The 57,671-nt window shown below is 72.9% G+C and carries 43 protein-coding genes, 1 pseudogene and 1 riboswitch (1 of these 45 running past the window's edge); of the genes and pseudogenes, 33 read left to right on the forward strand and 11 right to left on the reverse strand.

The features are described 5' to 3' along the window. Positions 1 to 308 precede the first annotated feature (308 nt). Positions 309 to 509: a DUF397 domain-containing protein gene (locus tag ACZ34W_RS31380; RefSeq protein WP_465608932.1), complete on the reverse strand. Its 201-nt coding sequence runs from the start codon at positions 507 to 509 to the stop codon at positions 309 to 311. Then, a complete protein-coding gene (locus tag ACZ34W_RS31385; protein WP_465608934.1) occupies positions 506 to 1,318 on the reverse strand; it encodes a helix-turn-helix domain-containing protein in 813 nt (270 codons plus the stop codon). The genes ACZ34W_RS31380 and ACZ34W_RS31385 overlap by 4 nt, the downstream gene beginning before the upstream one ends. 160 nt (positions 1,319 to 1,478) lie before the next feature. Between ACZ34W_RS31385 and ACZ34W_RS31390 the strand changes: the two genes are divergently transcribed. Together ACZ34W_RS31390 and ACZ34W_RS31395 are read left to right on the forward strand one after the other, a co-directional pair. Further along, complete coding sequence (locus tag ACZ34W_RS31390; protein ID WP_465608936.1) at positions 1,479 to 1,889, forward strand: ATP-binding protein; 411 nt, start codon at positions 1,479 to 1,481, stop codon at positions 1,887 to 1,889. 195 nt (positions 1,890 to 2,084) lie between these two features. Further along, entirely contained in the window at positions 2,085 to 3,374 is a 1,290-nt protein-coding gene (locus ACZ34W_RS31395; RefSeq protein ID WP_465608938.1) for a glycosyltransferase 87 family protein, read from the forward strand. A gap of 68 nt (positions 3,375 to 3,442) precedes the next feature. Here the strand turns inward: ACZ34W_RS31395 and ACZ34W_RS31400 are convergent, their stop codons facing one another. Next, positions 3,443 to 4,168: a TetR/AcrR family transcriptional regulator C-terminal domain-containing protein gene (locus ACZ34W_RS31400; protein ID WP_465608940.1), complete on the reverse strand. Its 726-nt coding sequence runs from the start codon at positions 4,166 to 4,168 to the stop codon at positions 3,443 to 3,445. Between the two features lie 137 nt (positions 4,169 to 4,305). Here ACZ34W_RS31400 and ACZ34W_RS31405 point away from each other — a divergent pair, with 137 nt between their 5' ends. Then, on the forward strand, positions 4,306 to 5,805 hold the full coding sequence (locus ACZ34W_RS31405) for an MFS transporter (protein WP_465608942.1): 1,500 nt from the start codon (positions 4,306 to 4,308) through the stop codon (positions 5,803 to 5,805). Positions 5,806 to 5,883: 78 nt separating this feature from the next. Here the strand turns inward: ACZ34W_RS31405 and ACZ34W_RS31410 are convergent, their stop codons facing one another. Further along, positions 5,884 to 7,194, reverse strand: coding sequence for a helix-turn-helix domain-containing protein (locus ACZ34W_RS31410; protein WP_465608944.1), 1,311 nt, complete (start codon positions 7,192 to 7,194; stop codon positions 5,884 to 5,886). A 796-nt stretch (positions 7,195 to 7,990) separates the two neighbouring features. Here ACZ34W_RS31410 and ACZ34W_RS31415 point away from each other — a divergent pair. Beyond that, the gene (locus ACZ34W_RS31415; protein WP_465608946.1) at positions 7,991 to 8,722 is read left to right on the forward strand and encodes a S1 family peptidase; all 732 of its coding nucleotides are present in this window, start codon (positions 7,991 to 7,993) and stop codon (positions 8,720 to 8,722) included. A 64-nt stretch (positions 8,723 to 8,786) separates the two neighbouring features. Here the strand turns inward: ACZ34W_RS31415 and ACZ34W_RS31420 are convergent, their stop codons facing one another. Beyond that, the gene (locus ACZ34W_RS31420) at positions 8,787 to 9,194 is read right to left on the reverse strand and encodes a DUF3291 domain-containing protein (protein ID WP_465608948.1); all 408 of its coding nucleotides are present in this window, start codon (positions 9,192 to 9,194) and stop codon (positions 8,787 to 8,789) included. An 85-nt stretch (positions 9,195 to 9,279) separates the two neighbouring features. Between ACZ34W_RS31420 and ACZ34W_RS31425 the strand changes: the two genes are divergently transcribed. Continuing rightward, the gene (locus ACZ34W_RS31425; RefSeq protein WP_329489683.1) at positions 9,280 to 9,900 is read left to right on the forward strand and encodes a MerR family transcriptional regulator; all 621 of its coding nucleotides are present in this window, start codon (positions 9,280 to 9,282) and stop codon (positions 9,898 to 9,900) included. A 411-nt stretch (positions 9,901 to 10,311) separates the two neighbouring features. Here ACZ34W_RS31425 and ACZ34W_RS31430 read toward each other — a convergent pair whose 3' ends face one another. From ACZ34W_RS31430 to gcvT, 4 genes are all read right to left on the reverse strand, one after another. Next, positions 10,312 to 11,679 carry an L-serine ammonia-lyase gene (locus ACZ34W_RS31430; RefSeq protein WP_329489688.1) on the reverse strand — a complete coding sequence of 456 codons (1,368 nt, stop codon included), beginning with the start codon at positions 11,677 to 11,679 and terminating at the stop codon, positions 10,312 to 10,314. Between the two features lie 145 nt (positions 11,680 to 11,824). After that, entirely contained in the window at positions 11,825 to 13,093 is a 1,269-nt protein-coding gene (gene glyA / locus ACZ34W_RS31435; RefSeq protein WP_465608951.1) for a serine hydroxymethyltransferase, read from the reverse strand. Between the two features lie 140 nt (positions 13,094 to 13,233). Continuing rightward, a complete protein-coding gene (gcvH, locus tag ACZ34W_RS31440) occupies positions 13,234 to 13,611 on the reverse strand; it encodes a glycine cleavage system protein GcvH (protein WP_329489690.1) in 378 nt (125 codons plus the stop codon). 134 nt (positions 13,612 to 13,745) lie between these two features. After that, complete coding sequence (gene gcvT, locus ACZ34W_RS31445; protein ID WP_329489691.1) at positions 13,746 to 14,867, reverse strand: glycine cleavage system aminomethyltransferase GcvT; 1,122 nt, start codon at positions 14,865 to 14,867, stop codon at positions 13,746 to 13,748. 229 nt (positions 14,868 to 15,096) lie between these two features. Further along, a riboswitch (glycine riboswitch) is annotated at positions 15,097 to 15,203 on the reverse strand. 252 nt (positions 15,204 to 15,455) lie between these two features. Here gcvT and ACZ34W_RS31450 point away from each other — a divergent pair. The 8 genes from ACZ34W_RS31450 (at position 15,456) to ACZ34W_RS31485 (ending at position 24,944) form a co-directional block, all read left to right on the forward strand. Beyond that, a complete protein-coding gene (locus ACZ34W_RS31450; protein ID WP_465608953.1) occupies positions 15,456 to 16,250 on the forward strand; it encodes an enhanced serine sensitivity protein SseB C-terminal domain-containing protein in 795 nt (264 codons plus the stop codon). Positions 16,251 to 16,396: 146 nt separating this feature from the next. Then, positions 16,397 to 17,338 carry an enhanced serine sensitivity protein SseB C-terminal domain-containing protein gene (locus ACZ34W_RS31455; RefSeq protein WP_465608955.1) on the forward strand — a complete coding sequence of 314 codons (942 nt, stop codon included), beginning with the start codon at positions 16,397 to 16,399 and terminating at the stop codon, positions 17,336 to 17,338. A 678-nt stretch (positions 17,339 to 18,016) separates the two neighbouring features. Next, complete coding sequence (locus ACZ34W_RS31460) at positions 18,017 to 19,006, forward strand: ABC transporter permease (RefSeq protein WP_329489694.1); 990 nt, start codon at positions 18,017 to 18,019, stop codon at positions 19,004 to 19,006. Positions 19,007 to 19,061: 55 nt separating this feature from the next. Next, a complete protein-coding gene (locus ACZ34W_RS31465) occupies positions 19,062 to 20,831 on the forward strand; it encodes an ABC transporter substrate-binding protein (RefSeq protein ID WP_329489695.1) in 1,770 nt (589 codons plus the stop codon). A gap of 98 nt (positions 20,832 to 20,929) precedes the next feature. Beyond that, a complete protein-coding gene (locus tag ACZ34W_RS31470; RefSeq protein ID WP_329489696.1) occupies positions 20,930 to 21,940 on the forward strand; it encodes an ABC transporter permease in 1,011 nt (336 codons plus the stop codon). Further along, the gene (locus ACZ34W_RS31475; protein WP_352295271.1) at positions 21,937 to 23,004 is read left to right on the forward strand and encodes an ABC transporter ATP-binding protein; all 1,068 of its coding nucleotides are present in this window, start codon (positions 21,937 to 21,939) and stop codon (positions 23,002 to 23,004) included. Before ACZ34W_RS31470 ends, ACZ34W_RS31475 begins: the two co-directional genes overlap by 4 nt. Positions 23,005 to 23,038: 34 nt before the next feature. After that, a complete protein-coding gene (locus tag ACZ34W_RS31480; protein WP_442906857.1) occupies positions 23,039 to 24,097 on the forward strand; it encodes an ABC transporter ATP-binding protein in 1,059 nt (352 codons plus the stop codon). A 187-nt stretch (positions 24,098 to 24,284) separates the two neighbouring features. Then, entirely contained in the window at positions 24,285 to 24,944 is a 660-nt protein-coding gene (locus ACZ34W_RS31485) for a trimeric intracellular cation channel family protein (protein ID WP_329489698.1), read from the forward strand. Here the strand turns inward: ACZ34W_RS31485 and ACZ34W_RS31490 are convergent. Further along, positions 24,880 to 25,638: an IclR family transcriptional regulator gene (locus tag ACZ34W_RS31490; RefSeq protein WP_465608960.1), complete on the reverse strand. Its 759-nt coding sequence runs from the start codon at positions 25,636 to 25,638 to the stop codon at positions 24,880 to 24,882. The genes ACZ34W_RS31485 and ACZ34W_RS31490 overlap by 65 nt on opposite strands. 275 nt (positions 25,639 to 25,913) lie before the next feature. Between ACZ34W_RS31490 and ACZ34W_RS31495 the strand changes: the two genes are divergently transcribed. The 20 genes and pseudogenes from ACZ34W_RS31495 to ACZ34W_RS31590 all read left to right on the forward strand — a co-directional run bounded on the left by ACZ34W_RS31495 (position 25,914) and on the right by ACZ34W_RS31590 (position 55,925). Continuing rightward, positions 25,914 to 27,101: a cysteine desulfurase family protein gene (locus tag ACZ34W_RS31495; RefSeq protein ID WP_329489700.1), complete on the forward strand. Its 1,188-nt coding sequence runs from the start codon at positions 25,914 to 25,916 to the stop codon at positions 27,099 to 27,101. A 44-nt stretch (positions 27,102 to 27,145) separates the two neighbouring features. Further along, a complete protein-coding gene (mnmA, locus tag ACZ34W_RS31500; protein WP_465608962.1) occupies positions 27,146 to 28,282 on the forward strand; it encodes a tRNA 2-thiouridine(34) synthase MnmA in 1,137 nt (378 codons plus the stop codon). 228 nt (positions 28,283 to 28,510) lie between these two features. After that, positions 28,511 to 29,035 (forward strand): LOG family protein, encoded by a 525-nt coding sequence (locus ACZ34W_RS31505; RefSeq protein ID WP_352295281.1) that lies wholly within the window; start codon positions 28,511 to 28,513, stop codon positions 29,033 to 29,035. A gap of 13 nt (positions 29,036 to 29,048) precedes the next feature. Next, positions 29,049 to 29,738 carry an SDR family oxidoreductase gene (locus tag ACZ34W_RS31510; RefSeq protein WP_329489704.1) on the forward strand — a complete coding sequence of 230 codons (690 nt, stop codon included), beginning with the start codon at positions 29,049 to 29,051 and terminating at the stop codon, positions 29,736 to 29,738. 117 nt (positions 29,739 to 29,855) lie between these two features. Further along, positions 29,856 to 30,884, forward strand: coding sequence for a methionine synthase (locus ACZ34W_RS31515; protein WP_465608965.1), 1,029 nt, complete (start codon positions 29,856 to 29,858; stop codon positions 30,882 to 30,884). A gap of 22 nt (positions 30,885 to 30,906) precedes the next feature. Further along, entirely contained in the window at positions 30,907 to 33,192 is a 2,286-nt protein-coding gene (ligA, locus tag ACZ34W_RS31520) for an NAD-dependent DNA ligase LigA (protein WP_465608983.1), read from the forward strand. Between the two features lie 372 nt (positions 33,193 to 33,564). Next, a pseudogene (locus ACZ34W_RS31525) lies at positions 33,565 to 35,118 on the forward strand (putative bifunctional diguanylate cyclase/phosphodiesterase); the annotation flags it as partial. A 364-nt stretch (positions 35,119 to 35,482) separates the two neighbouring features. Next, entirely contained in the window at positions 35,483 to 35,779 is a 297-nt protein-coding gene (gene gatC, locus ACZ34W_RS31530; RefSeq protein ID WP_280719380.1) for an Asp-tRNA(Asn)/Glu-tRNA(Gln) amidotransferase subunit GatC, read from the forward strand. 3 nt (positions 35,780 to 35,782) lie between these two features. Further along, positions 35,783 to 37,276 carry an Asp-tRNA(Asn)/Glu-tRNA(Gln) amidotransferase subunit GatA gene (gene gatA / locus ACZ34W_RS31535; protein ID WP_329489708.1) on the forward strand — a complete coding sequence of 498 codons (1,494 nt, stop codon included), beginning with the start codon at positions 35,783 to 35,785 and terminating at the stop codon, positions 37,274 to 37,276. Continuing rightward, positions 37,273 to 37,512, forward strand: coding sequence for a hypothetical protein (locus ACZ34W_RS31540; protein ID WP_329489709.1), 240 nt, complete (start codon positions 37,273 to 37,275; stop codon positions 37,510 to 37,512). The genes gatA and ACZ34W_RS31540 overlap by 4 nt, the downstream gene beginning before the upstream one ends. Positions 37,513 to 37,592: 80 nt before the next feature. After that, positions 37,593 to 39,104 carry an Asp-tRNA(Asn)/Glu-tRNA(Gln) amidotransferase subunit GatB gene (gene gatB / locus ACZ34W_RS31545; RefSeq protein WP_329489710.1) on the forward strand — a complete coding sequence of 504 codons (1,512 nt, stop codon included), beginning with the start codon at positions 37,593 to 37,595 and terminating at the stop codon, positions 39,102 to 39,104. 258 nt (positions 39,105 to 39,362) lie between these two features. Next, complete coding sequence (locus tag ACZ34W_RS31550; RefSeq protein WP_329489711.1) at positions 39,363 to 39,521, forward strand: hypothetical protein; 159 nt, start codon at positions 39,363 to 39,365, stop codon at positions 39,519 to 39,521. Positions 39,522 to 39,640: 119 nt separating this feature from the next. After that, positions 39,641 to 42,691: a helix-turn-helix transcriptional regulator gene (locus ACZ34W_RS31555; protein ID WP_465608969.1), complete on the forward strand. Its 3,051-nt coding sequence runs from the start codon at positions 39,641 to 39,643 to the stop codon at positions 42,689 to 42,691. A gap of 471 nt (positions 42,692 to 43,162) precedes the next feature. Further along, positions 43,163 to 46,090: a putative bifunctional diguanylate cyclase/phosphodiesterase gene (locus ACZ34W_RS31560; RefSeq protein ID WP_465608985.1), complete on the forward strand. Its 2,928-nt coding sequence runs from the start codon at positions 43,163 to 43,165 to the stop codon at positions 46,088 to 46,090. 331 nt (positions 46,091 to 46,421) lie between these two features. After that, positions 46,422 to 48,275 carry an acetolactate synthase large subunit gene (locus ACZ34W_RS31565; protein WP_329489713.1) on the forward strand — a complete coding sequence of 618 codons (1,854 nt, stop codon included), beginning with the start codon at positions 46,422 to 46,424 and terminating at the stop codon, positions 48,273 to 48,275. Between the two features lie 35 nt (positions 48,276 to 48,310). After that, positions 48,311 to 48,835: an acetolactate synthase small subunit gene (gene ilvN, locus ACZ34W_RS31570; protein ID WP_329489714.1), complete on the forward strand. Its 525-nt coding sequence runs from the start codon at positions 48,311 to 48,313 to the stop codon at positions 48,833 to 48,835. 101 nt (positions 48,836 to 48,936) lie between these two features. After that, positions 48,937 to 49,935, forward strand: coding sequence for a ketol-acid reductoisomerase (ilvC, locus tag ACZ34W_RS31575; RefSeq protein WP_329489715.1), 999 nt, complete (start codon positions 48,937 to 48,939; stop codon positions 49,933 to 49,935). A gap of 249 nt (positions 49,936 to 50,184) precedes the next feature. Beyond that, positions 50,185 to 51,771 (forward strand): phosphoglycerate dehydrogenase, encoded by a 1,587-nt coding sequence (serA, locus tag ACZ34W_RS31580; protein ID WP_329492255.1) that lies wholly within the window; start codon positions 50,185 to 50,187, stop codon positions 51,769 to 51,771. A 352-nt stretch (positions 51,772 to 52,123) separates the two neighbouring features. Next, positions 52,124 to 52,282, forward strand: a complete 159-nt coding sequence (locus tag ACZ34W_RS31585) for a hypothetical protein (protein WP_329489716.1) — start codon at positions 52,124 to 52,126, stop codon at positions 52,280 to 52,282. 277 nt (positions 52,283 to 52,559) lie between these two features. Next, on the forward strand, positions 52,560 to 55,925 hold the full coding sequence (locus ACZ34W_RS31590) for a S8 family peptidase (protein WP_465608972.1): 3,366 nt from the start codon (positions 52,560 to 52,562) through the stop codon (positions 55,923 to 55,925). 64 nt (positions 55,926 to 55,989) lie between these two features. Here the strand turns inward: ACZ34W_RS31590 and ACZ34W_RS31595 are convergent, their stop codons facing one another. Beyond that, on the reverse strand, positions 55,990 to 57,671 hold the 3' portion of the coding sequence (locus ACZ34W_RS31595) for a YfhO family protein (RefSeq protein WP_465608974.1). Its footprint extends 811 nt past the window's final position; 1,682 of the gene's 2,493 nt are visible here — the last part of the coding sequence; its start codon lies off the right edge, out of view — the gene reads right to left on this strand; it ends in the stop codon at positions 55,990 to 55,992.

Genomic DNA, 57,671 nt, shown 5'->3' on the forward strand with positions numbered 1-57,671 from the left:
CCAGTACCGCCCCGATATCCTCGACGGCTTCCTCACCGGGGCCGGCCTCTCCCTCGACCTCCCACCGCCATCACCCTGAAGCGCCGAAGTCAGTAAAGTCGTGGGTAGCCACAGGATCGACTGCTTTCGATCGTGTCGGTCAGACCCCCGTTCGGTGTTGGTGCACCGGCGGGGGTTGATTCGTTGGTGCGCACGCTACACGGCGTGCGCAGCCCGTGGCGACCGGTGACGATTAGTCATACGGGCTGGCTACGGCGGTGGTTGGGAGGGTGGGTGGGGGGTGTTCACCCACCCGTTCCACTAGGAAGTCACTCGACGCCCGACACCTGAGCTTCGGCCGCGAAGACGAGGAAGTCCCCCCAGGCGGCGGGCGAGAAGGAGAGCTGGGGCCCGGCCTTGTCCTTGGAGTCCCGGACGTGGACGGTGAGGGCGGAGGTGGCGACCTCGACGCACTCGCCGCCGTCGGTGGTGCTGTAACTGGACTTGAACCATTCGAGCCTGGCGCTCATAGCTCCTCCGCCATCTTTCTGATGAACGCTTCCGACTCCTCAATGCTGAGGGCCTGCATGCGGATCATGCCATGGCGTTGCGCGAGCATGTTCACTCGCTCTGGGTCGGCGTAGAGGACTCCGGAGTTCTGTCCTTCGACATAGGCGAGTTGCTCATGCTCGGGAGTCTCAAGGAGGACCATCGGGCCGTTCAGGGCGGCGTATGCCGCGCGATCGACGGGTAGCACCTGGATGGAGACGTTGCGGAGTCTGCCCACGTCGAGAATGTGGTTGAGCTGGCGTTTCATGAGGCCGGCGTCGCCGACCGATGCGCGGAGTGCGGCTTCATAGATCACGAAGCCATGGAGAACTGTCGGTGAGAGCCTCAGCCGCTCCTGCCTCTGCAGGCGACCCGCGACTCGGGCGTCGACTGTCTCGTCGTCCAGTGGCGGATAGGAGTTGCTGATCGTCTCGCGAGCGTACTCCTCGGTCTGCAGCAGACCAGGTACGAGTAGTGCTGAGTATGCATGGAAGGCGATCGCCTCACTTTCGGCCTGCGTGTAGCCCCGCGAGTACGATGAGAACTTCTCGGGCTTCAGGAAGTCTTGGGCGCCGAGCAGCATCCCTCGCGCGTTGCACAACTCATCTGCCGTTGAAAGCAGCTTGAACGACGGCTTCCTTCGGCCCGCCTCCATCGACCGGACGCTCTCGACGTCGTAGCTCGCCGCTTGGCTCAACTGCTCCCGCGTGACGCCCGATTGCTCTCGCCAGCGCTTGATCTGATCGCCACAGTACTTCCAAGCCATCGGCGGCTGTGCGGGCGCGCTCATCCCCGTACCCCTCCTCATGCGGTCGACCAGCGGGTCACTCCCTCGCTGAATCGCCAGTGTCACTACCGAGGCTAAGCCCGGAAGCCGATTCTCGGACCGTGAAATGGCCGATCTCCGCTCCTGCGGGTGACGCCAAAGGCTCTCCGCGCCAAGGACACTGATGATCACTCAGCCCGTTTGCATCGAGTGGATGTTCCCCCGCCACCCCCGCAGCGTCGGCCACGCCCGCGTGCAACTCCTCCGGCAGGCCTACGCCTGGCGGGTGCCCGACGAGACGACCGAGACGGCCCTGCTCCTCCTCAGCGAACTGGTCACCAACGCGTGCCGCCACGCCCGTGGCCCGCGCGACCGCCTCATCGGCGTCCGGTTCGCCGTCACGGAATGCGGTGCGCTCCGGGTCGAGGTCGCCGATGCCAACCCGGACCTGCCCGAGCCCCGTCAGGCCGGCCCCGAGGACGAGGGCGGTCGCGGGCTCGAACTCGTCGAGGCCCTCGCCGCCTCCTGGGGCGCCCGGCCCCGGGGTCCGGGTCACGTGGGCAAGATCGTCTGGTTCGAGCTCAAGTCGGAGTAGTGGGAAGTCGACCGGTCCGACTTCCTGCTCCCGCCCCTTCCGCGACTTCCGCCACTCCCGTCACTTTGTCCACTTCCGCAGGGCGACCTGCCCTTGTTCGTGCCCTGATGGCCCTTCGCTCAGCGCACTTGTGTCTGTATATATGATCTTCGGTCCACGGCCTCGGGGGCGTCGTGGACAACCGAACGGAGTGCGATGTCCGACATCACCACCGAGGAGTCGCGCCGTGACGGCGCCGATCCGATCGTCCTGGCGCTGGCCGCGGCAGCGGCGGTGCTGGCCGCGCTGACCGTCAGGATCCTCCTGCTGGACAGTGAGTCGTCGGACTACTACTACTTCCTCGGTCCGTGGTACCGGTACATCGCCGAGAACGGCGGCTTCAACGCTCTCAGCCACGCCGACTTCTCGGACTACAACGTCCCGTACCTCTACCTCATGGCCGCGCTCACCTACCTCCCGGTGACGGCGCTCGCCGGGATCAAGTGGGTCTCGATCCTCTTCGACCTCGCCCTGGCGTCCTACGTGTTCCGCATCGTGGAGCTGCGGTGGCCGCAGCGGCCGTGGCGCGCCCTCGGCGCCGCGGTGGTCGTGCTCTTCCTGCCCACGGTCGTCACCAACAGCGGCTGGTGGGGCCAGGCCGACGCGATCTTCACGACCTTCCTGGTGGGCGGCGTCTACCACCTGCTCCGGGACCGGCCCACCTGGGCGTGCGCGTTCTTCGGGATCGCGCTCGCGTTCAAGCTCCAGGCCGTCTTCCTTTTCCCCGCCCTGCTGGTGCTCGTCCTGGCGAACCGGATCCCCTGGCGGAGCCTGTTCGCCGCCGTGGCCGCGTACGTGGCCCTCGACATCCCCGCCTTCCTGCTCGGCGCGGACCCGTGGCAGCTGCTGACCGTCTACACCCGGCAGCCGGACACGTACAAGGACCTCACGCTCTACGCGCCGTCGGTGTACCAGTTCGTCTCCGTCCCGCAGGACGCCCAGGACACCGCGCGGGGCATCGGCGTCGTGGTCGCCGGCGTGGTGGTCCTGGCGCTGGTGGGGCTCGCGGTGTGGGCCCTGCGGCAGGCCGGCGCCGCCGCGGCCGGCCAGGCGGGGCGGCGGGTGCTCACGGACACCCGGATCCTGCTGCTGGCCACCGCCTCCGCGATCGCGGTGCCCTTCCTGCTGCCGTCGATGCACGAGCGCTACTTCTACATAGCCGACGTGCTCAGCGTGATCGTGGCCTTCCAGCTGCCCCGGCGGCTCTGGTACCTGCCGGTGCTGGTGCAGCTGTCCTCGTTCGGCAGCTACCTCAAGTTCATCAACCGCGACGTGGACCCGTACCTGTCGATGCCGGCCCACGGCGTCCTGATGCTGTTCGCCCTGATCGCCGTCCTCCGGGTCACGGTCGCCGACCTCCGCCACCGGCCCACCGTCACGCTGCCGCAACAGGCCGACGGGGACGAGGCCCCGGCGCAGATTCCCCGGGCCACCCCGGCCACCTGACCCCCGGGCCCGTAGTCGGTCGAGCCGCAACCCCCTCAGTCGCGGAGGTGACCCAGCCGCACCGGCGGTTACCTCGGGTCGGGGAGGCGTAGGGCCAGGCCGTCGAGGATGACGTTCAGGCCGTAGGTGAACTTCTCGTTGCGCAGGGCCACCGGGTCGACGCCGATCGCCGCCGCGTACGCGGCGGAGAGGTACTCGGTGTCGGCCGCCGCCTCCTGGGCGGTGGGGATCAGGCCCGCGATGAACTCGGCCTCGGTCTGGCCGGAGCGGGCCACCGTGGTCAGCCAGGCCGTCTCCGTCGTGCTCATCCCGATCACGTAGGTGATCACGGTCTCGATCGCGCGCTCCGGCTCGGGGAACCCGGCGGTGACGAACAGGGCGGCCACGCGCTCGGAGTAGGCCTTCAGGTTGGGGCCGAGGTAGGCGAGCCCCGCCTGGCCGAGGACCGAGGCGAGCCACGGGTGCCGCAGCGCGGTCGCGCGGAAGGACTCGGCGGCCTCGGCGACGGCCTCCCGCCAGTCGGGGCTGTCGGCGGGCGGGACGGTGCTCTCGCCGAAGACCTCGTCCACCGCGAGCTCCATCAGCTCGTCCTTGGTGGCCACGTGCCGGTAGAGGGACGTCGCGCCCGCGTTCAGGCGGGCGCCGAGCTTGCGCATGCTGAGCGCGTCGATGCCGTCGGCGTCCAGCACGGCGATCGCCTCACGGACGATGGCGGCCCGGTTGAGCGCCGGCTGCTCCGCCTCCCGCCGCTGCCGTGCCCAGACGGACGGGGCCGGGTTCGCCTTGGTGGCCATGCGGTTCTCCTCTTCACATCTTCCTGCGTACGCCGTGCGCATCCAGCGTACAGGTGCAGTGGGTTGCGCACACTGTTCCGCCCTGCGTACAGTGTGCGCAGCGAAGGAACAGCGTGCGCAACTCGGAGGGACAACCCATGGAAACCCGCAACCCACGTCGTTGGTGGATCCTCGTCGTGCTCTGCCTCAGCACGCTGGTCCTGGTGATCGACGGCATGGCGCTCACGGTGGCGGTGCCGTCGATGACGGAGTCCATCGGGGCGAGCGCCCAGGACACCCAGTGGATCCTCGACTCCTACATCCTGGTCTTCGCCGGGCTGCTGCTCACCTCGGGCAGCCTCGGGGACCGGTTCGGCCGCCGCAAGGTGATGATCATCGGCCTGCTGCTGTTCGGCGCCGCCTCACTGGCCGCGACCTACTGCACCAGCCCCGGTGAGGTCATCGCGGCCCGCGTCGCGATGGGTGTCGGCGGTGCGCTGATCATGCCCTCCACCCTCTCCATCCTGATCACCGTCTTCGACGAGGACGAGCGCAGCAAGGCGATGGCGGCCTGGGGCTCGGTGTCGATGCTCGGCCTGGTCGGCAGCCCGGTGCTCGGCGGCGTCCTGATCGACCACTTCTCCTGGCACTCGATCTTCTTCACCAACGTCCCGGTCGTCGTCCTCGCCGTCGTCGCCGCCCTGACCCTCATGCCGGAGTCGAAGGGCCCCTGGCAGAAGGCCGACCCGCTGGGCGCGGTGCTCTCCGCCGTCGGCATGACCGCCATGATCTGGTGGATCATCGAGATCCCGCAGCACGGCGCCTTCGACGGCCGCTCCGCCGTCACCCTGATCGTCGCCGTCGTCGCGCTCGGCGGGTTCGTGATCTGGGAGAACGTCACCTCCGAGCCGATGGTCCCGCTCGCCCTGTTCAAGCACCGCAACTTCAGCGGCGGCTCGCTCTCGCTGACCCTCGTCCAGATCGGCAACGGCGGTCTGCTGCTCGTCCTCACCCAGTACCTGCAGTTCGTGCTCGGGTACTCCCCGGTCAAGGCGGGCCTCGCCTTCGTGCCGCTGGCCGTGGCCGCGCTGATCGGCAACGGCGCCGGTGCCGGGCTCGCCGCGAAGATCGGCAACCGCCTGCTCGTCCTGGTCGGCATGCTGCTCATGGCCGCCGCCTTCGGCCTCCTGAGCACGGTCTCCGCCGACGCCGGGTTCACCCTCCCGGCCGTCGCCCTCGGCCTGCTCGGCCTCGGCGCCGGGCTGGCGATGCCGGCCGCCATCGGCGCCCTGATGGGCACCATCCCCGCCGAGAAGGCGGGCGTCGGCTCCGCCCTGAACGACACCATCCAGCAGGCCGGCAGCGCGCTCGGCATCGCCATCCTCGGCTCCCTGCTCTCCAGCCGGTTCGCCCGGGAGATGCCCGCCGACAGCTCCGCGCAGGCCAAGCGCTCGATCGGCGACGCCCTGGCCGCCGCCGGCGGGGACGCCGGACTGGTCCACTCCGCCCGGGAGGCCTTCACCTCCTCGATGTCGACCACCTTCACGATCAGCGCGGTCGGCGTCCTCGCCGCGGCCCTGCTCGCCACCCTGGTCATGCGGGACAGGAAGGCCGCGCCGGCCGACGCCCAGGCGGAGGAGGCCACGCTGGCCGCCTGACGCCCCGCCCGTCCGCCGGGAAGGCCGGCCACCCGCTCCGGGTGGCCGGCCTTCCCGGCGTGGGGGCGCGGCCCGGGGTCAGTCCTCGGTCGAGGTGGGGGTCCAGCCCACGCGGTCGTCCTGGTAGAAGTAGCCCGGTGCGCCCTTCAGGCCCATGGTGCGGAAGGGCTTGTCGTTGGCGTCCTTGACGGTCTGGGTGCCGTGGCTGCTGCCGCTGCTCCACTCCAGCTCCAGGTACCAGCTGACGTCCTGCCCGGCGGTCCCGGCCTCGACGTTCAGCACCTGGGGGTCGGTGGCCGAGACCCGGTAGGGGAAGTCCGAGACGGTCTTGGCCTTCACCTCGCCCTCCTGGGCGGGGACGGCCACCGGCCGGGGGGCCGCCGCGTCGAGGTCGACCGAGAAGGCCGCCGGGGTGATGCTGCCGCCGCAGCCGGAGCCCATCGTGTACGCGTTCCACTTCGGGGCCGGGCGGGTGCTGACCACGTGCACGTAGAGGGCGTGCAGGACGACCGGGACGGCGGAGTCGCCCTGCGCCGTCACCTGCAGCCGCAGGTGCCCGGCGGGGACGGCCTCCTGGGCGGCCGCCCAGCTGTCCGTCCGCTTGGGGCTCGGGGGCGCGGGCACCGAGCGCGGCGCCTTGGCGGTCAGGAACCACTGGCCGCAGGGGCTGCCCCAGTTGTCGGTCAGGACGGTGACCTGGAACGGGGCCGGGGTGGCCGCGCTCGTCGCGGTGGCGGTCGCGGCAGGGGTCGTGTCGGACGCCGGAGCGGACGGCGGCCCGGCGACCGGGGCCGGGGCCGCCGGGGTGGAGGGGGCGCCGGCGGCGGTCGGGGACGGGGGAGCCGCCGACGGGGTGCCGCCGTGCCCGCTCGGGACGAGGAGCGGGATCGCGGCGGCGACGAGGGCCACGGCCGCCGCGCTCAGCAGGATCCGCGGGTACGGGAGCCTGCGGCGCCGGGTCTCGCCGTCGGCGGGGTCGCCCTGGGGGCTGCGCGCGGAGTGCAGGGCGTCGACGGGCGGCAGCGTCGCCTCCTGGGCGGTCGCCGGAAGCGGGGCGTCGGGGGCTTCAGGGGCCACGGTGACCACAGGGGTCGGCTGCGGCTCGGCGGGCTCCGGCCGGACCGGTTCGCGGGCGGGCTCACGGCGCCGGGCCGCGTCCGCCAGGATCCAGCGGCGGTGCAGTTCGACGAGCTCGTCCGCGCCCGCCCCGCAGACCCGGGCGAACCGCTCCACCGGCGCGTACTCGTTGGGGACGGCGGCGCCGTTGCAGTAGCGGTGCAGCGTGGACGTGCTGACGTGCAGCCGGGTGGCGAGCGTGCCGTAGCTGCGGCCCGAACGGTCCTTCAGCTCCCTCAGCATCGACGCGAACTCGTCGGTCTCCACGCTCATCCGGCGCCCCCCTCGTTCCGGTCCGGCGTTCCAGGCGGCACCGAATCCGCAGATCACGCTACCTGTCGCCGTTCCAGCGTCCCGAACTCCCCGGGGGGTCTGGCGGCCGGGACGCCTTCCGGGCCACTGTGCGGTGCAGCGGCGGTCCGCCCTTCGGCCGAGGGGGCCCGCCCGTACCGACCGAGTCCTCAGCGGAGAAGAGCAGCCACGTGTCCGTCCACCTCCACCGAATCCTGATCACCTGCGCGCTGCTCCTGCTCGGGGCGGGCGCCCTCCGGGTGCTGCTCCGGCGGCCGGGCCCGTGCCGGGCCGGTGCGGACGGGGGCCGCCCGGTGGCCGATCGGCCGGAGCCGGGCGGTGGCGCCCGGCGCTGCTCCGGTCGGGTGGCGCGGACCGGGGGCAACTGCCGCGGCCCGGTCCGTCCGGTGCCCCGCCGCTGCCGGCTCACCGGGCCGGGGGCCGTGCGGCACTGAGGGGCCGCCCGTCGGCCGGGGCGTCAACGCGGTGGCTCCCTGCGCCACTTTCGGGTCCGGGTGCCGTGCCGCCCGCCCCCGTCAGGGCTTCTGCCCGCCCACCCGCCGCCGGTGCCCGGTCCGCCGGCCCGGGATCCGCGGTGGGACCCGATCGTGGGTACCGGAACCGCGAGCGCCGGTGCCCCTTTCGGCCCGCTGCCCCTTTGCCCCTTTGCCCCTTCGCCCCTTCGGCCTGACCACCTTCGCCCCGACGACCTCCGCCCTGAGCGATCCGCCCGAGAGAGATGCGAGCCCACCCGATGCGCAAGCCGTACCGACGCCCGTTGACCGTCCTGCTGGCCTCCGCCGCCCTGGTGGCCGTCGCCGCCACCCCGGCCGCCGCCGTCCACGGGGGCACCGACACCACCACCGCCGCCAACCCGTTCGTCGTGGCCCTGGAGACGGCCGGCGGCGAGCAGTGGTGCACGGGTGCCCTGATCGCCCCCACCAAGGTGCTCACCGCCGGCCACTGCGTGGCCGAGGCCGACGACCCGACCACGCTGCGGGTGATCGCCGGCCGGACCGACCTGACCGGCCACGGCGGGCAGGTGCGGCGGGTGCGGAGCGCCGCGGTCGACCCCCGGTACACCTCCGCCCTGGACCACGACTCGGCCGTCCTCACCCTGGACCGGCCGCTGAACGCGCGGACCGTCCGGGTCGCGACGAACCGGGACGAGGCGCTGTACCGGTACGGCCGCACGGCGACCGTCTACGGCTTCGGCCGGACGGGCGACGGCGACCCGGGGACCCACCTGAAGAAGGCCGCGCTCACGCTCTCGCCGCTGTCCGGCTGCGAGCCCTACACCGGCCCCGGCGACTCCCCGCGGCTGAAGGTCTGCGGCAGCCCCCGGCCCGGGACGGCCGACAGCATCTGCAAGGGCGACTCCGGCGGGCCGCTCGTGGTCGACGGCGTGGTGATCGGCATCGTCTCGACGGGCAACAAGTACTGCGACACCCAGTACCCCGTCTCGGTCTTCACCCGCGCCACCGACGTACCGGCGCAGATCCTCCGCTAGCTCCGGCCGCGGCCGCTCCGGTCGCGCCCCCTTCGGCTGCACCCCCCTTAGGCTGCTCCGCGGGTCAGCCGGCCGGTCGGGTGGCCTGCTGCTCGGCCAGCCGGCGGTGGGCCTCGGGCCAGCCGACGGGGAGCTGCTCGACCGGGGCCTGCCAGTAGGTGAACACGGACTCCCGCATGGTCGAGCGCAGGCCGGTCATGATCGAGCGGTGCGGCTCGGCGCGGGCGAAGTCCTGGAGCGCCTCCTGGCTCTCCCAGGCCGACAGCGTGTAGAAGGTCCGTTTGGTCGGCCGGGCGATCAGCGAGGCGCCGAGGGCGCCGGGCGCGGACTGGATCTGGCGCCAGACGGCGTAGGACTTCAGGAGGAAGCGCGGGACGTCGGCGAGCGAGCGGACCTCGAACCGGGAGGCCATCACGACGGCCTGCGTGCCGGGAGTGGCCGGGTGCGGGGTGATCCAGGGAATCGTGGGCATGGCTGACGCGCCTCCGTTGTTGGGTAGTGGCACTATCTATGTTAGACAGTAGAGGTATCCAATAGCTAGGGGAAAGCGGAGCACCGTGCGCATCTCGGAGTTGAGCCGTCGTAGCGAGGTCCCGATCGCGACGATCAAGTACTACCTGCGCGAGGGACTGCTGCCGCCCGGCCGCTCCACCTCCGCGACCCAGGCCGAGTACGACGAGACCCATCTGCGCAGGCTGCGGCTGGTCCGGGCGCTGATCGGGGTGCGGGGGCTCAGTGTGAGCGCCACCAAGGAGGTGCTGGGCGCGATCGCCGCGCACGGCGGCGAGCAGCACCAGGTGCTCGGCCTGGCGGTCGGCGCCCGGCCGGCCGACGAGGACGCGGCCCGGCCGGCCGCCGCCCCGGGCGCGGCGGAGGTCGACGCGCTGATCGCGGAGCTGGGCTGGGAGGTCTCGCCGTACGCGCCGGCCCGGGCAGTGCTGGGGGAGACCCTGGAGACCCTCCGCTCGCTCGGCGAACCCGTCGACCGGCACACCCTGCTCCCCTACGCGGAACTCGCCGCGCGCACCGCCGTCCTCGACCTCGACCAGCTCCGGACCAGCGACGACCCCCTCGAACAGGCCGAACGCGCCCTGCTCCTGACCGTCCTGCTGGAGCCCGCCCTGCTCGCCCTGCGCCGGCTGGCCCAGGAGAACGAGTCCGCCCGCCGAAACGCCTGAGCCGCGCCCCCGGAGGGGGATGCGGCTCGGGCACTCCGGTGCGGGACGTGACGGCCGCCTCCTCGGAGCGCGGGCGATCGCACTGTTCGGCGGCTCTCCTCGGCAGGCCACGTCAATCCGACCCTGGGCACCCTTGCCGAGGTTGCGGCAGCTCTGGGCATGAGGATCGCTCTTGAGCCTCTTCCGGCGCCCGTTCGTAATGCTTCATCCTGCCGGGGCCGGCGGGAGGTCGCGGTAGGCCAGGCGCGAGACCGGAAATCCCCGGTCGGCATGGTGCGGACCAGGGATCTGCCAGGGAGCCCTCGGGGAGGTTCAGAGCTGTCCGAGGGGCCTTTCAGGCACTTCGGGCCGTGTGCGCAGAGAGGGACCTGGCAGCTCTGACGGAGAAATCATGCAGGTCGGCACACTTGCCTAGCACTCGATGACGTTGACGGCGAGGCCGCCGCGCGAGGTCTCCTTGTACTTGATCTTCATGTCGGCGCCGGTCTCCTTCATGGTCTTGATCGCCTTGTCGAGGGAGACGTGGTGGCGGCCGTCGCCGCGCAGGGCCATCCGGGCGGCGGTGACGGCCTTGACCGAGGCCATGCCGTTGCGCTCGATGCAGGGGATCTGGACCAGGCCGCCGACCGGGTCGCAGGTGAGGCCCAGGTTGTGCTCGATGCCGATCTCGGCGGCGTTCTCGACCTGCTCGGGGGAGCCGCCGAGGACCTCGGCGAGGCCGCCGGCCGCCATCGAGCAGGCGGAGCCGACCTCGCCCTGGCAGCCGACCTCGGCGCCGGAGATCGAGGCGTTCTCCTTGAAGAGCATGCCGATCGCACCGGCGGCGAGCAGGAAGCGGACGATGCCGTCCTCGTCCGCGCCCGGGATGAAGTTCAGGTAGTAGTGCAGCACGGCGGGGATGATCCCGGCCGCGCCGTTGGTGGGCGCGGTGACGACCCGGCGGCCGGAGGCGTTCTCCTCGTTGACGGCCATCGCGTAGAGGGTCACCCACTCCATGGCGTTGGCCGGGCCGATGCCCTCGGCGCGCAGGGCGCGGGCGCCCGAGGCGGCGCGGCGGCGCACCTTGAGGCCGCCGGGGAGGATGCCCTCGCGGGACATCCCGGCCCGCACGCACTCCTGCATGACGCGCCAGATCTCCAGCAGCCCGGCCCGGATCTCCTCCTCGCTGCGCCAGGCCTTCTCGTTCTCCAGCATCAGGCCGGAGATGGACAGGCCGGTCTCGCGGCTGAGGCGGAGCAGCTCGTCGCCGGTGCGGAAGGGGTACTTCAGCACGGTGTCGTCCGGCTTCACGCGGTCCGCGCCCAGCGCGTCCTCGTCGACGACGAAGCCGCCGCCGACCGAGTAGTAGGTCTTCTCCAGCAGCAGGCCGCCGTCGGCGTCGAAGGCCCAGAGGGTCATCCCGTTGGCGTGGTACGGCAGCGAGCGGCGCCGGTGCAGGATCAGCTGGGTGCCCGGGTCGAAGTCGATCGGGTGGGCACCGAGCAGGTCGAGCCGCTTCTCGGCGGTGATCCGCTCGACGTCCCGGTCGGCCTGGTCGACGTCGACCGTGCGGGGGGAGTTGCCCTCCAGGCCCAGCAGGACGGCCTTCGGGGTGCCGTGGCCGTGGCCGGTGGCGCCCAGCGAGCCGAAGAGCTCGGCGCGGACGCTCGCCACCCCGGTCAGCAGGTCCTCGGACTTCAGGCGGCGGGCGAACATCCGGGCGGCGCGCATCGGGCCGACGGTGTGGGAACTCGACGGGCCGATGCCGATGGAGAAGAGGTCGAAGACGCTGATGGCCACGGAGGACGTCCTTGTCTGGTCTCGTGGAAGGACTTGCAGGCGGGGTGCTGACACGGAACGGGGCACCGCGCGCACTGTCCAGTGTGCGCGGTGCCCCGGAATCCCAGGTGACCAGGCGGGGTGAGCCCGGTCACCCGTGTCCGAACTACAGGTTCGGGTAGAGCGGGTACTTCTCGGCGAGGGCGGCGACCCGGGCCTTCAGCGCGGTGGCGACGGTCTCGTCGAAGGCGGGCTTCAGCGCCTCGGCGATGATGTCGGCGACCTCGCGGAAGTCCTCGGCCTGGAAGCCGCGGGTGGCCAGGGCCGGGGTGCCGATCCGCAGGCCGGAGGTGACCATCGGCGGGCGCGGGTCGTTCGGGATGGCGTTGCGGTTGACCGTGATGCCGACCTCGTGCAGCCGGTCCTCGGCCTGCTGGCCGTCGAGCTGGCTGTTGCGCAGGTCGACCAGGACCAGGTGGACGTCGGTGCCGCCGGACAGCACCGAGGCGCCGGCCTCGGCGACGTCGGCCTGCAGCAGGCGCTCGGCCAGGATCCGGGCGCCGTCCAGGGTGCGCTGCTGGCGCTCCTTGAACTCCTCGGAGGCGGCGACCTTGAAGGCGACGGCCTTGCCGGCGATCACGTGCTCCAGCGGGCCGCCCTGCTGGCCGGGGAAGACCGCGGAGTTGATCTTCTTGGCCCACTCGGCCTTGGAGAGGATGACGCCGCCGCGCGGGCCGCCCAGGGTCTTGTGCGTGGTGGTGGTGACCACGTCCGCATACGGCACCGGGTTGGGGTGCAGGCCCGCGGCGACCAGACCGGCGAAGTGCGCCATGTCGACCATCAGCAGGGCGCCGACCTCGTCGGCGATCCGGCGGAACGCGGCGAAGTCCAGCTGACGGGGGTAGGCGGACCAGCCGGCGATGATCAGCTTCGGCTGGTGCTCCTTGGCGAGGCGCTCGACCTCGGCCATGTCGACCTGGCCGGTCTTGTCGTCCACGTGGTACGCGGCGACGTTGTAGAGCTTGCCGGAGAAGTTGATCTTCATGCCGTGGGTCAGGTGACCGCCGTGGGCCAGGCTCAGGCCCAGGATGGTGTCGCCCGGCTGGATCAGCGCGAACATCGCGGCGGCGTTGGCCTGCGCGCCGGAGTGCGGCTGGACGTTGGCGTGCTCGGCGCCGAACAGGGCCTTGATCCGGTCGATCGCGATCTGCTCGACCACGTCGACGTGCTCGCAGCCACCGTAGTAGCGGCGGCCCGGGTAGCCCTCGGCGTACTTGTTGGTCAGCACCGAGCCCTGGGCCTCCATGACCGCCACCGGGGCGAAGTTCTCGGAGGCGATCATTTCCAGGGTGGTCTGCTGGCGGTGCAGCTCGGCGTCGACCGCGGCGGCGATCTCCGGGTCGAGCGAGTGCAGGGACTGGTTGAGAACCGTCATGGTGTGGTCTTCCCAGGGAGGAGAGAAGGAGGTGCCGCGCCTGGCACGCCCCACGGAAGGGTGGCGGCGGGCGACCGGAGGGCGGAGGAGGCCCGGTGGCCGGGGCGGCCGCCGCACTGCGGCCACCCCGAACGGCCGGCTCAGGCCGGGTTGGTCAGGGCGTTGTACTCGTCGGCGCTGAGCAGCTCGTCGGTCGACTCGACGCGCACCTTGAACAGCCAGCCACCCTCGAACGGGGCGCTGTTGACCAGGGAGTTGTCGTCCAGGACGTCCTGGTTGACCTCGGTGATCTCGCCGGTGACCGGCGAGTACAGGTCGCTGACCGACTTGGTGGACTCCAGCTCGCCACAGGTCTCACCGGCGGTCACGGTCTCGCCGACCTCGGGCAGCTGCACGTAGACGATGTCACCGAGCGCGTCGGCGGCGTGGGCGGTGATGCCGACCGTGGAGACACCGTCCTCGACGGCGGTCAGCCACTCGTGCTCCTTGGTGTACTGCAGGTGCTGGGGGTTGCTCATGGCGTCATTCTCCAGGATGGGAAGCGGGTACGACGAAGCGGGCCGCCGGACGGACGGCTTCGACGTGGATCTTCGGGGTGGTCAGGCCCGGGCGGGCGCGCTCGTGAGGCCTCGGCGGGCGCGCCCGAGGGGCGTCAGCGGGCGCGCTTGTAGAACGGCAGCGCCACGACCTGCACCGGCTCGTGCTTGCCGCGCACGTCCACCGCGACGGTGGTGCCCGGGGCGGCGTGCGCCGCGTCCACGTAGGCGATCGCGATCGGCTTGCCCAGCGTGGGGGAGGGCGCGCCCGAGGTGATCCGGCCGATCGGCTCGCCGTCGGCGGTCACCACGGTGTACTCGGCGCGCGGCACGCGCTTGCCCTCGGAGACCAGGCCGACCAGCACCCGCGGCGGGTTGGCCTCGGCCGCGGCGGCGGCCTGCTCCAGGGCCTTGCGGCCGACGAACGCGCCCTCGTTGGTGGTCTTGTCGAAGCGGACCACCCGGCCGAGACCGGCGTCGAAGGGGGTCAGGTCGGTGGAGAGCTCGTGCCCGTAGAGCGGCATGCCGGCCTCCAGGCGCAGCGTGTCGCGGCAGGAGAGGCCGCAGGGGACGAGGCCGCGGCCGGTGCCGGCCTCGGTCAGCGCCGTCCAGATGTGCGCGGCGTCGCCCGGGTTGCAGAAGATCTCGAAGCCGTCCTCGCCGGTGTAACCGGTGCGGGCGAGCAGCACGTCGCGGCCGGCCACCTGGGCCGGGAGGATCGCGTAGTACTTCAGGCCGGGCAGGTCGGCCTCGGTGGTGTCGGCCAGGATCGCGGTGGACTCCGGGCCCTGGACGGCGATCAGCGAGTAGGTGTCGCGGTCGTCGGTGACGACGGCGTCGTAGCCCTTGGCGCGGGCGATCAGCTCGTCCAGCACCAGCTGGGCGTTGGAGGCGTTGGCGACGACCAGGAAGGCGTCCTCGCGCAGGCGGTAGACGATCAGGTCGTCCAGGATGCCGCCGTCCTCGGCGCAGATCATGGTGTAGCGGGCCCGCAGCTCGCCGAGCGCGGAGACGAAGCCGACCAGCGCGTGGTCCAGCATCGCGCCGGCCTGCGGGCCGGTCACGGTGATCTCGCCCATGTGGGAGAGGTCGAACAGACCGGCCTTGGTGCGGACGGCGAGGTGCTCCTCGCGCTCGCTGCCGTAACGCAGCGGCATGTCCCAGCCGGCGAAGTCGGTCATGGTCGCGCCGAGGGCGCGGTGCAGCGCGTCGAGCGCGGTGAGGCGGAGGGACGACATGGCCTGGAACTCCTCGGTCTGGGCACTCAGGTGTGCGCACGCCGGACCGGACCCGCTCGGGGACCGAGCCTGCGCGCGGGCATGCGGCGGCTGGGTCTCCCCATCTGTCGTCGAACCTGAGAGCTTCACCGCACGCGGGCCCGCAGCGCTTCACAGCTAACAGGACAGCATGGCGGCTTGCACCGTGGGTGGGCGCGCGACAGGGCCGTGCGCCGCTTTCCAGATGTGCCTAACCCGTGCGGTAGGGGGGCCTGAGAGATTCCGGGGAGGACTTGCTCCTTCGGCGCCGGCTGTACCGCCTCTCGGGGGTACTCCGGACTCTCCCGCGCGGGTTCGAGCGGCCGGTATGGAGTTGAGGTTCTCGGCGGGGAACACCCGCAGACGCGGACATCATGGCACGTCCCGGCGGAAGACGGGAGAGGGGCCCCGGGCCCGGCCCCGTCCGGCGGGCCCGGCCCGCACCCGCCACCGGTAGCCCACCGGTACCGCCCCGGCCCCGTACCGACCGGTACCGGCGCGCACCGCGGCCCCGGCCGCGGGCCCGCTAGGCTGCTCGGCGTCGGCGGACAGAGGACGGTACAGCGGCGGATGGGGTACCCGGTGGAGCAGCAGCAGGGGTGGGGCGGCCCGGAGGCGGCGCCGACCGGCGGTGGATGGCCCGCGAACGAGCTGGAGCAGGTGCTCACGGCCGCGCTCGGCGATCCCGGCGCGACCCCCCGGGTGTTCGAGGTGCTCGCCCGCAGCCAGGTGTGGATCCCGCTGCCGGCCGGCGGCGACCCGCAGGGCCAGGCCCTGGACCTGCCGACGATCGAGCTGGCCGGCGACCCCTACGTCCCGGTCTTCTCCTCGCAGGAGGTGCTCCTCCAGCAGGCGCCCGGGATGGCCTTCGCGATCGCGCCGGTCTGGGAGTTCGCCCGCGGGCTGCCGCTGGGCGTGGGCATCGCGGTGAACCCGGAGGCGCCGGTGGGCATCCCGGTGCCGCCGCAGGGCGTCGCCGAGCTGCGGCGCGGGCCGCGCGAGGACCGCTGGGACGCCCCGGAGGCGCCGACCGGCGGCCGGGTGGCGCTGCGCGAACCGGTGCCGGGCGAGGACCCGGAGGCCTTCCTGGCCGCCTGCCGGTACGAGCTCTCGGGCCTGCCCGGCGTCCTGACCGCCAGGCGGGCGCTGGCCAGCGTGGAGGGCGAGCCGACGGTGATGTTCGTCGGCGTCCAGCTCGATCCGGCGGCCCCGGCCGAACCGGCCGCCGTGAACGAGGCCCTGGGCCGTGCGCTGGGAACCGCGCCGCTGCCCGGCGGCGTCCACCTCGTACTGCTCGACCTCGCGGAGGACCCCGTGGTCGAGTGGCTGCTCAACCGGGTCCAGCCGTTCTACGCACGGATGTGACGCGTTCCTCCTCGCCCGGCACCGGGCCGGAGGCCACCGCCGGGCACGTCGGCGTGGCGGTGGCGGGTGGCGCCCCATAGGGTGCCTGCAGATGACCGCCGGGCCGGCGGCAGGTGAGAGAAGAAGAGGCGCAGCGAGGTGGGCGCATGAGTGCGGGAGCGGTAGCGGGCGGTGCACCGGGGCCCTGGGGCCAGGCACCCGCCGGGCGCCCCGGCGCGGATCCGAGAGCGCTGGAGCACGCCCTGCGCGAGGTCGCGCCGGAACGCTGGGAGGCGTACGAGGCACTGCTGCACGCGCTGGCCGCGGGGCAGGTCTGGATGCTGCTCTGGCACGGTACGCCGGGCAGTCCGGACGCCCAGTACGGGAACATGGAGATCAGCGGTCACGGCTACGCGCCGGCCGTCACCTCGCCCGAGCAGCTGGCGGCGTCCGGCTGGGCGCGGGCGCACGAGGTGATCTCGGGGCGCGAGATCGCCGCCTCGCTCTATCGCACCCGCTGGGGCCTCTGGCTGAACCCGCACGCCCCCGGCGGCGGCGTCGGGGTGCCCTGGGCGGACCTGCGCCGGATCGCGGCCGGCCTGGACCGGCTGCCGGCCGGGCCGCTGAAGCTGAGCGAACCGCAGGTGCAGGCCCAGCAGTTCTTCGCGCTGCTGGAGCGGCAGGCGGTCGAGGTGCGGGCGGTCAAGGCGTTGCGCCGGGCCTGGGTGCAGCCCTCCGTGGGCGAACCGTACCTGGCCATCGGACTTGAGCTGTACGAGAGTTCGCCGCCCACGGTGGAGGCCGTCCGGGCGCTGATGCAGCGCGCGATCGCGGTCGCGCCGGAGGGGCTCGCGGTCTCCACCGTCGCCATGGGGGACGAGTACGACCCGGTGGCGCTCTGGATGCGGGCCAACGCGCGGCCGTTCTACGACCGCGAGGCGGGCGGCCACGGCCGCTCGCAGGCCGCGCCGTACCCGCCGGTGCCGCCGCCGCCCTACGCCTCGCAGGCGGGCCCGGCGTACGGCTACGGCACCCAGGCGCCCGGCCCGGTGTGGCCGGGGCAGCAGCCGCCGCCGCCGCAGCCCTGGCCCGGCTACCCCGGGCGCTGACGCCCGCACGGTCGACGCGGCGGGCCGCGGTGCCCGCGCCGCACGCCGGGCGTTCCGCCGCCCGTGCCGGGGCTCCGGGCATTCGGGCGCCGGTACCGCACGCCGGGCATTCCGGCGACCGTGCCGCAACTCCGGGCAGACCAGGTGTTCGTGTCCCAACTACGGGCACTTCGGACACCTGTCGCAAGCACGGATGTTCGGGTGTTCTCGGCGCGGTAACGGGTAGTCCGGGTGTATGCACCCAAAGCCCTCCACCAGGACCGACATGACGATCCGTCATGTCGGTCCTGGCATTTCCGGTCGGATTTCCGGCTGGTTCGGTGCAGCCTCTTGACATGCATGTAACAGCTGTGTGAAGAGGGATATGCCGAAGATCCAGAGGTGCATGCCGACAGATCACAGTTGGGCATCTCTCGGTTGTCAGGGCTGGCGCAAGCCAGTTCGGATGGCAGAGAGTTCTGCGCAACGCACCGCGCGTACTGGGTGCCCCACGAGGGTGAACGCGCTGGCGGACCGCTTGAGCCTCGCGACGCCCATCCCGCGCGGCCGCAGTACCCGAGCACGTCGCACCGCTGAACACCCGCACCTGAACCTCCGCACGTCCGCACCAGCCGTACCGCCGAACCGGCGACCGGCACCCGTGGGCCGGCCACCGTCGGCGAGGGGACCGAACTGACCATGACCGCACCCATCAAGACCGCCGGGAACACGCCGGAGGCAGCCGCCGCCGCGAGCCCGGCCACGAAGATCGAGGGCCGCTCGCTCGGCCGGATCGCCTGGACCCGTTTCAAACGGGACAAGGCCGCCGTCGCCGGCGCCGTCGTGGTGATCCTGCTCGTCCTGCTGGCCGTGCTGGCCAAGCCGATCGAGTCGATGTTCGGCCTGGACCCCGACGCCCTCAACCAGGACCTCCTGGACGCCAACCTCGGTGGTCTGCCGTTCGGCGACTGGGGCGGCATGAGCGTCGACCACCCGCTCGGCGTGGACCCGCTGCAGGGCCGTGACCTGCTCTCCCGGGTCATCGAGGGCTCCTGGGTCTCGCTGCTCGTCGCCTTCGGGGCGACGCTGCTCTCCAACACCCTCGGCACCGTGCTCGGCGTGATGGCCGGCTACTACGGCGGCTGGGTGGACGCCCTGATCAGCCGGGTGATGGACGTCTTCCTGGCGTTCCCGCTGCTGCTCTTCGCCATCGCGATCTCCGCCTCGCTCCAGGGCGGCGCGTTCGGCCTGCACGGCCTCCCGCTGCACATCGGCGTGCTGATCTTCGTGATCGGCTTCTTCAACTGGCCCTACATGGGCCGGATCGTGCGCGGCCAGACCCTCTCACTGCGTGAGCGCGAGTTCGTCTACGCGGCCCGCAGCCTGGGCGCCCGGGGGCCGTTCATCCTGTTCAAGGAGCTGCTGCCCAACCTGGTCGGTCCGATCCTGGTCTACTCGACCCTGCTGATCCCGACCAACATCCTCTTCGAGGCGGGCCTCAGCTTCCTCGGCGTCGGCATCCAGGCCCCGCAGGCCTCCTGGGGCGGGATGCTCAACGACGCGATCAAGTACTACCAGGTGGACCCCCAGTACATGGTGGTCCCCGGTATGGCGATCTTCCTCACGGTGCTCGCCTTCAACCTGCTCGGCGACGGGCTGCGTGACGCCCTCGATCCCAAGAGCAACTGACATTCCGTCAGGACCCTCCGATCCGCCACCACTTCCTCAAGGGGTTGATCTCACCATGCGTAGGTCCCGTACCGTCGGACTGACCGCAGTGGCCGCCGCCGCTGTCCTGGTCGTCACCGGGTGTACCTCCGGTTCATCCAAGAGCGGGGGCGACTCGTCGTCCTCCGCCGCGTCCGGCGGCGGCGCCGACGCGGCCACCAAGGGCATCGTCAACGCCTCGGACAAGAAGGGCGGGACGGTCACCTACGAGATGAAGGGCACGCCGGACTCGCTCGACCCCGGCAACACGTACTACGCCTACATCTACAACTTCTCGCGCCTGTACGGGCGTCCGCTGACCACCTTCGCGCCGGGCCCCGGCGACGAGGGCAACAAGCTCGTCCCGGACCTCGCCGAGTCCATGGGCCAGCCCAGCGCGGACGGCCTGACCTGGACGTACAAGCTGCGCGCCGGCCTGAAGTACGAGGACGGCAGCGCGATCACGTCCAAGGACGTGAAGTACGCGGTGGAGCGCTCCAACTTCGCGCCGGACGTGTTCTCCAACGGTCCGACGTACTTCAAGGACCTCCTGGTCGACAACCCGACCCCGTACGCGGGCCCGTACAAGGACGCGGCAGGCGACCTCAAGTCCATCGAGACGCCGGACGACCTGACCGTCGTCTTCCACCTGAAGCACGCCTTCGCGGACTTCGACTACCTGGTCTCGGCCCCGCAGACCGTCCCGGTCCCCAAGGACAAGGACAAGGGCGCCGACTACGTCAAGCACCCGATGGCCTCGGGCTCCTACAAGTTCGAGTCCTACGAGGACGGCAAGCAGCTCACCCTGGTGCCGAACACCAGCTGGGACGCGAGCACCGACACGATCCGCAAGCAGCTCGCGGACAAGATCGTGCTCAAGATGAACATCGAGCAGTCCACCATCGACAAGGACCTGCTGGCCGGCAACGCCCAGGTGGACCTCGTCGGCGGCGGCGTCGACCCGCAGACCCAGGCGCAGATCCTGCAGAACCCGAAGCTGAAGGCCAAGACGGACAACGCCTACGGCGGCCGCCTGGTCTACACCGCGATCGACAGCCAGGTCGCGCCGTTCGACAACGTCGAGTGCCGCAAGGCCGTGCAGTACGCGATCGACAAGGTCTCGGTGCAGACCGCGGTCGGCGGCCCGATCCGCGGCCAGATCGCCAACTCCGTCCTGCCGGCGGACATCCCCGGTCACCAGGACATCAACCTGTACGAGACCAAGGACAACAAGGGCGACGAGGCCAAGGCCAAGGAAGCCCTCAAGGCCTGCGGCAAGGAGGGCGGCTTCAACACCGTCCTGAGCGCCCGGACCGAGCGCGCCACCGAGATCGCCGCCGCGACCTCGATCCAGGCGGCGCTGAAGAAGGTCGGCATCAACGCCGAGATCCAGCAGTACCCGCAGGGCAAGTACCTCTCCGACAACGTCGGCGTGCCGGCGAAGAACAAGGAGAAGAACATCGGCCTGATGATGATGCAGTGGGGCGCCGACTGGCCGACCGGCTACGGCTTCCTGCAGCAGATCGTCGACGGCCGCGCCATCAAGGAGGCCGGTAACAGCAACCTGGCCTCGCTGAACGACCCGGCGATCAACAAGCTGCTCGACGACGCCGCCGTCAACACCGACAAGGCGGCCCGCGAGAAGATCTACGCGGAGATCGACAAGAAGGTCATGGAGCAGGCGGTCTACGTCCCGCTGACCTACTTCAAGGTGTTCCTGTACCGCTCGGACACCGCCACCAACGTCGTCTCCACTTCGGCCTTCTCGGGTGAGTACGACTACCTGAACATCGGTACGACCAAGTAAGAGCCTGGCTCCGTATCCCTGAAGGCAGGTGAAGGCAGCGGCGCCCGCCGCCGTCCGGAAGATCCCGGACGGCGGCGGGCCGCCGGAGCCGACCAACTGTGTTTGCCTACATCCTCCGCAGGACGCTCGCGGCCGTGGTGCTGCTGCTGGTGGTCAGCGCGGTCACCTTCGCGATCTTCTTCCTGCTGCCGCGCCTGGCCGGTGAGACGACCGACCAGCTGGCCACGCAGTACATCGGGAAGAACCCGTCCCCCGAGGCGGTCGCGGCGGTCAAGAAGAACCTCGGCTTCGACCAGCCGATCTACGTCCAGTACGGGCGCTTCCTGAAGGCGCTCGTCACCGGGGCCGAGTACAAGTTCGGCCCGGACGCCGCCACCTGCCACGTGCCCTGCTTCGGCTACTCCTTCAAGAACCACCTGGAGGTCTGGCCCGAGCTGACCAAGCGCATCCCGATCACGCTGTCGCTGGCCATCGGCGCCGCCGTGCTCTGGCTGGTCTCCGGCGTCACCACCGGTGTCATCTCCGCGCTCAAGCCGAAGTCGATCTTCGACCGGCTCTCCATGGGCGTCGCGCTGGCCGGTGTCTCGCTGCCGGTCTTCTTCACCGGTGCGCTGCTGCTCACGCTCTTCAGCTACGAGTGGCCGATCCTCGACAACCTCCAGTACGTCAACTTCACCGACGACCCGCTGATGTGGGCCCGCAACCTGATCCTCCCGTGGATCTCGCTGGCCTTCCTCTACTCCGCGCTCTACGCCCGGCTCACCCGCGCCGGCATGCTGGAGACGATGAGCGAGGACTACATCCGCACCGCCCGGGCCAAGGGCCTGGCCGAGCGCAAGGTGGTCGTGAAGCACGGGCTGCGCTCCGCGCTCACCCCGGTCGTCACCATCTTCGGCATGGACCTCGGTCTGCTGCTCGGCGGTGCGCTGATCACCGAACAGGTCTTCTCGCTCCAGGGCGTCGGCGCCTTCGCCGTCTCGGCGATCTCCGACAACGACCTGCCGAAGATCCTCGGCGTCACGCTGCTCGCCGCCTTCTTCATCGTCCTCTGCAACCTCGTGGTTGACCTCCTGTACGCCGCTGTCGACCCCCGGGTGAGGCTGTCGTGACCGAGCTCCAGAAGACCCCGGCGCCGGTGGCCGCCGCGACCGGGGACCCGTTCCTCTCGGTCCGGGACCTGCGGATCCACTTCGACACCGACGACGGCCTGGTCCGCTCGGTGGACGGGGTCAGCTTCGACCTGCACAAGGGGAAGACCCTCGGGATCGTCGGCGAGTCCGGCTCCGGCAAGTCGGTCACCTCGCTCGGCATCATGGGCCTGCACCGCTCCAAGCGGGCCCGGATCAGCGGCGAGATCCACCTGGACGGCGAGGAGCTGGTCGCGGCCGGCCCCGAGCGGGTCCGCCAGCTGCGCGGCCGCGAGATGGCGATGATCTTCCAGGACCCGCTGACCGCGATGCACCCCTACTACACCGTCGGGGCGCAGATCATCGAGGCCTACCGGGTGCACCACCCGCAGGCGACCAAGAAGCAGGCCCGGGCCCGCGCGGTCGAGATGCTCGACCGGGTCGGCATCCCGCAGCCCGACCGCCGGGTGGACGACTACCCGCACCAGTTCTCCGGCGGCATGCGCCAGCGCGCCATGATCGCGATGGCCCTGGTCAACGACCCGTCGCTGCTGATCGCCGACGAGCCCACCACCGCGCTGGACGTCACCGTCCAGGCGCAGATCCTGGACCTCATCCGGGACCTCCAGGAGGAGTTCGGCTCGGCCGTCATCGTCATCACCCACGACCTCGGGGTGGTCGCCGAACTCGCCGACGACATCCTGGTCATGTACGGCGGCAAGTGCGTCGAGCGCGGCCCCGCCGAGACCCTCTTCGACGCGCCCCAGCACCCCTACACCTGGGGCCTGCTGGGCTCGATGCCGCGTCTCGACCGTGAGCTCCAGGAGCGGCTCGTCCCGGTGAAGGGCACCCCGCCCAGCCTGATCAACGTGCCGTCCGGCTGCGCCTTCCACCCGCGCTGCCCGTACGCCGGGCTGACCGGCGGGCGCTCGGCCGACGAGGTCCCCGTCCTGACCGAGGCAGCGCCCGGGCACCACGCGGCCTGCCACCTCGCCGCCGCCGACCGGCGCCGCATCTTCACCGAAGAGATCGCGCCCCGGCTGTGAGCCCGGTTTCGTACCACCATTCTGGAGAGAACCGATGACGGACACTCAGGCGGCGGCCCCCGAGCCCATGAAGAAGGTGCCCGCGCCCGCGCCCGCCCCCGACCGCGAGCCGCTGCTCCGGGTGACCGGCCTGACCCGGCACTTCCCGATCAAGGGCGGCCTGCTGCGCCGCAACGCCGGGGCGGTCCGGGCCGTCGACGGCATCGACTTCACCGTCAACGCGGGGGAGACCCTGGGCGTCGTCGGCGAGTCCGGCTGCGGCAAGTCGACGATGGGCCGGCTGGTCACCCGTCTCGACGAGCCCACCGGCGGGAAGATCGAGTTCGAGGGCACCGACATCACCCACCTGGGCACCGGTGCGATGCGGCCGCTCCGGCGCGACATCCAGATGATCTTCCAGGACCCGTACTCCTCGCTGAACCCCCGGCACACCGTCGGCACCATCGTCGGCGCGCCGTTCCGGCTGCAGAAGGTGCAGACCGAGGGCGGCGTCAAGAAGGCCGTCCAGGAGCTGCTGGAGCTGTGCGGGCTCAGCCCCGAGCACTACAACCGCTACCCGCACGAGTTCTCCGGCGGCCAGCGCCAGCGCATCGGCATCGCCCGGGCGCTCGCCCTGCGGCCCAAGATGGTCATCGCGGACGAGCCCGTCTCCGCCCTCGACGTCTCCATCCAGGCGCAGGTGGTCAACCTGCTGGACGACCTCCAGCGCGAGCTGGGCCTGACCTACCTGATCATCGCGCACGACCTCTCGGTGGTCCGGCACGTCTCCGACCGGGTCGCGGTGATGTACCTCGGCAAGATCGTCGAGATCGCCGACCGGGACTCGCTCTACGCGTCCCCGATGCACCCGTACACCACCGCGCTGATGTCCGCGGTGCCGGTGCCGGACCCGCGCCGCCGGCAGCGCCGCGAGCGGATCCTGCTCAAGGGCGACGTGCCCTCGCCGATCAACCCGCCGTCCGGCTGCCGCTTCCGCACCCGCTGCTGGAAGGCGCAGGAGGTCTGCGCGGTCCAGGAGCCGCCGCTGGCGGCGCTGAAGACCGGGCACCAGGTGGCGTGTCACTTCCCCGAGCGGAGCGAGGGGAACGACTAGCGGGGTCCGGAGAACAGTCCGGCCGGCGGCGAGAAGGTGCTCGCCACCGCGTGACGGTCCGGGGTGCGGTCGCCGGCTCGCGGCCGCACCCCCTCTGCGCGCCATCGGCCGTCACGTGCTGTGACGGCCGATGGCGTGGCCGTGACGGTCGGCCGGGCGCGGTGCCCGGGGGGTCCATAGTTGTCCGGTGACATCGCAGATCTTCCCCTCCGACGTGCAGCAGAGCCTGGACCTGGTCGGCATCTTCGTATTCGCCCTCTCCGGAGGGCTGCTGGCCGTGCGCAAGAACATGGACATCTTCGGGATCTGTGTGCTGGCGGAGGTGACCGCGCTGGGGGGCGGGGTCATGCGCGACCTCGTCATCGGGGCCACCCCGGTGGCGGCCTTCTCCAACCTCGGCTACTTCAGCACGCCGCTGGCGGCCGGCCTGGTGGTCTTCTTCCTGCACCCGGAGGTCGAGCGGATCAACCGCGCGGTGCAGACCCTGGACGCGCTCGGCCTCGGGCTGTTCTGCGTCACCGGTACGGCCAAGGCGCACGACTACGGCCTCGGCGCGGTGGCCGCGATGGCGCTCGGCATGGTGACGGCGGCCGGCGGCGGCGTGATGCGCGACATGCTCGCGGGGGAGATCCCCTCGCTGCTGCGCTGGGACCGCGAGATCTACGCCGTCCCGGCCCTGGTCGGCTCGGCCCTCGTGGTGATCCTGATCGGCCTCGACCGGCTCACCGCGCTCACCGGGACGGCGGCCGCGCTGACCGCCTTCGGTCTGCGGATGCTCGCCCTCAAGTACGGCTGGCGCGCACCGCGGGCCTGGCACCGCAACGGTTCTCGCACCAGCGAGGAGTAGGCGAGCCCCCGTACGCCAGCGAGATCGCCTCGGCGGTGCAGAGCAGCTCGGGGAGCAGCCGGACCAGTTCGGCCGGCGGGACCCGGTCGGTCGGGGCGCTGACCGCGCAGGCGGCGACCGGCCGCCCGGCGCTGCCGGCCACCGGGGCCGCCACGCAGGCCACCGCCTCCCGGTGCTCGGCCGACTCGGCCGCCCAGCCCTGGCGGCGGACGGCGGCCAGCTCGGGAGGCAGCTCGTCCCCGCCGGCCCCGTCGTCGGGCAGACCGGCCAGCAGGACCCGGCCGATCGCGGTGCCGGCCGCCGGGGCGCGCCGCCCGATCCGGGTCGGCCGGGCGGTGTCGCTTCCCGTCCAGCGGCCGGCCAACTCGTCCAGGTAGAGGACCTCGCCGTCCTGGAGCACGGCCAGCTGGACGGTCAGTCCGCAGCGCCGGTGGAGGGCGGCCAGGTAGGGCGCGGCGATCTGGCGGACGTCGATCTCCTCCAGCGCCCGGTGGGCGAGCGAGAGGACGCGACCGCCGAGCCGGTAGCGCCGGTCGGACTGGCGGTGGACGAAGCCGTGCTCCTCCAGCGTGCGCAGCAGCCGCAGGGCCGTGGACTTGTGCACCCCGATGCTGGTGGCGGCCTGGTCGAGGGTGACCGGCCCGTCGCCGAGGGACCCGAGGAGGGTGAGGGCGCGGTCGACCGACTGCGACATGGCGCCCCCCAGTCCTGATCCGGTCCGGCCGATTTGCGGTGCCCGACAGGCTAACCGTTCGGCCCGGCGGGAGACCAACGAGCCCCCGGCCGTCCCGGCTTGGCCGCCGGCGGCCGGGCCGGTGCCCGGCGCCGCGGGTGGCGGGGGAGCGGCGGCCGGATGGCGGGCGGGTGGCGGACGGTTGGCCGGATCGGGGCGTTTGCGCGCGCTGCGCGGCGGCCGGATCCGCCGGGTGGCCCGAGCGGCGCGCGGTGGCCCTCTACAATCGGATGGTTATGCCATACCTGGACCATGCGGCGACCACGCCGATGCTGCCCGAGGCGATCGCCGCGATGACCGCGCACCTGGGGGTCGTCGGCAACGCCTCCTCCCTGCACGCGTCCGGCCGCCGGGCCCGCCGTGTGGTCGAGGAGTCCCGCGAGTCGCTGGCGGAGTCGCTCGGCGCCCGCCCCAGCGAGATCGTCCTCACCGGCGGCGGCACCGAGTCCGACAACCTGGCCGTCAAGGGCCTGTACTGGGCCCGGCGGGGGGCCGACCCGGCCCGGACCCGGGTGCTGTGCAGCCCGGTCGAGCACCACGCGGTGCTCGACGCGGTGCACTGGCTCTCCGAGCACGAGGGCGCCCGGGTCGACTACCTCCCGGTGGACGGCTACGGCCGGGTCCACCCGGCGGCGTTGCGCGAGGCGATCGAGCGGGACCCGGCCTCCGTCGCGCTGGTCACCGTGATGTGGGCCAACAACGAGGTCGGCACCATCCAACCGGTCACCGAACTGGCCGCGGTGGCAGCCGAGTTCGGCATTCCGATGCACGCCGACGCGGTCCAGGCGCTCGGTCAGGTGCCGGTCTCCTTCGCGGAGTCCGGGCTGACCGCACTCACCGTCACCGGCCACAAGGTCGGCGGTCCGTACGGCGTCGGCGCCCTGCTGCTGTCGCGCGGGGCCACGCCCGTCCCGCTGCTGCACGGCGGCGGCCAGGAGCGGGACGTCCGCTCCGGCACGCTGGACGCGCCGGCCACCGCGGGCTTCGCGGCCGCCGCCGCGCTCGCCGTCGAGCGGCGGGACGAGCACGCGGCGGTGCTCGGCGCGCTGCGCGACGAACTGGTCGCCTCGGTGCTGGCCGGCGTCCCGGACGCGGTCCTCAACGGCGACCCGACGACGCAGGGGCGGCTGCCCGCCAACGCGCACTTCTCCTTCCCCGGCTGCGAGGGCGACGCGCTGCTGATGCTGCTCGACGCCCAGGGCATCGAGTGCTCGACCGGCTCGGCCTGCTCGGCGGGGGTGCCGCAGCCCAGCCACGTCCTGCTGGCGATGGGCGTGGACCCGCTGCTGGCCCGCGCCTCACTGCGGTTCTCGCTCGGCCACACCTCCACCCGGGAGGACGTCACCGCGCTCGCCGGAGCCATCGCCCCGGTCGTCCAGCGGGCCCGCAACGCGGGGCTGGCGGCGGCCGCGCGCGCCCGGTAAATCCGGCCGGGCCTCCGCCGCGACCACGTACTCTTGTGGGCATCATGACTGACTTCCCCGGTGCCCCGACCGCCCCGTCCACTGGCCGCCTGCGTGTGCTCGCGGCGATGTCCGGCGGGGTGGACTCCGCCGTCGCCGCCGCCCGCGCGGCCGAAGCGGGGCACGAGGTGACCGGCGTGCACCTGGCGCTCTCCGCCAACCCGCAGTCCTTCCGCACCGGCGCCCGCGGCTGCTGCACCATCGAGGACTCCCGCGACGCCCGCCGGGCGGCCGACGTGATCGGCATCCCGTTCTACGTCTGGGACCTCGCCGAGCGGTTCCGCGAGGACGTCATCGACGACTTCGTCGCCGAGTACGCGGCCGGGCGCACCCCCAACCCCTGCCTGCGCTGCAACGAGAAGATCAAGTTCGCCGCCCTGCTGGACAAGGCGATCGCGCTCGGCTTCGACGCGGTCTGCACCGGCCACTACGCCCGGATCGTCGACCTCCCGGACGGCCGCCGCGAGCTGCACCGCGCCGTCGACGCCGCCAAGGACCAGTCCTACGTGCTGGGCGTGCTCGACGCCGACCAGCTCGCCCACTCGCTCTTCCCGCTGGGCGACACCACCAAGGACGTCATCCGCGAGGAGGCCGAGCGCCGCGGCCTGGCCGTCGCGAAGAAGCCGGACAGCCACGACATCTGCTTCATCGCGGACGGCGACACCCAGGGCTTCCTGGCCAAGCACCTCGGCCGGGCCCCCGGCGACATCGTCGACGCGGACGGCACCAAGCTCGGCGAGCACGACGGCGCCTACGGCTTCACCATCGGCCAGCGCAAGGGCCTGCGGATCGGCCGCCCGGCCGCCGACGGCAAGCCCCGCTACGTGCTCGACATCTCCCCGGTGAACAACACCGTCACCGTCGGACCCGTCGAGGGCCTGGACGTGACGGCCCTGACCGCGATCCGCCCGCGCTGGAGCGGGGCCGAGGCCGCGGCCGACGGCCGCTACACCGCCCAGCTCCGCGCCCACGGCGAGGAGGTCCCGGTCACGGCCGCCATGGTCGACGGCGAACTCCACGTCACCCTGGACACCCCCGCCCGCGGCATCGCCCCCGGCCAGGCCGTCGTCCTCTACGACACCACCCGCGTCGTCGGCTCCGCCACCATCGCCACCACCCACCGCCGCCCGGTCACGGCCTGAAACGGGTCCTCCCGGTCGGGGCGTGCCGTGTGTGCCGCTGTATCAGCGGCACCCACGGAAGACCAGCACGAGCGCGGCTGTGACGAGGTGCACCAGGGCGCTCGCGGACACGGCGCAGGCGCTCCAGCGACGTAGTGACTCCGGCGCGGTGACTCGGAGGCCGTCGCGGAGCCACGCCTCGGGAGGTGGGCTCACGCGTCGGCGGGGCGTGATAGACCAGTCAGCATTATGAACATCACTGTCTTCTGCTCCGCGTACTCGCTCGACGAGCGGTACTCCGCACCCGCCGCCGAATTCGCCCGTCTGCTCGGGGAGGGCGGGCACACCCTGGTGTGGGGCGGCTCCAACGCCGGGTTGATGGGGCTGCTGGCCGACGGGGTGAAGGCGGCCGGCGGCAAGCTGGTCGGGGTGCTGGTCGAACTGCTCCGGCACAAGGGCTACGAGGGCGCCGACGAGCTGGTGATGACCCTGGACCTCGCCGAGCGCAAGGCACAGCTGCTGATGCGCGCGGACGCCGTCGTCGTGCTGGTCGGCGGCCTCGGCACGCTGGACGAGGTGACCGAGGTGCTGGAGCTCAAGAAGCACGCGCTGCACGACAAGCCGGTGATCGTCCTGGACACCGAGGGCTTCTACGCGGGACTGCGCACCCAGCTGGAGCGGATGGACACGGAGGGCTTCCTGCCGCGGCCGCTCGGCGAGCTGATCACCTTCGCCGACACCCCCGCCCAGGTCTTCGAGCAGCTCAAGGCCTGAGAGGATCGGGACCATGGCTGCACATCTGATCACGGGCGCGGGCTCCGGCATCGGCGCCGTCCTCGCCGAGCGCCTCGCCGAACGCGGGGACGACCTCTGGCTGCTGGCCCGCGACGCCCGCCGGGCCGCGGAGCTGCGCGAGCGCTTCCCCGGGGCGCAGACCCTGGTCGGCGACCTCGGTACGCCGGCCAAGCTCTCCTGGGCCTTCGGCCACCAGGCGCTTCCGGCGGAACTCGACTCGCTGCTGCACGTGGCGGGCGTCGTCGAGCTGGGCCAGGTCGGCGAACTGCCGGTCAAGGCCTGGCAGGACACCCTGAACGTGAACCTGGTCGCGCCCGCCGAGCTGACCCGCCTGATGCTGCCCTCGCTGCGGCTGGTCAAGGGCCACGTGGTGTTCGTGAACTCCGGCGCGGGGCTCACCGCGCACGCCGACTGGTCGGCGTACGCGGCGAGCAAGCACGGCCTGAAGGCGCTCGCGGACTCGCTGCGCCACGAGGAGCACGCCGCCGGCGTCCGGGTCACCTCGGTCTACCCGGGCCGCACCGCGACCGCGATGCAGGTCAAGGTGCACCAGCAGGAGGGCCGGGAGTACGACGCCGACCGCTTCATCGCGCCCGAGTCGGTGGCGAAGGCGGTCCTGGCCGCGCTCGACGCCTCCCGCGACGCGGAGATCACCGAGATCACCGTCCGCCCCGGGAAGTGAGCCCCGGGAAGTGAGGCCGGGAAGTGAGCCCCGGGGACGTGGGTTCGCCGGCCCGAGCCCGGGCGTGGGAGGTCGGCCGGTCCGACTTCCCACGCCGGGCGCACTAGGCTCGGGCGGGTGAGCAACGGACACTCTTTCCCCGACCTGCGCGGCGCCGCCACCGGCGTCGGATCGCTGCCCGGCACCGACGCGCGGGAGGCCGCCAGGACGGCCACCGGGGCGCTGGAGCAGCTGCCGTTCCTGCCCGAGCTGCCCGCCCGCGGGCCGGGCGCCGACATGATCGGGCGCAGCGCCGGCCTGCTGGTCGAGCTGTTCGCGCAGACCGAGCCCAGCGGCTGGCGCTTCACCCACCGCCCCGGCCGCGACACCCGGCGGGCCCGTGCCTGGCTGGGCGAGGACCTGGACGCCCTGGAGGAGTTCACCCAGGGCTACCAGGGTGCGCTCAAGGTGCAGGCCGTCGGCCCGTGGACGCTGGCCGCCTCGATCGAGCTGAAGCACGGCGAGAAGGCGCTCGCCGACCCCGGTGCCCGCCGGGACATCGCCGGTTCGCTCACCGAGGGGCTGCGCCGCCACCTCGACGAGGTCCGCCGCCGGATCCCCGGCGCGGCGGTGGTGCTCCAGCTCGACGAGCCCTCGCTGCCCGCGGTGCTGACCGGCGGGGTGAGGACCGCCAGCGGCTTCCAGCGGCTGCGCTCGGTGGACCGCCAGGTCGCCGAGGAGGCGCTGCGCGAGGTGATCCGCAGCGTCGACGTACCGGTGGTGGTGCACTGCTGCGCCCCGGACGTCCCGATCCCGCTGCTGCGCCGGGCCGGTGTGGCCGGAGTCTCCCTGGACTTCTCGCTGTTGACGGAACGTGAGGACGAGCAGCTCGGCGAGGCGATCGAGGCGGGCACCGTGATCCTCGCCGGCGTGGTGCCGCCCACCGACGGAGCCCCCGCTCAATCAACGGCACTGTCCGACCCGGCCGGTAGTGTCCAGGGTGTCAGGACGTTGTGGCGCAGGCTCGGGTTCGCCCCGGAGCTGCTGGGCCGCCGTGTGCTGGTGACGCCCACCTGCGGGCTGGCCGGGGCCTCTCCGGCCCACGCGCGCAAGGCGCTGTCACTCAGTGTGAGGGCGGCCCAGAGCCTGGTGGACAACCCGGAATGAGAACGTAGGAGGGCTTGCGGTGGTGGCTGTCGAGGGCTGGGAGGAGATCCCGGCGGAGGTCCGCGGGCGGCACGCCGAGCTGGCGGCCGAGATCGAGGACCACCGCGCCCGCTACTACGAGCAGGACGCGCCGGTCGTCACCGATGCCGAGTTCGACGCGCTGATGCGCGAGCTGGAGGCGCTGGAGGCCGGGCACCCGGCCCTGCGCACCCCCGACTCGCCGACCCAGAGGGTCGGCGGCGCCGTCACCGAGCAGTTCGCGGCCGTCGAGCACCGCGAGCGGCTGCTCAGCCTGGACAACGCGATGGACGACGACGAGCTGGCCGCCTGGGCCGAGCGGGTCGCCACCGAGCTGGCCGGCATCGAGTACCACTACCTCTGCGAGCTCAAGGTGGACGGCCTGGCCGTCAACCTCACCTACGAGAACGGCCAGTTGGTGCAGGCCGCGACCCGCGGCGACGGCCGGGTCGGCGAGGACATCACCGCCAACGTCCGCACCATCAAGGAGATCCCGCACCGGCTCAAGGGCGACGACGTCCCCGCGCTGGTGGAGATCCGCGGCGAGGTCTACTTCCCCACCGACGCCTTCGAGGCGCTCAACGCCTCCTTCGCCGAGGAGAACGAGCGCCGCCGGCAGGAGAACGAGGAGCGCGCCAAGGAGGGCAAGCGGCCCCGGGCGATGATCCGGCTGTTCATGAACCCGCGCAACGCGGCCGCCGGTTCGCTGCGCCAGAAGGACCCGCACATCACCGCGTCCCGCCCGCTGCACATGGTGGTGCACGGCATCGGCGCCCGGGTCGGCTTCGACATCGACAACCAGTCGCACGCCTACCGGCTGCTGCACGACTGGGGCCTGCCCACGGCCCGGCACAACAAGGTGGTCGGCACGCTGGCCGAGGTCCGCGCCTTCATCGAGCACTTCGGCGCGCAGCGGCACTCGGTCGAGCACGAGATCGACGGCGTCGTGGTCAAGGTGGACGAGATCGCCCTCCAGGGCCGGCTCGGCGCGACCTCGAAGTCCCCGCGCTGGGCGATCGCCTGGAAGTACCCGCCGGAGGAGGTCACCGGCAAGCTCGCCGCGATCAAGGTCGGCATCGGCCGCACCGGCCGGGCCACCCCGTACGCGGTGCTGGCGGAGCCGGTGAAGGTGGCCGGCTCGATGGTGCAGTACGCGACGCTGCACAACCAGCAGATCGTCAAGGCCAAGGACGTCATGCTGGGCGACACCGTGGTGCTCCGCAAGGCCGGTGACGTCATCCCCGAGATCCTCGGCCCGGTGTACGACCTGCGGGACGGCACCGAGCAGGAGTTCGTGATGCCCTCGCACTGCCACGAGTGCGGCGCCGAGCTGCGCCCGATGGCGGAGGGCGACATCGACCTGCGGTGCCCCAACGCGCAGTTCTGTCCGGCCCAGATCCGCGAGCGGATCGCCTTCCTGGGCGGCCGGTCCGCGCTGGACATCGAGGGGCTGGGCTACGTCGCGGCGACGGCGCTGACCCAGCCGCTGGAGCCGGCCGAGGCGCCGGTCCGGGACGAGGGCGACATCTTCCGCCTCACCGCCGAGCAGCTGCTGCCGATCAGGGTGCTGGTCCGCGACCCGAAGACCGGCCTGCCGAAGCTCGACGACGAGACCGGCGAGGAGAAGGAGGTCTTCTTCTTCGCGACCACCACGGGCGCGGCCAAGAAGAACACCGGCCTGATGCTCGACAACATCGACCTGGCCAGGGAGCGCCCCCTCTGGCGCTTCCTCAACGGCCTGTCGATCCGGCACGTCGGCCCGGTCGCCGCGCAGGCGCTGGCCAGGGAGTTCCGTGACCTCGACCGGATCTTCGCGGCCAGCCAGGAGGAGCTGGCCGCCACCGAGGGGGTCGGTCCCGGTACGGCGCGCTCGATCGCCGAGTGGTACCAGGAGGAGTGGCACCGGGAGATCCTGGAGAAGTGGCGCGAGGCCGGGGTCCGCTTCACCGAGGAGGCCGGCGAGGAGCAGGGCGAGCGTCCGCTGGAGGGGCTGACGGTGGTGGTCACCGGCACGCTGGCCGGGCACACCCGGGACGGCGCCAAGGAGGCGCTGACCTCGCGCGGAGCGAAGGTGACCGGATCGGTGTCGAAGAAGACCGATTTCGTGGTCGCCGGTGACAATCCCGGTTCCAAGTTCGACAAGGCAGTTCAGCTCGGGCTGCCGGTCCTGGACGACGAGGGCTTCACGGTGCTGCTGGAGCAGGGGCCGGACGCGGCTCGCAGGCACCTGGGCCTGCCCGAACCGGAGGCCGTCGCCGGGGCCGCCGAGGAGCCCCCCGCCGAGGGGTGACCCGAACTCGGAGCCACCGAGTCCGTCTTGTTATCGTCCTGATGCGCCGTCACCGGGTGCCGCGCGGTGAAAGCGGGCATTGTGTCACTGTGCGGCACCGGAACGCGGTGGCGCGCTCCCGGTTGTCCGAAAGTCTGCCCGCCGGGTGGACCCCGGAATACCCTGGAGCGCAACAGAGTGTCAGCAGGGGTGGGGGCACCGGCTGAGCCGGTCTCCGCGGGGTCGCTCATGCCCGGCAGCTGCCGGCACCGGTACGGTGCCTCACCGTAAGGCGGCCTGACGGGGCGGGCCCGACGGAGGACAGGGCTTATGGATCGTACGACCGGCGGTGCGCCCACACGCCCGCCGCAGGGGGTGGCGGGTGCGGTCCTGCTGCTCGGAGTCCTGCTGGCCGGCGCCGCACCGCTCATCCCGCTGGCCGTCCTGGTCTACCGCTACGAGCCCGAGCTGCTGCCGCTGTTCGCGGTGCCGCTGGCCGTGCTGGTCGCGGCCTGGCGGATCGCCCGGGACCGTGCCCGTGACCAGCTCACCGACCCGCTGACGGACCTGCCCAACCGCCAGGCCCTCTTACTGGCCGCCCAGGAGGCCATCGCCGAGCACGAGCAGGGCTACAGCGTCGGGCTGATCCTGCTCGACCTCGACCGGTTCAGGTCGCTCAACGACACGCTCGGCCACACCGCAGGCGACCGGCTGCTGGTGCACATCGCCCGCCGGCTGCACCGCGCCCTGCGCTCCGGCGCGTCCGGCGGAGCGGGACGGGAGACGATCGACGACGTCTTCGCCGGGATGCCCCGGGACTACCGGCGCGGCCGCCCGATGGTGGCCCGGATGGGCGGCGACGAGTTCGCCGTGCTGCTGCCCGGCGTCGGCTGCCCCAACACCCTGGAGCGGGTCGCCAAGGCGCTGATCGCCGAGCTGGCCGCACCGATCCGGCTGGACGGGCTGCTGCTCGTCCTGGAGGCCAGCGCCGGCGTCTGCGTCTACCCGCAGCACGCCCAGGACGCCGAGTCGCTGCTGCGCCGCGCCGACGTGGCGATGGGCCACGCCCAGCGCGGCTGCACCTCCGTCGAACAGTACGACGAGGCCCAGGACGCCGACACGCCGTACCGGATCGGGCTGCTCGGCGACCTGCGGCGGGCGCTGGAGACCGGCGAGGTGCAGCTGCACTACCAGCCCAAGGTGGCCTTCGACGGCCGGGTGGTCGGGCTGGAGGCGCTGCTGCGCTGGGACCGGCCCGGCCAGGGCAAGGTCTCGCCGGACGAGTTCGTCGGGCTCGCGGAGTCCAGCGGCCTGATGCCCCGGCTGACCGACTACGTCCTGGAGGCGGCCGTCGGCCAGCTCGCCTCCTGGCGCGAGCAGGGCCTCCAGGTGCAGGTCGCGGTGAACGTCTCGCCGCGCGACGTGCTGAACCCGGGCTTCGCCCAGCGGGTCGCCGGGCACCTCGTCCGCCACCAGGTGCCGGCCCACGCGCTCCAGCTGGAGATCACCGAGCGGCTGCTGCTGGACGACTCCCGGCGGGCCGCCGACACCCTGGCCGAGCTGCGCGGCTACGGCGTCGGGATGTCCCTGGACGACTTCGGGACGGGCCACTCCTCGCTGGTGCGGCTGCGCAGCCTGCCGGTCGGCGAGTTGAAGATCGACCGCTCCTTCGTCTCCCGGATGGTCGCCGACGACCACGACGCGGCCGTGGTCCGCTGCTCGGTGGAGCTGGCCCACTCGCTGGGCCTGACCGTGGTGGCCGAGGGCGTGGAGGACGACGAGACCTGGGAGCGGCTGCACCGGATGGGCGTGGACGCCGTCCAGGGCTGGCTGGTCTCGGCGGCGCTGCCGGCCGAGCAGGCCACCGCCTGGCTCCGGGTGCACCGCACCGGCGCCCCGCCGGTCGAGCGGTTCGGCCCGGCGGGTCAACTGCCGCGGGTGATCCAGCCGGTGGTCAAGCCGGGGATCCAGCCGGTGCTGCCGCCGGTCATCCCGCCGGTGCTGCCGCCGGTGGTCCAGGCGGTGTCGGCGGCCCAGTTGGAGGTCCAGGCGCAGGGCACGCCGAGGTGGGTCCCGACGAGCCCGCAGTAGGGCGTCCGCGGCGGTCGCCGGCCCGGTCCCGGAGCGGGGCCGGGGCAGGGTGACCGCCCCGCGGGGTTACTCGTTGGCCGGTGGCCGGGCCGGGCCCCATAGGATGGGGTCCACAGACCAAGAGGACGGGAGCGCCGAGCCGGCTGCTCCTGCCCGGGCCCGGCACCGCCTGAGCGCGGCGCCGGGTCTCACCAGAACTCACACCCCTGAGGATCGCCGCATGCCTGGCATCACGCGCGAGGAGGTCGCCCACCTCGCTCGGCTGTCGCGTCTTGAGTTGCAGGCCGAAGAGCTGGACCACTTCGCCGAGCAGCTCGACGTGATCATCGGCGCGGTCGCGCGCGTTTCCGAGGTCGCCGGACAGGACGTCCCGCCGACCTCCCACCCCCTCCCGCTGACCAACGTCATGCGGGCGGACGTGGTGCGACCGTCGCTCACCCCGGAGCAGGCGCTGTCCGGCGCCCCCGCCGCCGAGGAGCAGCGTTTCCGTGTGCCGCAGATCCTCGGGGAGGACTGACCGATGACCGACCTGATCCGTTACACCGCGGCCGAGACCGCGAGCGCCATCGCCAAGGGCGAGGTCTCCGCCGTCGAGGTCGCCCAGGCGCACCTGGACCGCATCGGCGCCGTCGACAAGAAGGTCAACGCCTTCCTGCACGTCGACACCGAGGGCGCGCTGGACGCCGCCAGGGCCGTCGACGAGAAGCGCGCCAAGGGCGAGGAGCTGGGCCCGCTGGCCGGCGTCCCGCTCGCCCTGAAGGACGTCTTCACCACCAAGGGCGTGCCGACCACCTGCGGGTCCAAGATCCTCGAAGGCTGGATCCCGCCGTACGACGCCACCCTGACCTCGCGTCTCAAGGACGCGGGCGTGGTGATCCTCGGCAAGACCAACATGGACGAGTTCGCGATGGGCTCCTCCACCGAGAACTCGGCCTACGGCCCCACCGGCAACCCGTGGGACCTCAGCCGGATCCCCGGCGGTTCCGGCGGTGGCTCGGCCGCCGCGCTGGCCGCCTTCGAGGCCCCGCTGGCGATCGGCACCGACACCGGCGGCTCGATCCGCCAGCCCGGCGCCGTCACCGGCACCGTCGGCGTGAAGCCCACCTACGGGTCGGTCTCCCGCTACGGCCTGGTCGCGTTCTCCTCCTCGCTGGACCAGGGCGGTCCGTGCGCCCGCACCGTGCTCGACGCGGCGCTGCTGCACGAGGCGATCGCCGGCCACGACCCGCTGGACTCCACCTCGATCGACGCGCCCGTCCCGGCCGTGGTCGAGGCCGCCAAGCTGCGCGACGTGCGCGGCATGCGGATCGGCGTGGTCAAGGAGTTCGCCGGCGAGGGCTACCAGGCCGGCGTCATGCAGCGGTTCAACGAGTCCGTCGAGCTGCTGCGCGAGCTGGGCGCGGAGGTCGTCGAGGTCTCCTGCCCGTCGTTCACCCTGGCGCTGCCCGCGTACTACCTGATCGCGCCCAGCGAGGCCTCGTCCAACCTGGCCCGCTTCGACGCGATGCGCTACGGCCTGCGGGTCGGCGACGACGGCACCCGCTCGGCCGAGGACGTCACCGCCCTCACCCGCGAGGCCGGCTTCGGCCCCGAGGTGAAGCGCCGGATCATCCTCGGCACCTACGCCCTCTCCTCGGGCTACTACGACGCCTACTACGGCTCGGCCCAGAAGGTGCGCACGCTCATCTCGCGCGACTTCGACACCGCCTTCGCCGGCGTGGACGTGCTGGTCTCACCGACCACGCCGACCACCGCCTTCCCGATCGGCGAGCGCGCCGACGACCCGATGGCGATGTACCTGGCCGACCTCTGCACGATTCCGTCGAACCTCGCGGGCAACGCGGCCATGTCGCTGCCCTGCGGGCTGGCGCCGGAGGACAATCTCCCGGTCGGCCTGCAGATCATCGCACCCGCGATGGCGGACGACCGCCTGTACCGCGTGGGCGGCGCCGTCGAGGCCGCACTCAACGACAAGTGGGGGCACACCCTGCTGGAGGAGGCACCGGCACTGTGAGCAAGCTCGAAAAGGCGAAGGGCTTCAAGCACTCCAAGCCCGGCCTGTGGCTGTCCATCGGCACCAGCACGTTCGGCGCGGTCTCGATCGTCAAGGACATCCGGAAGGCGCGCGGCGAGAGCGACACGCTCAAGCTGATCAACGCCCTGGTCGGTGCGGCGGCGCTGGTCACCGGCACCGCCCTGCTGGTGCGCGAGTTGCGCCGGCTCGGCGACGACGACGTGCTGCTGGGCTGAGAACGCCCTCGGCCCGGCCGCGCACCCGACCGTGCGCGGCCGGGCCCGTACCTCCACAGACTTTTAGCGAAGGGGACGCTGTGAGCGTCATGAACCTGGTCTCCTACGAGGACGCTCTCGCGTCGTACGACCCGGTGATGGGCCTTGAGGTCCACGTCGAGCTGGGTACCAAGACCAAGATGTTCTGCGGGTGCTCGACCGAACTGGGTGCCGAGCCGAACAGCCAGGTCTGCCCGACCTGTCTGGGCCTGCCCGGCTCGCTGCCGGTGGTCAACGCCATCGGCGTCGAGTCGGCGATCAAGATCGGCCTGGCGCTGAACTGCGAGATCGCCGAGTGGTGCCGGTTCGCCCGGAAGAACTACTTCTACCCGGACATGCCGAAGAACTTCCAGACCTCGCAGTACGACGAGCCGATCGCCTTCAACGGCTACCTCGACGTGCAGCTGGAGGACGGCTCGACCTTCCGGGTGGAGATCGAGCGCGCCCACATGGAGGAGGACACCGGCAAGTCCAGCCACGTCGGCGGCGCGACCGGCCGGATCCACGGCGCCACGCACTCGCTGCTCGACTACAACCGGGCCGGCATCCCGCTGATCGAGATCGTCACCAAGCCGATCGAGGGCGCCGGCGAGCGGGCCCCCGAGGTCGCCAAGGCGTACGTCGCCGAGCTGCGTGAGCTGATCAAGGCGCTGGGCGTCTCCGAGGCCCGGATGGACAAGGGCCAGATGCGCTGCGACGTCAACCTGTCGCTGCGCCCCAACGGCACCGAGAAGTTCGGCACCCGCTCCGAGACCAAGAACGTCAACTCGCTGCGCAGCGTCGAGCGGGCCGCCCGGTTCGAGATCCAGCGGCACGCCACGGTGCTGGGCGACGGCGGCACGATCGTCCAGGAGACCCGGCACTTCCACGAGGAGGACGGCAGCACCACCGCCGGCCGGATCAAGGACAACGCCGAGGACTACCGCTACTTCCCCGAGCCGGACCTGGTGCCGATCGCGCCGTCCCGCGCCTGGGTGGAGGAGCTGCGCGCCGGTCTGCCCGAGCTGCCGCGGGTGCGCCGGGCCCGGCTGCAGGCCGAGTGGGGCCTGACCGACAAGGACATGCAGTCGGTGCTGAACGCCGGCGCGGTCGAGCCGATCCTGGAGACCATCGCTGCGGGCGCCCCGGCCGACCAGGCCCGCAAGTGGTGGATGGGCGAGCTGGCCCGCCGGGCCAACGAGACCGGCACCGAGCTGAGCGAGCAGCCGATCACCCCGGCGCAGGTCGCCCGGGTGACCGCGCTGGTCGCCGAGGGCAAGCTGAACGACAAGCTGGCCCGCCAGGTCATCGAGGCCGTGCTGGCCGGTGAGGGCGAGCCGGACGAGGTCGTCGAGAAGCGCGGCCTGGCCGTCGTCTCGGACGACTCCGCGCTCGGCGCGGCCGTCGACGAGGCCATCGCCGGCAACGAGGCGATCGCCGCCAAGATCCGCGACGGCAAGGTCGCCGCGGTGGGCGCGCTCGTCGGCGCGGTCATGAAGGCCACCCGCGGGCAGGCTGACGCGGCCCGGGTGAAGGACCTCATCCTGGCGAAGCTCGGCGTGGAAGGGCAGTAGGCACTACCTGAAGAAGCTCGGTGCCGACCGGATCCGACCACGGTTTCTAAGGCATCTAAGGCTTTCTAAGGTGCCTTAGTGCGCTCAGGGCCCGGATCCACCCCCTAAGTGGGGTGGATCCGGGCCTTTGCCGTTCCCGGCCGCCCGACCTAAGGCGCAGGCCGCCCGGAACATCGGGCAAGGTGCCGATGTGGCACACCCCCCTGGGGGAGGAGGCTTTACCTCAGAACGAGAGAGACCACCACGAGGGGAAACACCGTGTTCGAGTACGAGCTCATCCAGCACCAGGTGCGGGAACTCCACGCCCAGGCCGACCACCAGCGCCTGGTCCGCGAGGCCAAGGGCGACCGCCGCGGCCTGCGCCGACTGCCCGCCGTCCGCTCCGAGCGGCGCGCCGCGCGTCTGCGCGAGTGCTGACGGGTCGACACCCGGCCGGGGCCGGGACGGAGATGGAAGGGGAGGTGCGATCCAGCGCCTCCCCTTCCGGGCGTCCGAGGGCCGGGATAACCGATCGGCCCGGCCCGGACGGTTATGGCATGCTCGCCTCCATGCAGCAGATATCGGTGAGTCCCGTCTTCGTCGGCCGCGGCACCGAGATCACCGAACTGGGCGAGGCGCTGCGGCGGGCCGGGGAGGGGAAGCCGCAGACCGTCCTGATCGGCGGCGAGGCGGGCGTCGGCAAGACCAGGCTGCTGGAGGAGTTCCTCGACCGGTGCTGCGCGGACGAGGGCGTGGTCACCACCGTCGGCGGCTGTCTGGAGGTCGGCGCCGAGGGGTTGCCGTACGCGCCGCTGGCCACCGCGCTGCGCCGGCTGCACCGGGGGCTGGGCGCCGAGCTGGAGGCCGCCGCGGCCGGAAGCGAGGGCCACCTCGCCCGGCTGCTGCCCGACTTCGGCGAGGCCGACGGCGAGCCCAACGACGAGTACGGCCGGGCCCGGCTGTTCGAGCACACCGCGAGGCTGTTCGAGCGGCTCGGCACGGACCGTACCCTCGTGCTCGCGGTCGAGGACCTGCACTGGTCCGACCGTTCGACCCGGGAGCTCTTCACCTACCTGGTCCGCACCCTGCACCGGGCCCGCGTGCTGCTGGTGGCCACCTACCGCACCGACGACCTGCACCGCCGCCACCCGCTGCGGCCCTTCCTCGCCGAGCTGGAGCGGCTGCGCACCGTCCAGCGGATGGAGCTGGAGCGGTTCGGCCCGGGCGAGGTGGCCGAGCAGCTGGCCGGCATCCTCGGCACCGCCGACCCCGACCGGCAGCTGGTCGACCGGATCCACCGCCGCTCCGAGGGCAACCCGTTCTTCGTCGAGGAGCTCGCCACCTCCTTCCAGTCCGGCTGCTCGGCCGGGCTCACCGACTCGCTGCGGGACATCCTGCTGGTCCGGGTCGAGGCGCTGGACGAGGAGACCCAGCGGGTGCTGCGGATCGCCGCCGAGGGCGGCTCCTACGTCGAGCACGCGCTGCTGGCCGCGGTGCTGGACGACGAGGAGGAGCTGATCGAGTCGCTGCGCGCGGCCGTCGGCGCCAACATTCTGCGCCCGGACACCGACGGGGACGGCTACCGGTTCCGGCACGCCCTCGTCCGGGAGGCGGTCTCGGACGACCTGCTGCCCGGCGAGCGGCACCGGATCAACCGCCGCTTCGCCACCGCCCTGGAGCAGCAGCCGCACCTGGTCGGCTGCGACGTCCGGCCGGCCCGGCTGGCCAACTACTGGTACCACGCGCACGATCCGGTCCGGGCCCTGCCGAGCGCCCTGGACGCCGCCCGGGCGGCCCGCCGGCGCAACGCCTTCGCCGAGCAGCTGCGGATGCTGGAGCGTGCCCTGGAGCTGTGGGACGAGGTCTCCGAGGACGTCCTGGCGCACACCCTGCGCCCCTACGACTGGGCCGAGACCTACCCGCCCTGCTCCTGCGACGTGGACACCCACGACGGCGACTGCGAGCGGCTGCAACTGGTCGACGTCCTCGCCGAGGCGGTGGTCGCGGCCCGGCGCAGCGGGGACCGCGAGCGTGGGCTGAGCCTCTCCCGGCGGGCGCTGAAGCTGGTCGACGAGAAGCGTGACCCGGCCCGGGCCGCCTGGTTCCGGATGAACCGGGCCCGGATGTTCGGCCACCTCAACCGCTCCAAGGACCAGGACGAGGCGGCCTACGCCCGGCGGCTGGTCGAGCACCTGCCGCCGTCCGCGGTGCAGGCCGAGGTGTTCGCGCTGAGCGCCGGCATCGCCATGCTCAACAACCCGACCGGCGAGAGCGTCGAACTCGCCGAGCGGGCCGCGGCGATCGCCCGCCAGGTCGGCGCGCACGCCGTCGAGCAGCACGCCCGGATGACGCTCGGCACGCTCCGCCACGACCTGGGCAACGACCCCGAGGCCGCCGTCACCGAGCTGACCGAGGCGCTCGCCGCCACCCGTGGGCTCGGCGTCCCCGACCTGATGCTCCGCGGCCTCAACAACCTGGCCAGCCTGCTGCAGTCGCTCGGCCGCGCGGAGGAGGCGGTGGCGCTCGCCCGCGAGGGGCTGGAGACGGCGGACGGCACCGGCCTGCTGCGCAACATCGGCACCCTGCTGCTCGGCAACCTCGCCGAGGCGCTGCTCGACCTGGGCCGGACCGGGGAGGCGGCCGAGCTGCTGGCCGGCGCCGAGCGGACCCAGTACCCGGGCAGCCACGCCGAGTTCCTCGACCGGCTGCGGGGCGAGCTGGCCCTGCTGCGCGGGGACCTCCCGGCGGCGGCCGGCATGCTGGCCCAGGCCCGGGCCTCGGACCGGGTCTGCCAGGTCCAGCACTCGGTGCCGATCTCCCGGCTCGCGGTGCTGATCGCCGCCCGCGGTGGGCGGCCGCTGGAGGCGCGGGCCGAACTGCTCGCGGTGATCGGGGGCCCCGTTCCGGCCGGGAACGAGGCCGCGCTCTACCCGCTGCTGATCGACGGGGCCGCGGCCGAGGCCGACGGCCGGGGCCTGCCGGAGGCCGATCCGGGCCGGCCCGCGGTGCTGGCCAGGATCGCCGAGGTGGCCGCCGGGCTGACTCCCAAGGCGCCGCTGCACCACGGCTGGGCGCGCCTGCTGGAGGCCGAACTGGCCCGGGCCGAGGGCCTGGACACCCCGGCGCAGTGGGCCGTCGCCGTCGAGGCGCTGCGGCCGGCCGGGCTGCCCGGCCCGCTGGCGGCGGCCCTGCTGCGGGCCGGCGAGGCCGGGGTGCTGGCCGGCGACCGCGAGGCCGGGGCGGCCCTGCTCCGCGAGGCCCGGACGCTGGCCCGGGCCCGGTCGGACAGCGCGCTGCTGGCCGAGATCAACGGCCTGGCCGAGCGGGCCGGTCTGGCGCTGACCGCCCGTGCGGCGAGGGCCGCCGCGGTGCCCGCGGTCGGCGACTCCTTCGGGCTCACCCCCCGTGAGCGGGACGTGCTCCGGTTGCTCGCCCGGGGCCGTACCAACCGGCAGATCGCGGAGGAACTGTACATCTCGCCGAAGACCGCGAGCGTGCACGTCTCCAACATCCTCGGCAAGCTCGCGGTGGCCGGCCGGGGCGAGGCCGCCGCACTGGCGCACCGCCTGCGGCTCTTCCCGGACGAGCCGGCGCTGGCCGGCCGCTGACCCGCACGCTCGCCGGTGACCACCGACCGGACCTGCCCGGACCGGCCGGTGGTCGCCGGATCCCGCCGCGTGCTCCCGTGCGCGCCGCGTGAGCCCCCGCCCGCACGCCCCCGCCAACCGGCCCGATCCGGCGGAATCGGGTGCATTTCACCACCCTTTCACCATTACTCTAAGTTGAGTGTGCGTGTCATTGAGTGACCAAAGTGGTGTAGGGTCCCGAGTGGGAACATCGGTGCGGTGCGTCGGCCGGCAGGCCGCCCACCCCCTGGGCCATCGCCCTGACGGGGCGCCTGGTCACCGCGTACGGCCATCAGGTGCGCGGCCGGTGGCCCGTGGCCGGGGCGCCAGGCTCCGGGTCGGAGGGGGAGAGGCCGAGTGAGCTCCACCGATGCGGTGCTGCCCGGAGCCGGACGGTCGGGCGTACCGGACGCCGACCTGTCCGCAGCCGTCCGGCGTGGCCCGGTCCGCCGACTGCTGTACAGCCGATCCCTGCCCGGCACCGTGCTCGGCGCCCTCTGCCTGGCGTACGCACTGGGCGCCTCCCTCGGCTGGGGGTCACGCCAACTCTCCGTCTTCATGGGGGACTTCGGCCTGGCGGCGGCCGCGCTCGCGGCCGCGCTGTCCTGTCTGACGTACGCCTGTACCGTCGGCGGCCCGGCCCGCTCGGCCTGGCTGCTCTTCGGCCTCTCCTCGCTCATGGTCGCGTTCGGCAACGCCACCTGGGGCTGGTACGAGCTGGTCGAACCCGGCAAGCAGCCGCAGGACTCGCTCGCCGAGTTCGCCTTCCTGCTGTTCGCCCCGCTCGCCATCACCGGCGTGCTGGTGCTCTCCCAGCGCCCGCGCAGCGCCGCCGGCTGGCTCTGCCTGCTGCTGGACGGCTGGCTGGTGGCCGGCTCGCTGTTCACCCTGAGCTGGAGCCTGGCACTCGGCCGGATCGCCGCCGGCGCGGACGGCTCCGTGGTGGCGCTGGCGACCAACCTGGCCTACCCGGTGCTGGACATCCTGCTGGTCAGTCTGGTGGTCGGGCTGCGCTTCGGCGGCCGCGACGGCAACCGGGCCGCGGTGCACACCGCGATGATCGCGCTCGCCGTGACGGTGCTCTGCGACGCCCTCTTCACCTCGCCGGAGCTGAAGAGCAACTACCACTCGGGGGAGCTGCTGGACGCCGGCTGGTTCGCCGGCAGCCTGCTGCTGGCCTGGGCCCCGTGGTCGCCGCGCTGGCGCCGTCCGCTGCGCGAGCACCCCTCGGTCGGCGGCCTGCCGCGCCGCCGGGTGGCCACCACCTTCAGCGCGCTCACCCCGTACGCGGCGGCCGCCGTCTGCACCGCCGGGATCCTCTACAACGCCCTCGGCGGGCGGCCCCTGGACCGGGTGGTGGCCGCGGCCGCCTGCACCGTCGGCCTGGCGCTGATCCTGCGCCAGGGCGTGATGCTGCTGGACAACCTCTCGCTGGCGCAGGAGCTCGCCCACAAGGAGGCGCACTTCCGCTCCCTGGTGCAGGGCTCCAGCGACGTCATCATGATCGCCGGCGCCAACGGCGTGCTCTCCTACGTGTCCCCGGCCGCGCTCGGCGTCTACGGGCGGGATCCGGAGGAGCTGGTCGGCGGCAACCTGCTGGACCTCGTGCACCCCGAGGACGTGGACCGGGTGCTCGCGGAGGTCCGCCGCTTCCTGGCCCGGGGCCGGCTCGCCGCGCTCCGCTCGCCCGCCGCCGCCGAGCCGTCCGCGGCCCGGGTGGAGTGCCGGATCAGCTCCGGCGCCGGCGAGTGGCTGCACGTCGAGTCCACCGTCAACCGGTACCGCGACGGCCTGATCCTGAACAGCCGGGACGTCACCGAACGCGTCATACTGCAGGCCCAGTTGCAGCACAACGCCTTCCACGACCCGCTCACCGACCTGCCCAACCGGGCGCTGTTCGCCCAACGGCTGCGCGCCGCCCTCGCCACCCGCGGCCAGCAGGGCGGCGCGGGCGCCGGGATCGCCGTGCTCTTCCTCGACCTGGACGGCTTCAAGGCGGTCAACGACAGCGCCGGCCACCAGGTCGGCGACGAACTGCTGGTGCAGGCCGCCCGCCGGCTGCAGGGCGCGGTGCGCAGCGGCGACACCGTCGCCCGGTTCGGCGGGGACGAGTTCGCGGCGCTGGTCTGCGGCCCGCTCGGCCGGCTGCAGGTCCAGGAACTCGCCGAGCGGCTGCGGATCGCCCTCTCCGAGCCGTACTGGATCGGCGGCGCCGAACTCAGCGTCGCGGCCAGCATCGGCATCTCCTTCGGCACCCCCGAGCGCGGCCCGGCCGCCGATCCCCGGGCCGCCACCGACGAGCTGATGCGCAACGCCGACCTCGCGATGTACCGGGCCAAGTCCGAGGGCAAGGGCCGGGTGGTGCTCTACACCCCGGCGATGCGGGCCGACCTGGAGCGCCGCACCGAGCTGGAGGAGCGGCTGCGGGTGGCCGTCCGCGAGGGCGGCTTCACACTGCTCCACCAGCCGGTGGTGGACCTCGGGACCGGCGCCGTCACCGGCGTCGAGGCCCAGGCCCGCTGGCGCTCCGCGCAGGGCCTGCTGCTCACCCCCGCCGAGTTCCTGCGCTCCGCCGAGCACGGGGACGCGGCCACCCGGTTCTCCCGCTGGCTCATCCACGAGGCGGTGACGGCCGCCGCGCTGCGCCGCGGGCTGCCGGCGAGAACCCGCTCGGCGCCGGCCCCGGTGCCGGTGTCGGTCCGGCTCTCGGCGCAGCGCCTCTGCTCGCCCGGCATGTACGAGGCGGTGGTCGCGGCGCTGCGCGACACCGGGCTGCCGGCCGGCCACCTGGTGGTCGAGGTGGCCCGGATGGGCCCGGACGCGCTGGCCGACGAACTCGGCCGCCGGCTGGCCGCGCTGCGCCGGCTCGGCGTCTCGACCGCGCTGGCCGGCTTCGGGGCGGGCAACGGCTCGCTGGGGGCGCTCGCCCGGCTGCCCTTCGACAGCCTCAAACTGGACCGCACGCTGGTCCAGGACCTCGGTGACTCGCCGCTCGGCCGGACGCTGGCCGGGCACGCGCTGCGGCTCGGCCGGGACCTCGGCCTGGTGACCGCGGCCGAGGGGGTGGACCTGCCGCGCCAGGTGGCCGTCCTCCAGGAGCTTGGCTGCCGGCAGGGCCAGGGGTCGGCCTTCGCCCCGCCGCTGGACGAGACCCGGCTGCGGCGGGCGCTGGTGCGCCGTTCCTACCCGCTGCCGCGCCCGCTCGGCTCGCTCTCGGCGCGGCGCGCGTACCTGGCCGCGGACACCCGGACGGGTGGCCGCGGCGAGCCCGGCGCGGGCCGGTCCGGGCCCCCTCACAGCCCCTCCGACCTGCCCGAACACCGGGCCGCCGCCGGCCCGGGGCACGGTCCGCATGGCGAGACTGTCGTCCCACCTGCTTGACAGTCGACCCCGCACGGGAGGAAGGTCGTTGCCATGCGCACCCGAATTCTCGTACTTGGCGGGCGCGTCGGCTGAGCGGGCGATGCCCCGCTCGTGACAGACCGACGCGCCACCCCTCGCATGCCCTTGGCACGAGGGGTTTTTTGTTGCACTGACGCTGTTCCACTCCGCAAGACCACTGGCCCCGGCCGCCCGATTCCCCCCGATTCCGGAGGGAGAGGAGGGACGATTGGGGCAGAGCCGGCGATCGGCCCGACACGCGGGACCCCACCCTCAGCCACTTGGGGCCCGCAACCACCCGGGCCGGCGAAACCCGAGAAGAGACAGGCAGATGACTGAGCACGCCGCATCCCCCCGCCGCGGGGACACCCCGGCCGCCCACGCTCCCGCTCCCCAGCACGTCGTCGAGACCATGACCGGAGCCCAGTCGCTCATCCGCTCGCTGGAGGCCGTGGGCGCGGACACCGTCTTCGGCATCCCGGGCGGGGCCATCCTTCCCGCGTACGACCCGCTGATGGACTCGACCAAGGTGCGCCACATCCTGGTCCGCCACGAGCAGGGCGCCGGCCACGCCGCCACCGGTTACGCCCAGGCCACCGGCAAGGTCGGGGTCTGCATGGCCACCTCGGGGCCGGGCGCGACCAACCTGGTGACCCCGATCGCCGACGCGTACATGGACTCCGTCCCGATGGTGGCGATCACCGGGCAGGTCGCCTCCAAGGCGATCGGCACCGACGCCTTCCAGGAGGCGGACATCTGCGGCATCACGATGCCGATCACCAAGCACAACTTCCTGGTGACCGACCCCGCCGAGATCCCCCGGGTGATCTCCGAGGCGTTCCACATCGCCGCCACCGGCCGTCCCGGCCCGGTGCTGGTCGACATCGCCAAGGACGCGCTGCAGGCCACCACCACCTTCCGCTGGCCGGCCGAGACCTCGCTGCCCGGCTACCGCCCGGTCACCAAGCCGCACGCCAAGCAGATCCGCGAGGCCGCGAAGATGCTGGTGAGCGCCCGGCGCCCGGTGCTGTACGTCGGCGGCGGGGTGCTCAAGGCGCACGCCACGGCCGAACTGCGGATCCTCGCCGAGCTGACCGGCGCCCCCGTGGTCACCACGCTGATGGCGCTCGGCGCCTTCCCCGACAGCCACCCGCAGCACCTGGGCATGCCCGGCATGCACGGCACCGTCCCGGCCGTCACCGCGCTGCAGAAGTCGGACCTGCTCTTCACCCTGGGCGCCCGCTTCGACGACCGCGTCACCGGCAAGCTGGACAGCTTCGCGCCCTACGCCAAGGTCGTCCACGCCGACATCGACCCGGCCGAGATCGGCAAGAACCGCCCGGCCGACGTGCCGATCGTCGGCGACGCCCGCGAGGTGCTGGCCGACCTGATCGTCGCCGTCCAGGCCGAGTTCGACGCCGGCCACCGCAGCGACTACGCGGACTGGTGGGTCAAGCTCAACGAGTGGAAGAAGACCTACCCGCTGGGCTACGAGCCGGCCCCGGCCGGTCAGCTCTCCCCGCAGCAGGTCATCGAGCGGATCGGCCGGCTGGTCGGCCCGGAGGCGATCTACGCCGCGGGCGTCGGCCAGCACCAGATGTGGAGCTCGCAGTTCATCCAGTTCGAGAAGCCGGCCACCTGGCTGAACTCGGGCGGCGCGGGCACCATGGGCTACGCGGTGCCGGCCGCGATGGGGGCCAAGGCGGGCCGCCCCGAGACGGCGGTCTGGGCGATCGACGGCGACGGCTGCTTCCAGATGACCAATCAGGAACTCGTCACCTGCGCCCTGAACGACATCCCGATCAAGGTCGCGGTCATCAACAACGGTTCGCTGGGCATGGTCCGCCAGTGGCAGACCCTCTTCTACAACCAGCGCTACTCCAACACCGTGCTGCACGCCGGCCCGGACCACGACGGCATCGAGCCGCCGGCCCAGGGCACCCGGATCCCCGACTTCGTGCTGCTCTCCGAGGCGATGGGCTGCGTCGGCCTGCGCTGCGAGCGCCCGGAGGACCTGGACGCGGTGATCAAGCAGGCGATGGAGATCAACGACCGCCCGGTCGTCATCGACTTCATCGTCCACCAGGACGCCATGGTCTGGCCGATGGTCGCGGCCGGTACCAGCAACGACGAGATCCAGTTCGCCAAGGGCGTCCGGCCCGACTTCGGCGACGACCTCGACTGACGCCCGCTCCGGAACGCCAAGGGAACAGAGACCCCATGTCCAAGCACACCCTCTCCGTCCTGGTCGAGAACAAGCCCGGCGTGCTCGCCCGCATCGCCTCGCTGTTCTCCCGTCGGGGCTTCAACATCGACTCCCTCGCCGTCGGCCCGACGGAGCACCCGGACATCTCCCGGATGACGATCGTGGTCAACGTCGAGGACCTCCCGCTGGAACAGGTCACCAAGCAGCTCAACAAGCTCGTGAACGTGATAAAGATCGTCGAACTCGACCAGTCCGCTGCGATCCAGCGGGAACTGGTCCTGGTGAAGGTCCGCGCCGACAACGAGACGCGGTCGCAGATCGTCGAGATCGTCCAGCTCTTCCGCGCCAAGACGGTCGACGTGTCCCCCGACGCGGTGACCATCGAGGCCACCGGTAGTTCGGACAAGCTGGAGGCCATGCTCCGGATGCTGGAGCCGTACGGCGTCAAGGAGCTCGTCCAGTCCGGCCTGGTGGCCATCGGCCGCGGCGCCCGGTCGATCACCGACCGCTCGCTGCGCGCCCTCGACCGCAGCGCGTAGCGCGGTCGTCTCACCCCCTGAAGCACCGCCCCACACCCTGCCGGGTCCACGTACCGTGGGAACGTACCCGGCAAGACCATCACGCAAGGAGATGTGCCCCCGTGGCCGAGCTGTTCTACGAAGACGACGCCGACCTGTCCATCATCCAGGGCCGCAAGGTCGCGGTCATCGGCTACGGCAGCCAGGGCCACGCCCACGCGCTGTCCCTGCGCGACTCGGGTGCCGACGTCCGGGTCGGCCTGAAGGCCGACTCGAAGTCCCGCGCCAAGGCGGAGGAGGCCGGCCTGCGCGTCGTCACCCCGGCCGAGGCCGCCGCCGAGGCCGACGTCATCATGATCCTGGTGCCGGACCCGATCCAGTCCGACGTCTACGAGGAGTCCATCGCGCCGCACCTGAAGGCGGGCGACGCCCTGTTCTTCGGCCACGGCCTGAACATCCGCTTCGGCTTCATCAAGCCGCCGGCCGACGTCGACGTCTGCATGGTCGCCCCGAAGGGCCCGGGCCACCTGGTCCGCCGCCAGTACGAGGAGGGTCGCGGCGTCCCCGCGATCGTCGCCGTCGAGCAGGACGCCTCCGGCAAGGCCCTGGAGCTGGCGCTGTCCTACGCCAAGGGCATCGGCGCCACCAAGGCCGGCGTCATCAAGACGACCTTCACCGAGGAGACCGAGACCGACCTGTTCGGTGAGCAGGCCGTCCTCTGCGGTGGCACCGCCGCCCTGGTGAAGGCCGGGTTCGAGACCCTGGTCGAGGCCGGCTACCAGCCGGAGATCGCCTACTTCGAGTGCCTGCACGAGCTGAAGCTCATCGTCGACCTGATGTACGAGGGCGGCCTGGAGAAGATGCGCTGGTCGGTCTCCGAGACCGCCGAGTGGGGCGACTACGTCACCGGCCCCCGCATCATCACCGACGCCACCAAGGCCGAGATGAAGAAGGTCCTCGCCGAGATCCAGGACGGCACCTTCGCCAACACCTGGATCGCCGAGTACAAGGCCGGTCTGCCCAAGTACAACGAGTACAAGAAGGCCGACGAGGACCACCTGCTGGAGACCACCGGCAAGAAGCTCCGCAAGCTGATGAGCTGGGTCAAGGAAGAGGCCTGAGCCTCAAGGCTCCGCCCCTTCGGGACCTGTCCGATTCCGTAGGGTCCTTGTACAACTAGGCTGCTCCCGTCCGGGTGATTTCGCCGGACGGGAGCAGCCTGGTACCCAGCCCGTCGATACACTTCCGAGTGCGCGTCAGGCCCACAGCGTCGTGCGTCTACCTACGCGGCATGCCACCTTCCCCCCGACTTCCACGCCACCTACGTGCCGGGGAGAACCGGACAGTTAAGGACCACTGTCGTGAGCACTGTGACCAAGACCGCCGTTGTACTGATCGCCGAAGAGCTGTCCCCCGCCACCGTCGACGCCCTCGGGCCGGACTTCGAGATCCGCCACTGCAACGGTGCGGACCGCACCGAGCTGCTGACCGCGATCGCGGACGTGGACGCCATCCTGATCCGCTCCGCCACCAAGGTGGACGCCGAGGCGCTGGCCGCCGCCCGCAAACTCAAGGTGGTCGCCCGCGCCGGCGTCGGCCTCGACAACGTGGACGTCGCCGCGGCCACCAAGGCCGGCGTGATGGTCGTCAACGCGCCGACCTCCAACATCGTCACCGCCGCCGAACTCGCCTGCGGCCTGCTGATCTCGGTCGCCCGCAACATCGCGCCGGCCAACGCCGCCCTGAAGCAGGGCGAGTGGAAGCGCAACAAGTACACCGGCGTCGAGCTGAGCGAGAAGGTCCTCGGCGTCGTCGGCCTCGGCCGGATCGGCGTGCTGGTCGCGCAGCGGATGTCCGCGTTCGGCATGCAGATCGTCGCGTACGACCCCTACATCCAGGCCGCCCGCGCCGCGCAGATGGGCGTCAAGCTGGTCTCGCTGGAAGAGCTGCTGGAGATCTCGGACTTCATCACCGTCCACCTCCCGAAGACGCCGGAGACCATCGGTCTGATCGGCGACGAGGCGCTGCACAAGGTCAAGCCCAGCGTGCGCATCGTCAACGCCGCCCGCGGCGGCATCGTGGACGAGGCCGCGCTGGCGAGCGCCCTGCGCGACGGCCGGGTGGCCGGCGCCGGCCTGGACGTCTACGCCAAGGAGCCGTGCACCGACTCCCCGCTGTTCGGCTTCGACAACGTGGTGGCCACCCCGCACCTGGGCGCCTCCACCGACGAGGCCCAGGAGAAGGCCGGCATCGCGGTCGCCAAGTCCGTCCGCCTGGCGCTGGCCGGCGAGCTCGTCCCGGACGCCGTCAACGTCCAGGGCGGCGTGATCGCCGAGGACGTCCGCCCGGGCCTGCCGCTGGCCGAGCGGCTCGGCCGGATCTTCACCGCGCTGGCCGGCGAGGTGGCCGTCCGCCTGGACGTCGAGGTCCGCGGCGAGATCACCCAGCACGATGTGAAGGTGCTCGAACTGTCCGCCCTCAAGGGTGTGTTCGAGGACGTCGTGGCGGAGACGGTGTCCTACGTCAACGCCCCGCTGTTCGCCCAGGAGCGCGGTGTCGAGGTGCGCCTGACCACCTCCAGCGAGAGCCCCGAGCACCGCAACGTGATCACCGTCCGCGGCACCCTGGCGGACGGCGGCGAGATCGCCATCTCCGGCACCCTGGCCGGTCCGAAGCAGACCCAGAAGATCGTCGGCGTGGACGCCTTCGACGTGGACGTGGCGCTCACCGACCACATGGCGTTCTTCAAGTACGAGGACCGCCCGGGCGTGGTCGGCGTGCTCGGCCGCCACCTCGGCGACGCCGGCATCAACATCGCCGGCATGCAGGTGGCCCGCGACGGCAGCGGCGCGCTCGCCTCGATCACCGTGGACTCCCAGATCCCGCAGGAGGTGCTGTCGGCGATCGCGGCCGAGATCGGCGCCCGCTTCGCCCGCTCGGTCGACCTGGGCGCCTGAGCCCCGGCAGAGCCGTTCCGACAGGGCCCGGACCACCGCGCGGCGGTGGTCCGGGCCCTGTCGCGTCCGGGGCCGGACCGGCGCTCCGGGTGAGTCCCGTCTCAGATACTAGGAAATCCAAGTATTCGTGCAGACAGGCCAGGGCCCGGGTCGTACCGTGGAAGAGCCATACGGTGCGCCGCCCCTGTAGCCAGGGTGTGCGGCCCGTGTGCGCCCGTACGCCGTGGGCAGGCGATCCCCGCCCGGCGTGCTCCCGCTCCGCCGTGAGCCCCCTGGCGACGCGCTTCGCCGGCACCCCCCTCTCCCCACCCTCTGCGCCACTGCCCGGCGCATTCGATCCAAGGAGCCCGGTATGCCTCCCACCGCAGACCGCCACGCCACCCCCGCCCCCGCCACCACCGCCCGTGCGCCGCGCCGCCGCCGCGCGACCGAGCGGCCCCCGTTCGCCGCCGCCGCGCTGCAGCGCGCGCTGGACCGCCGTGACAACGGTGGCGTGACCGGTCACCTCTGAGCGGGCCGCCTCCCGGCGTCCCGGGTCCAGGGCCGCTCGCCGCTGCGCCGGGCGGGCCTCACCCTCCGGAACCGGCGTTCATCTGCCGAATAGCCCGCACGGCCTGACGGTGAGTCACTCCCGAGAGTGCACGTGGCACCCGTTGGAGGGATGTTGCTCGCGCTGTCCGGCGCGATCATCCTAATTTGGGGCCCCGGAAGGGTGATCGGCGTCCGCGCGGGCGGGCGTCAGCGGCACGGCGTGCGGATCAGTTCCCCTTGCCGGGGGAGAGGGCCCAGTGCGTCAGCCACCCGTCCGTCGTCCGATCGCCCGGATCGGCCTCACCCTGGCCCTGCTGGCGGGGCCGTTCCTGCTCACCGCCGCCCCGGCGGCCGGCAGTCCACCGACGGCCGCGCCCCCCGGCGGCGGCCGCCCGGCCTCCGTCCTGCTGGAGCTCGGCACCGAGGCCGCAGGTCCGGCCTGGCGGCAGGCGGCCACCGAGGCCCGGCGGGCCCGGCGCTCCCCGGAGGCCGTCCGCCAGGAGGCCGCGCGGGCCGGAGCCGAGCAGGTGACCCGGGCGTCCGAAGCGCTCGACCGGCTGGCCCGGGCCGTCCGCGGTACGGCTCCCACCGTCCGCGAGCTGTACCGCACCCGAACCCTGCTCACCGGACTCGCCGTCACCGTGCCGGCCTCCCGGCTGCCCGCCCTGCGCGCGCTGCCGGGCGTCCGGGCCGTCCACCCCATCGTGCGCAAGCAGCGGGACAACGCGCACTCCGTGCCGCTGACCGGTGCGCCGTGGGTCTGGGACGCCGGATCCGGTGACGCCGGGGCCGGCAACACCGGTCAGGGGGTGCGGATCGGCATCATCGACAGCGGCATCGACTACACCCACGCGGACTTCGGCGGCCCCGGCACCGAGGACGCGTTCAAGGCCGTGGACGGCGCCAAGCCCGCACCCGCCGGCCTCTTCCCGAACGCCAAGGTGATCGGCGGCCGCGACCTGGTCGGCGACGACTACAACCCGGACCCGGCCTCCCCGCACCACCAGCCCGACCCGCACCCGGACGACAACCCGATCGACTGCGCGCTCAACGGCCACGGCACGCACGTCGCCGGTACCGCCGCCGGCCTCGGCGTCACCACCGACGGCCGCCCCTACCCCGGCCCCTACCGGCCCGGCCTCGACCCGGCCGGCTTCGCGGTCGGCCCGGGCGCCGCGCCCGGCGCGCAGCTGTACGCGATCCGGGTGTTCGGCTGTGACGGCGCCACCGACCAGCTCGCCCAGGCCCTCGACGTGGCCGCCGACCCGAACGGCGACGGCGACCTCGGCGACCGGCTCGACGTCGTCAACCTCTCCCTCGGCAGCCGCTTCGGCGCCACCGACGACGCCGACGCGATCGCCGTCGACCACCTCTCCGAACTCGGCACCGTGGTGGTCGCGGCGGCCGGGAACGAGGGGGACGTCTACGGCATCGGCGGCAGCCCCGGCACCGCCGCCCGGGCCGTCGCCGTCGCCGCCTCGGTCGACCCGCACAGCGACGCCGACGGCCTGACGGTACTGGCCCCCGAGCCGCTCGCCGGGGTCGTCCCGGGCCACTGGAGCGCCCGCTACCAGGGCTGGTCGAGCGCCGACGTCAGCGGCGAACTCGCCCTGCCCGTCGACCAGTCCGACGGCTGCACGGCGTTCGGCGAGGCCGACCGGCAGCGGCTCGCCGGGCGGATCGCCGTCCTCGCCTGGAGCACCCGGGCGTCCGAGCGGGCCTGCGGCTCCGGGCCGCGCGCGGACCACGCCGCCGACGCGGGCGCGATCGGCGCCCTGCTCGCCGCCGACGACGACCACCTCGCCGAGGTCTCCGGCAACGACCGGATCCCGCTCGCGCTGCTCGCCCGGGCCGACGGCGAACGGCTGCGCCAGGGTGCGGCGAGCGGCCCGGTCACCGTCCGGCTGGCCGCCCCCGGCAACCCGCTGCACGGTGTCGTCTCCCAGGACCAGCCGCAACGCGCCGACACCCTCACCGACTTCACCTCGCGCGGGATCGGCGTCCCCGGCGTGGTCAAGCCCGACCTCGCCGCCCCCGGCGAGACCATCTGGTCCGCCAAGGCCGGCAGCGGCGTCGGCGGCCAGCGCGAGGACGGCACCTCGATGGCCACCCCGCACGTCGCCGGGCTGGCCGCGCTGGTCCGCGCGGCCCACCCGGAGTGGACGGTCGAGCAGCTCAAGGCCGCGCTGATGAACACCGCCGGGGACACCTGGCCCGGCGACGGGCACACCGGCCCGGTCTACGGCCCCGAGCGCACCGGCGCCGGCCGGGCCCAGGTGGACCGCGCCGTCCGCACCCCGGTGGTCGCCTACGCGGCGGGCGAGGGCGCGGCGCCGGGCAGCGTCGGCGTCTCCTTCGGCCCGGTGGCCGTCGGCGGCCCGCTCGGGCTCGTCCGCGAGGTCGAGGTCCGCAACCTGTCCGGCACGGCGGCGCTGTACCGCACCGGCTACGCGGCCGCCACCGAACTGCCCGGCGCCCGCTTCGAGATCGCGCCCGACCGGGTCGAGGTGCCGGCCGGCGGCACCGCCCGGGTCAGGGTCACGCTGACCGTCCCGGGACAGCTCGGCCGCGCGCCCGACCCGACCATCGACACCAGCCAGGGCGGCCGGGCCCGCAGCTACCGGGGCGAGCTCTCCGGGCGGCTGCTGCTCACGCCCGTCTCGGACGGCGCGCTGCCCGAGCTGCGGGTCCCGCTGCTCGCCGCTCCCCGCCCGGCCTCGGACCTGAGCGCGGCGGCCCCGGCGCGCGGCACCAGGACCGGCGCCCTGGTCGTGCTCGGCGGCACCCGGGCGCCGGCCGAGCAGCCCGGACTGCTCAGCGCCTTCGCGCTGGGCGGCGAGGGCGCCCGCTGGCCCGACTGCCCGCCCGACAGCGGCGCCGCGGTCGGACCGGGGGCCGGCATCGTGCCGGAGGAGAGCACCGAACCGCAGGCCCCGCAGGACGTCTGCGTCGAGCGCCCCGGCGACCGGGCGGCCAACCTGCGCGCGGTCGGCGCGGCCTCCGACGCGCCCGCCGTCGGCGACGAGCAGGGCATGCTCTACCTCGCCGCGCAGTTCTGGGCGCCCGCCGCCACCCCGGTCGGCGTCTTCGCCGTCCGGGCCTCGCTGGACACCGACGGGGACGGCGCCACCGACGTCTTCGTCAAGGCGGACCGGCAGCCCGGCAGCGACGTCCTGATCGCCCGGTCGGTGGACGCCCGCAGCGGTGCCGAGCTGGACGTCCAGCCGCTGAACGCCCGCTGGGGGGACACCGACACCGCGCTGCTGGACAGCGACGTCCTGGTGCTGCCGGTGCGCCTCGCCGCCCTGCCGGGGGTGCGCGCCGGGCACAGCACCGTCCGCTACGGGCTCTGGACCGGTGTCGCCACTTCGGGGAAGCCCGACCCGGCCGAGGCGTTCTCCGCCGTCGGCCTGCGCGGCACCAGGCCCACCCTCGCGGTCGACGTGCTGCACCCGGCCGTGGACGTCCGCACCGGTCCCGGCGGCCCCGCCGCGGTGGCCGCCGCCCTCCCGCCGGGCACCGTCCTCGACGTCCGGCGCGCCGACGGTGACACCTCCCGGCTGCTCCTGCTCCACCACTTCAACCGGGACGGCCACCGGGGACAGGTCCTCGCCCTCCCCTGACCGCTCCGTCCCGACCCGCCCCGCCGGAGGCCGTCACCGCACGCGGTGACGGCCTCCGGCATCGCTACCCGTCGGCGCGCCCCCGGTGGGCGGCCCGGCGGATCCGGCGCGGTGTGCGGGTGGGCCGGTGGCGGAGCCGGCCGAAGACCCCGGTCAGGGTGGTGACGGCGGCCGCGGCCAGCGCGAGGAGCAACCCCTCGGTCAGACCGGGCGGGCGGAACGAGCAGCTGATCCGGTCCGCGCCGGCGCCGAGCGGGACACCGATCATGCCGAGGACGGAGGTGGGCGCGGTGGGCCGGCCGCCGCCGGTCGCGCAGGTCCAGCCCGCGGTGGCCGGGACGGAGAGCAGCGCCGTCCCGGTGCTGCCGGGCGGGAGGGCGGCGGCCAGGGTGTGCCCGCCGGCCGTGACCGAGCGGGCGCCGGTCGCGGTGAGCCGCGCGACGGCCGCGTCCAGCGCGCCGGGCCGCAGACAGCCGACCGGCCGGGCCGGGACCTGGGTGACGGCGTCCGCGCGCAGCACCACCCGCACCACGCCGTCGGCGGGCACCGTCCCCAGCTCGTGGATCGGCACGGCGGTGGTCGGCTGCTCGCCGTCGCTGCGGTAGGTCGTGGCGAGGCCGCTCACCGTGCCGTCGAACCAGACCCCGTGGAAGTACGCGGTGGCGCCCGGGGTGCAGGCCGCGGTGAACGCGGTGCCGTCCGAACCGGCGGGGGTGGCGGGGACGGACCAGCCGCTGCTGCCGTGCTCCGCCGGCTCCGGACCGCCGGCCGGGACCAGCCCGGGGACGTCGTAGACCGGGCCGCCGAGCAGCGACTCCTGGCGCGACCAGACCGAGGAGGTGTCCGGGGCGGAGCCCGCCGGGAGGACGGTGACCAGCGGGGGAGCGGCGGACCGGGCGACCGTGAAGCCGTTCGGCGGCGGCCCGTCGGCGAGCTGGGTCCGGACGGCGAACAGCGCCCGTCCGACCGGGTCCGTGACGCTCCGGGTGAGCCGCCCGCCGGCCGACCAGCCGGCGCCCAGGTCGTGCAGCAGCAGCGCGGTGACGGTGGGCAGGGACCCGCTGGAGTAGCCGCCGCCCTGGCCGTCGAGCAGCAGCGGGTCGTTCGGGGTGAAGGCGTGCGGTCCCGGGTCGCTCCGGGCCCGCGGCCAGTCGGCGGCCTGCCGCAGCGCCGCGTGCGCGGCCCGGACGGCGGCGCCCGAGGGCGTCCCGGCGGCCGGCGTGCCCAGCGCGGCGTAGGCCGACCAGACCGCTCCGCCGAGCACCGCTGCGCCCAGGACGGCGGTCGCGGCGGCGCCCGCCCGGCGGTCGGTGTGCCGGTGCTCCAGGGTCCACAGCGCGGCGAGCAGCACCGCGCCGCCCAGCGCGAGGAGGGCCCAGGTCGACCCGTGCACCGAGCGGTGCGCCGCCGCGAGCCCGGCCACCAGGGCGGTCACGGCGGCGCCGCCGAGCAGCGTCGGGGTGTCGGGCCGGTGCACCAGCGAGACCCAGCCGGCCAGCACCAGCAGCCCGCTGAGCACGAAGGCCGCCCGGTAGGGGCCGCCGGCCGGGATGGCCAGGCCGTGCCAGACCAGCACGGTCGGCGTCCAGACGAAGCTCAGCACCACCATGGCCAGCAGGGCGCACCAGACGATCCGCTCCCGGGGCCGCACCCGCCGGTTGAACGGCAGCCCGGCCACCAGCAGCAGGCCGAGCAGGCCGATCGAGACGTCCGGCAGCGGCCGCCCGCTCTGGGTGCCGGGCAGCA

It is taken from the genome of Kitasatospora sp. NPDC022856 (assembly GCF_055561235.1).

What these genes read in the sequence shown, in the direction of transcription:
- ACZ34W_RS31380 (WP_465608932.1), bottom strand. Translation starts at nt 509, where the DNA reads ATGAGCGCCAGGCTCGAATGGTTCAAGTCCAGTTACAGCACCACCGAC.
- ACZ34W_RS31385 (WP_465608934.1), bottom strand. Translation starts at nt 1,318, where the DNA reads ATGAGCGCGCCCGCACAGCCGCCGATGGCTTGGAAGTACTGTGGCGAT.
- ACZ34W_RS31390 (WP_465608936.1), top strand. Translation starts at nt 1,479, where the DNA reads ATGATCACTCAGCCCGTTTGCATCGAGTGGATGTTCCCCCGCCACCCC.
- ACZ34W_RS31395 (WP_465608938.1), top strand. Translation starts at nt 2,085, where the DNA reads ATGTCCGACATCACCACCGAGGAGTCGCGCCGTGACGGCGCCGATCCG.
- ACZ34W_RS31400 (WP_465608940.1), bottom strand. Translation starts at nt 4,168, where the DNA reads ATGGCCACCAAGGCGAACCCGGCCCCGTCCGTCTGGGCACGGCAGCGG.
- ACZ34W_RS31405 (WP_465608942.1), top strand. Translation starts at nt 4,306, where the DNA reads ATGGAAACCCGCAACCCACGTCGTTGGTGGATCCTCGTCGTGCTCTGC.
- ACZ34W_RS31410 (WP_465608944.1), bottom strand. Translation starts at nt 7,194, where the DNA reads ATGAGCGTGGAGACCGACGAGTTCGCGTCGATGCTGAGGGAGCTGAAG.
- ACZ34W_RS31420 (WP_465608948.1), bottom strand. Translation starts at nt 9,194, where the DNA reads ATGCCCACGATTCCCTGGATCACCCCGCACCCGGCCACTCCCGGCACG.
- glyA (WP_465608951.1), bottom strand. Translation starts at nt 13,093, where the DNA reads ATGACGGTTCTCAACCAGTCCCTGCACTCGCTCGACCCGGAGATCGCC.
- gcvH (WP_329489690.1), bottom strand. Translation starts at nt 13,611, where the DNA reads ATGAGCAACCCCCAGCACCTGCAGTACACCAAGGAGCACGAGTGGCTG.
- gcvT (WP_329489691.1), bottom strand. Translation starts at nt 14,867, where the DNA reads ATGTCGTCCCTCCGCCTCACCGCGCTCGACGCGCTGCACCGCGCCCTC.
- ACZ34W_RS31450 (WP_465608953.1), top strand. Translation starts at nt 15,456, where the DNA reads ATGGGGTACCCGGTGGAGCAGCAGCAGGGGTGGGGCGGCCCGGAGGCG.
- ACZ34W_RS31455 (WP_465608955.1), top strand. Translation starts at nt 16,397, where the DNA reads ATGAGTGCGGGAGCGGTAGCGGGCGGTGCACCGGGGCCCTGGGGCCAG.
- ACZ34W_RS31460 (WP_329489694.1), top strand. Translation starts at nt 18,017, where the DNA reads ATGACCGCACCCATCAAGACCGCCGGGAACACGCCGGAGGCAGCCGCC.
- ACZ34W_RS31465 (WP_329489695.1), top strand. Translation starts at nt 19,062, where the DNA reads ATGCGTAGGTCCCGTACCGTCGGACTGACCGCAGTGGCCGCCGCCGCT.
- ACZ34W_RS31480 (WP_442906857.1), top strand. Translation starts at nt 23,039, where the DNA reads ATGACGGACACTCAGGCGGCGGCCCCCGAGCCCATGAAGAAGGTGCCC.
- ACZ34W_RS31490 (WP_465608960.1), bottom strand. Translation starts at nt 25,638, where the DNA reads ATGTCGCAGTCGGTCGACCGCGCCCTCACCCTCCTCGGGTCCCTCGGC.
- ACZ34W_RS31495 (WP_329489700.1), top strand. Translation starts at nt 25,914, where the DNA reads ATGCCATACCTGGACCATGCGGCGACCACGCCGATGCTGCCCGAGGCG.
- mnmA (WP_465608962.1), top strand. Translation starts at nt 27,146, where the DNA reads ATGACTGACTTCCCCGGTGCCCCGACCGCCCCGTCCACTGGCCGCCTG.
- ACZ34W_RS31505 (WP_352295281.1), top strand. Translation starts at nt 28,511, where the DNA reads ATGAACATCACTGTCTTCTGCTCCGCGTACTCGCTCGACGAGCGGTAC.
- ACZ34W_RS31510 (WP_329489704.1), top strand. Translation starts at nt 29,049, where the DNA reads ATGGCTGCACATCTGATCACGGGCGCGGGCTCCGGCATCGGCGCCGTC.
- gatC (WP_280719380.1), top strand. Translation starts at nt 35,483, where the DNA reads ATGCCTGGCATCACGCGCGAGGAGGTCGCCCACCTCGCTCGGCTGTCG.
- gatA (WP_329489708.1), top strand. Translation starts at nt 35,783, where the DNA reads ATGACCGACCTGATCCGTTACACCGCGGCCGAGACCGCGAGCGCCATC.
- ACZ34W_RS31555 (WP_465608969.1), top strand. Translation starts at nt 39,641, where the DNA reads ATGCTCGCCTCCATGCAGCAGATATCGGTGAGTCCCGTCTTCGTCGGC.
- ACZ34W_RS31565 (WP_329489713.1), top strand. Translation starts at nt 46,422, where the DNA reads ATGACTGAGCACGCCGCATCCCCCCGCCGCGGGGACACCCCGGCCGCC.
- ilvN (WP_329489714.1), top strand. Translation starts at nt 48,311, where the DNA reads ATGTCCAAGCACACCCTCTCCGTCCTGGTCGAGAACAAGCCCGGCGTG.
- ACZ34W_RS31585 (WP_329489716.1), top strand. Translation starts at nt 52,124, where the DNA reads ATGCCTCCCACCGCAGACCGCCACGCCACCCCCGCCCCCGCCACCACC.